Origin of the sequence: Aliivibrio sp. EL58 (assembly GCF_900312675.1) — a bacterium.
GTDB lineage: Bacteria > Pseudomonadota > Gammaproteobacteria > Enterobacterales > Vibrionaceae > Aliivibrio.
Genome location: NZ_OMPC01000001.1, coordinates 115343 through 173013, shown reverse-complemented (window position 1 = coordinate 173013; position 57671 = coordinate 115343). Strand labels below are relative to the sequence as shown.

The 57671-nt window shown below is 37.0% G+C and carries 51 protein-coding genes, 2 tRNA genes and 1 riboswitch (2 of these 54 running past the window's edge); of the genes, 29 read left to right on the top strand and 24 right to left on the bottom strand.

Annotation, left to right across the window (positions count from 1 at the left end; translation table 11 throughout):
* On the top strand, window positions 1–738 hold the 3' portion of the coding sequence (locus ED622_RS00765; protein WP_122032813.1) for a DUF808 domain-containing protein. Its footprint begins 171 nt before the window's first position; only the last 738 of its 909 coding nucleotides appear in the window; the start codon falls outside the window, past its left edge; it ends in the stop codon at window positions 736–738.
* Window positions 739–740: 2 nt separating this feature from the next.
* Here ED622_RS00765 and ED622_RS00760 read toward each other — a convergent pair whose 3' ends face one another.
* Both ED622_RS00760 and ED622_RS00755 read right to left on the bottom strand, forming a co-directional pair.
* Window positions 741–1115: a hypothetical protein gene (locus tag ED622_RS00760; RefSeq protein WP_122032076.1), complete on the bottom strand. Its 375-nt coding sequence runs from the start codon at window positions 1113–1115 to the stop codon at window positions 741–743.
* A gap of 144 nt (window positions 1116–1259) precedes the next feature.
* On the bottom strand, window positions 1260–3311 hold the full coding sequence (locus ED622_RS00755) for an alkyl/aryl-sulfatase (RefSeq protein WP_122032075.1): 2052 nt from the start codon (window positions 3309–3311) through the stop codon (window positions 1260–1262).
* 192 nt (window positions 3312–3503) lie between these two features.
* Here ED622_RS00755 and ED622_RS00750 point away from each other — a divergent pair, with 192 nt between their 5' ends.
* Window positions 3504–4409 carry a LysR family transcriptional regulator gene (locus ED622_RS00750; protein WP_122032074.1) on the top strand — a complete coding sequence of 302 codons (906 nt, stop codon included), beginning with the start codon at window positions 3504–3506 and terminating at the stop codon, window positions 4407–4409.
* A gap of 4 nt (window positions 4410–4413) precedes the next feature.
* Here the strand turns inward: ED622_RS00750 and ED622_RS00745 are convergent, their stop codons facing one another.
* Window positions 4414–5430: an acyltransferase gene (locus tag ED622_RS00745; protein WP_174213423.1), complete on the bottom strand. Its 1017-nt coding sequence runs from the start codon at window positions 5428–5430 to the stop codon at window positions 4414–4416.
* A gap of 195 nt (window positions 5431–5625) precedes the next feature.
* On the opposite strand from ED622_RS00745, the gene ED622_RS00740 reads away from it, so the two are divergent.
* Window positions 5626–6585 (top strand): trypsin-like serine protease, encoded by a 960-nt coding sequence (locus ED622_RS00740; RefSeq protein ID WP_122032072.1) that lies wholly within the window; start codon window positions 5626–5628, stop codon window positions 6583–6585.
* 73 nt (window positions 6586–6658) lie between these two features.
* Here the strand turns inward: ED622_RS00740 and ED622_RS00735 are convergent, their stop codons facing one another.
* On the bottom strand, window positions 6659–7786 hold the full coding sequence (locus ED622_RS00735; protein WP_122032071.1) for a fatty acid desaturase: 1128 nt from the start codon (window positions 7784–7786) through the stop codon (window positions 6659–6661).
* Between the two features lie 199 nt (window positions 7787–7985).
* On the opposite strand from ED622_RS00735, the gene ED622_RS00730 reads away from it, so the two are divergent.
* Window positions 7986–8222, top strand: coding sequence for a DUF3389 domain-containing protein (locus ED622_RS00730; RefSeq protein ID WP_122032070.1), 237 nt, complete (start codon window positions 7986–7988; stop codon window positions 8220–8222).
* Here ED622_RS00730 and ED622_RS00725 read toward each other — a convergent pair.
* From ED622_RS00725 to ED622_RS00705, 5 genes are all read right to left on the bottom strand, one after another.
* Window positions 8219–9475, bottom strand: coding sequence for a sensor domain-containing diguanylate cyclase (locus ED622_RS00725; RefSeq protein WP_122032069.1), 1257 nt, complete (start codon window positions 9473–9475; stop codon window positions 8219–8221). The genes ED622_RS00730 and ED622_RS00725 overlap by 4 nt on opposite strands.
* Before the next feature lie 247 nt (window positions 9476–9722).
* A tRNA-Asp gene (locus tag ED622_RS00720) sits at window positions 9723–9799 on the bottom strand.
* 38 nt (window positions 9800–9837) lie between these two features.
* Window positions 9838–9928, bottom strand: a tRNA-Ser gene (locus ED622_RS00715).
* A gap of 82 nt (window positions 9929–10010) precedes the next feature.
* Complete coding sequence (locus tag ED622_RS00710) at window positions 10011–10508, bottom strand: RimK/LysX family protein (RefSeq protein ID WP_122032068.1); 498 nt, start codon at window positions 10506–10508, stop codon at window positions 10011–10013.
* Window positions 10509–10669: 161 nt separating this feature from the next.
* Entirely contained in the window at window positions 10670–11614 is a 945-nt protein-coding gene (locus tag ED622_RS00705; protein WP_122032067.1) for a TerC/Alx family metal homeostasis membrane protein, read from the bottom strand.
* 391 nt (window positions 11615–12005) lie between these two features.
* Between ED622_RS00705 and ED622_RS00700 the strand changes: the two genes are divergently transcribed.
* Window positions 12006–13193: a tetratricopeptide repeat protein gene (locus tag ED622_RS00700; protein ID WP_122032066.1), complete on the top strand. Its 1188-nt coding sequence runs from the start codon at window positions 12006–12008 to the stop codon at window positions 13191–13193.
* Between the two features lie 87 nt (window positions 13194–13280).
* On the opposite strand, the gene ED622_RS00695 is transcribed toward ED622_RS00700, so the two are convergent.
* Complete coding sequence (locus ED622_RS00695) at window positions 13281–14207, bottom strand: endonuclease/exonuclease/phosphatase family protein (protein WP_254052564.1); 927 nt, start codon at window positions 14205–14207, stop codon at window positions 13281–13283.
* Window positions 14208–14405: 198 nt separating this feature from the next.
* Between ED622_RS00695 and nrdD the strand changes: the two genes are divergently transcribed.
* The 4 genes from nrdD (at window position 14406) to ED622_RS00675 (ending at window position 18995) form a co-directional block, all read left to right on the top strand.
* Window positions 14406–16526 carry an anaerobic ribonucleoside-triphosphate reductase gene (gene nrdD, locus ED622_RS00690; protein ID WP_122032064.1) on the top strand — a complete coding sequence of 707 codons (2121 nt, stop codon included), beginning with the start codon at window positions 14406–14408 and terminating at the stop codon, window positions 16524–16526.
* Window positions 16526–16996: an anaerobic ribonucleoside-triphosphate reductase-activating protein gene (gene nrdG, locus ED622_RS00685; RefSeq protein WP_122032063.1), complete on the top strand. Its 471-nt coding sequence runs from the start codon at window positions 16526–16528 to the stop codon at window positions 16994–16996. Before nrdD ends, nrdG begins: the two co-directional genes overlap by 1 nt.
* Before the next feature lie 90 nt (window positions 16997–17086).
* Window positions 17087–18274 carry an amino acid aminotransferase gene (locus ED622_RS00680; protein WP_122032062.1) on the top strand — a complete coding sequence of 396 codons (1188 nt, stop codon included), beginning with the start codon at window positions 17087–17089 and terminating at the stop codon, window positions 18272–18274.
* 67 nt (window positions 18275–18341) lie between these two features.
* A complete protein-coding gene (locus tag ED622_RS00675; protein ID WP_122032061.1) occupies window positions 18342–18995 on the top strand; it encodes an ATP-dependent zinc protease in 654 nt (217 codons plus the stop codon).
* A 62-nt stretch (window positions 18996–19057) separates the two neighbouring features.
* Here the strand turns inward: ED622_RS00675 and ED622_RS00670 are convergent, their stop codons facing one another.
* The 4 genes from ED622_RS00670 to ED622_RS00655 all read right to left on the bottom strand — a co-directional run bounded on the left by ED622_RS00670 (window position 19058) and on the right by ED622_RS00655 (window position 23653).
* Entirely contained in the window at window positions 19058–20476 is a 1419-nt protein-coding gene (locus ED622_RS00670) for a lytic transglycosylase F (protein WP_122032060.1), read from the bottom strand.
* A gap of 159 nt (window positions 20477–20635) precedes the next feature.
* Window positions 20636–22522, bottom strand: coding sequence for a methyl-accepting chemotaxis protein (locus ED622_RS00665; RefSeq protein ID WP_162922411.1), 1887 nt, complete (start codon window positions 22520–22522; stop codon window positions 20636–20638).
* Between the two features lie 127 nt (window positions 22523–22649).
* The gene (locus ED622_RS00660) at window positions 22650–23189 is read right to left on the bottom strand and encodes a hypothetical protein (protein ID WP_122032059.1); all 540 of its coding nucleotides are present in this window, start codon (window positions 23187–23189) and stop codon (window positions 22650–22652) included.
* Window positions 23190–23272: 83 nt separating this feature from the next.
* Window positions 23273–23653, bottom strand: a complete 381-nt coding sequence (locus ED622_RS00655) for a YgiW/YdeI family stress tolerance OB fold protein (protein ID WP_122032058.1) — start codon at window positions 23651–23653, stop codon at window positions 23273–23275.
* 215 nt (window positions 23654–23868) lie between these two features.
* Between ED622_RS00655 and ED622_RS00650 the strand changes: the two genes are divergently transcribed.
* From ED622_RS00650 to yjjG, 5 genes are read left to right on the top strand one after another with little or no spacing between them, the layout of a single operon-like run.
* Window positions 23869–25374, top strand: a complete 1506-nt coding sequence (locus ED622_RS00650; RefSeq protein ID WP_122032057.1) for a cobyric acid synthase — start codon at window positions 23869–23871, stop codon at window positions 25372–25374.
* Between the two features lie 13 nt (window positions 25375–25387).
* Complete coding sequence (modA, locus tag ED622_RS00645) at window positions 25388–26122, top strand: molybdate ABC transporter substrate-binding protein (protein ID WP_122032056.1); 735 nt, start codon at window positions 25388–25390, stop codon at window positions 26120–26122.
* Complete coding sequence (modB, locus tag ED622_RS00640) at window positions 26122–26811, top strand: molybdate ABC transporter permease subunit (protein ID WP_122032055.1); 690 nt, start codon at window positions 26122–26124, stop codon at window positions 26809–26811. The genes modA and modB overlap by 1 nt, the downstream gene beginning before the upstream one ends.
* A 3-nt stretch (window positions 26812–26814) precedes the next feature.
* Entirely contained in the window at window positions 26815–27909 is a 1095-nt protein-coding gene (gene modC / locus ED622_RS00635) for a molybdenum ABC transporter ATP-binding protein ModC (protein ID WP_122032054.1), read from the top strand.
* A gap of 38 nt (window positions 27910–27947) precedes the next feature.
* On the top strand, window positions 27948–28628 hold the full coding sequence (gene yjjG, locus ED622_RS00630; RefSeq protein ID WP_122032053.1) for a pyrimidine 5'-nucleotidase: 681 nt from the start codon (window positions 27948–27950) through the stop codon (window positions 28626–28628).
* 117 nt (window positions 28629–28745) lie between these two features.
* On the opposite strand, the gene ED622_RS00625 is transcribed toward yjjG, so the two are convergent.
* Both ED622_RS00625 and ED622_RS00620 read right to left on the bottom strand, forming a co-directional pair.
* A complete protein-coding gene (locus tag ED622_RS00625; protein ID WP_122032052.1) occupies window positions 28746–28940 on the bottom strand; it encodes a DUF2986 domain-containing protein in 195 nt (64 codons plus the stop codon).
* A 4-nt stretch (window positions 28941–28944) separates the two neighbouring features.
* Window positions 28945–29463 (bottom strand): DUF2058 domain-containing protein, encoded by a 519-nt coding sequence (locus ED622_RS00620; protein ID WP_122032051.1) that lies wholly within the window; start codon window positions 29461–29463, stop codon window positions 28945–28947.
* Window positions 29464–29549: 86 nt separating this feature from the next.
* Here ED622_RS00620 and ED622_RS00615 point away from each other — a divergent pair, with 86 nt between their 5' ends.
* The 7 genes from ED622_RS00615 (at window position 29550) to ED622_RS00585 (ending at window position 40593) form a co-directional block, all read left to right on the top strand.
* Window positions 29550–29858, top strand: coding sequence for a DUF1289 domain-containing protein (locus tag ED622_RS00615; RefSeq protein ID WP_122032050.1), 309 nt, complete (start codon window positions 29550–29552; stop codon window positions 29856–29858).
* A gap of 330 nt (window positions 29859–30188) precedes the next feature.
* Window positions 30189–30365 carry a trimethylamine N-oxide reductase system protein TorE gene (gene torE / locus ED622_RS00610; protein ID WP_060992256.1) on the top strand — a complete coding sequence of 59 codons (177 nt, stop codon included), beginning with the start codon at window positions 30189–30191 and terminating at the stop codon, window positions 30363–30365.
* A 60-nt stretch (window positions 30366–30425) separates the two neighbouring features.
* Complete coding sequence (gene torC / locus ED622_RS00605; protein WP_122032049.1) at window positions 30426–31604, top strand: pentaheme c-type cytochrome TorC; 1179 nt, start codon at window positions 30426–30428, stop codon at window positions 31602–31604.
* Window positions 31605–31627: 23 nt separating this feature from the next.
* A complete protein-coding gene (gene torA / locus ED622_RS00600; protein WP_122032048.1) occupies window positions 31628–34090 on the top strand; it encodes a trimethylamine-N-oxide reductase TorA in 2463 nt (820 codons plus the stop codon).
* Between the two features lie 238 nt (window positions 34091–34328).
* Window positions 34329–36314 (top strand): methyl-accepting chemotaxis protein, encoded by a 1986-nt coding sequence (locus ED622_RS00595; RefSeq protein ID WP_122032047.1) that lies wholly within the window; start codon window positions 34329–34331, stop codon window positions 36312–36314.
* A 327-nt stretch (window positions 36315–36641) separates the two neighbouring features.
* Entirely contained in the window at window positions 36642–38384 is a 1743-nt protein-coding gene (locus ED622_RS00590) for a glycoside hydrolase family 36 protein (RefSeq protein WP_122032046.1), read from the top strand.
* Between the two features lie 226 nt (window positions 38385–38610).
* The gene (locus ED622_RS00585) at window positions 38611–40593 is read left to right on the top strand and encodes a methyl-accepting chemotaxis protein (RefSeq protein WP_122032045.1); all 1983 of its coding nucleotides are present in this window, start codon (window positions 38611–38613) and stop codon (window positions 40591–40593) included.
* Window positions 40594–40795: 202 nt separating this feature from the next.
* Here the strand turns inward: ED622_RS00585 and ED622_RS00580 are convergent, their stop codons facing one another.
* Window positions 40796–41965, bottom strand: coding sequence for a winged helix-turn-helix domain-containing protein (locus ED622_RS00580; RefSeq protein WP_122032044.1), 1170 nt, complete (start codon window positions 41963–41965; stop codon window positions 40796–40798).
* A gap of 445 nt (window positions 41966–42410) precedes the next feature.
* On the opposite strand from ED622_RS00580, the gene ED622_RS00575 reads away from it, so the two are divergent.
* The 3 genes from ED622_RS00575 (at window position 42411) to ED622_RS19910 (ending at window position 45981) form a co-directional block, all read left to right on the top strand.
* Complete coding sequence (locus tag ED622_RS00575) at window positions 42411–43115, top strand: hypothetical protein (RefSeq protein WP_162922410.1); 705 nt, start codon at window positions 42411–42413, stop codon at window positions 43113–43115.
* 715 nt (window positions 43116–43830) lie between these two features.
* Window positions 43831–45801, top strand: a complete 1971-nt coding sequence (locus ED622_RS00565; RefSeq protein WP_122032042.1) for a methyl-accepting chemotaxis protein — start codon at window positions 43831–43833, stop codon at window positions 45799–45801.
* A gap of 21 nt (window positions 45802–45822) precedes the next feature.
* Window positions 45823–45981 (top strand): hypothetical protein, encoded by a 159-nt coding sequence (locus ED622_RS19910; RefSeq protein WP_162922409.1) that lies wholly within the window; start codon window positions 45823–45825, stop codon window positions 45979–45981.
* A gap of 12 nt (window positions 45982–45993) precedes the next feature.
* Here ED622_RS19910 and ED622_RS00560 read toward each other — a convergent pair whose 3' ends face one another.
* The 7 genes from ED622_RS00560 to pspF all read right to left on the bottom strand — a co-directional run bounded on the left by ED622_RS00560 (window position 45994) and on the right by pspF (window position 53509).
* A complete protein-coding gene (locus tag ED622_RS00560; RefSeq protein ID WP_122032041.1) occupies window positions 45994–47115 on the bottom strand; it encodes a winged helix-turn-helix domain-containing protein in 1122 nt (373 codons plus the stop codon).
* Window positions 47116–47124: 9 nt separating this feature from the next.
* Complete coding sequence (locus tag ED622_RS00555) at window positions 47125–47949, bottom strand: ATP-binding cassette domain-containing protein (protein ID WP_122032040.1); 825 nt, start codon at window positions 47947–47949, stop codon at window positions 47125–47127.
* Window positions 47933–48946, bottom strand: coding sequence for an oligopeptide/dipeptide ABC transporter ATP-binding protein (locus ED622_RS00550; RefSeq protein WP_122032039.1), 1014 nt, complete (start codon window positions 48944–48946; stop codon window positions 47933–47935). Before ED622_RS00550 ends, ED622_RS00555 begins: the two co-directional genes overlap by 17 nt.
* On the bottom strand, window positions 48946–49833 hold the full coding sequence (sapC, locus tag ED622_RS00545) for a putrescine export ABC transporter permease SapC (RefSeq protein WP_122032038.1): 888 nt from the start codon (window positions 49831–49833) through the stop codon (window positions 48946–48948). The genes ED622_RS00550 and sapC overlap by 1 nt, the downstream gene beginning before the upstream one ends.
* The gene (locus tag ED622_RS00540; RefSeq protein ID WP_122032037.1) at window positions 49820–50782 is read right to left on the bottom strand and encodes an ABC transporter permease subunit; all 963 of its coding nucleotides are present in this window, start codon (window positions 50780–50782) and stop codon (window positions 49820–49822) included. The genes sapC and ED622_RS00540 overlap by 14 nt, the downstream gene beginning before the upstream one ends.
* Window positions 50782–52407 (bottom strand): ABC transporter substrate-binding protein SapA, encoded by a 1626-nt coding sequence (gene sapA, locus ED622_RS00535; RefSeq protein WP_122032036.1) that lies wholly within the window; start codon window positions 52405–52407, stop codon window positions 50782–50784. Before sapA ends, ED622_RS00540 begins: the two co-directional genes overlap by 1 nt.
* 85 nt (window positions 52408–52492) lie before the next feature.
* On the bottom strand, window positions 52493–53509 hold the full coding sequence (gene pspF, locus ED622_RS00530) for a phage shock protein operon transcriptional activator (RefSeq protein ID WP_122032035.1): 1017 nt from the start codon (window positions 53507–53509) through the stop codon (window positions 52493–52495).
* Between the two features lie 196 nt (window positions 53510–53705).
* Here pspF and pspA point away from each other — a divergent pair, with 196 nt between their 5' ends.
* The 5 genes from pspA (at window position 53706) to ED622_RS00505 (ending at window position 57574) form a co-directional block, all read left to right on the top strand.
* Window positions 53706–54371, top strand: a complete 666-nt coding sequence (pspA, locus tag ED622_RS00525; protein WP_065593402.1) for a phage shock protein PspA — start codon at window positions 53706–53708, stop codon at window positions 54369–54371.
* Window positions 54372–54404: 33 nt separating this feature from the next.
* Window positions 54405–54629, top strand: a complete 225-nt coding sequence (gene pspB, locus ED622_RS00520) for an envelope stress response membrane protein PspB (protein WP_122032034.1) — start codon at window positions 54405–54407, stop codon at window positions 54627–54629.
* A complete protein-coding gene (gene pspC, locus ED622_RS00515; RefSeq protein ID WP_017021854.1) occupies window positions 54629–55015 on the top strand; it encodes an envelope stress response membrane protein PspC in 387 nt (128 codons plus the stop codon). Before pspB ends, pspC begins: the two co-directional genes overlap by 1 nt.
* Window positions 55016–55142: 127 nt before the next feature.
* The gene (locus tag ED622_RS00510; protein WP_122032033.1) at window positions 55143–56540 is read left to right on the top strand and encodes a YcjX family protein; all 1398 of its coding nucleotides are present in this window, start codon (window positions 55143–55145) and stop codon (window positions 56538–56540) included.
* Window positions 56537–57574, top strand: a complete 1038-nt coding sequence (locus ED622_RS00505) for a YcjF family protein (RefSeq protein ID WP_122032032.1) — start codon at window positions 56537–56539, stop codon at window positions 57572–57574. The genes ED622_RS00510 and ED622_RS00505 overlap by 4 nt, the downstream gene beginning before the upstream one ends.
* A 63-nt stretch (window positions 57575–57637) precedes the next feature.
* Window positions 57638–57671: riboswitch (TPP riboswitch) on the top strand (it continues 64 nt past the right edge of the window).

The following is a 57671-nucleotide window of genomic DNA, read 5'->3' as shown; positions in this document are numbered from 1 at the left end:
GTATGGGGCGTTGCAAAAGGCTCATTCAAAAATAAGCTAATTTTAGTTCCGGCTGCCTTGCTGATTAGTTCAATTGCACCTTGGTTGATCACTCCATTATTACTCATTGGTGGCTTGTTCCTCTGTTTTGAAGGTGCTGAGAAAATCCATGAGAAATTCTTTCACCAGCATGATGCAAACGAAGACCATGAAAAAGAGACGCAAACCAATCCAGAAGACATTGAAGATTATGAGCAGAAGAAGATAAAAGGGGCGATTCGTACCGATTTTATTTTGTCTGCTGAGATCATTGTCATTGCACTAGGAACGGTTCAAGGGCACCCATTTATTACTCAAGTATTGGTAATGAGCTTAATCGCAGTACTGATGACCATTGGTGTATATGGCCTTGTGGCTGGTATCGTAAAAATGGATGACTTAGGATTTTATCTACAGCGTAAAAGTAAAGGCGAGGGAATTTTAAGTTCTATTGGTAATGGTTTAGTGGCAATGGCACCAAAGTTAATGAAGTTCTTAACTGTTGTCGGTACCATCGCTATGTTTTTAGTCGGTGGTGGCATTGTCGTTCACAGCCTTCCATTTGTTCACCATGCACTAGAAAGTGTAGTGAGTTTACTTCCTAGTATTCCTTATGTTGCTGCGACCTATTTAACGATTGGTAATGGGATTATAGGGTTACTAAGTGGCTTTATTCTTCTTGCTGTTATTAGCACTTATCAGAAGATTAAATCTCAATAATTTTACTTGTTGTCAGTAAACTTAATTGCAATGGCTTCAGCGTTACCACGTTCGAAGCCTGTAGTTCCTCCACCTTTAACTCCCCATGTGCCTTCTTTTGATGCTCTAACAATAATGGCATCTGCGCCTAGTTTTTCGGCTTCATCTTGCAGTTTTTTCACCATGCCTTCATTACTTCTGTCATGAAAGATAGTTTGTCCTGTTTGAGTATTGATCATTCCTAATTCGGTATAGGTTCTTTCTGTTGGAGGGCTATAAAATACCTCAACAGAATGAGACGTGACTTCGTTTTGGTTTGTTACTGTTGTTGTTTTGGCACAGCCTAAAAAGAATAAGCTTGAAGTTAGAAATATGATTTTTATAAGAAATTTATTCATAAGAAGCCTCTAAAATAGATGTAATATCACTTATCCATATTTCTAGTATAGGTGATATTTTTGGTTCGTTTGAAAGAAGAAAAGAAACCGCCGATGCTATTTATCATCGGCGGTTAGTTACTTTATTTGAAAAGGTTGAATGAATTAATGCTTATGAGCGGTTTCATATAACTCAGCATCAACTTCTTCGCCTTTTGCTGGGCGAGGAACAATTTCAAATTTAGCATCAGCATTGGTTAGTGAGTCAGTCAGTTTTTGTAGGACTGACTTGTCACCCTTAATTCCAGCACTTCCGTTTTCTAGCAATGTGGCGAGTGTCATTTGTTGCAGCAAGATCTTAGAAACATCAGAACGGTTGATTAATAGTGTCGCGTCAGCTTTCACTTCTTTATCAACTAAAATGTTATTTAAATTGCCGTTAGACATTTCCACAAAATACGTTTCTTTCTCATCAGGAATGACAACATTTAATGTGAACGGTGTGTGTTGAGCTTTCATTGAATCAACACGTACTGCTAAATAATCCAATAGGTTTTCAATCGTCATGTTTGCAAGTACATCAGGTGATGCAGTTTTCGGTGCGCCTGGTAATGTACCTACACGTAATTCTTGAGCACCAGTAAGATAGATGTTTCTCCAACCTGCGCCCTCAGCTTGATAACCTAGTTGCTCATAAGTATCAGCCAGTAATTTTCGAGCTTCTACGTTTTTAGGTTCAACCTGAATTACCTTGTTTAGAGCCGTTGCAATGAAGCGGTATTCGCCTTTTTCAAAATCAGCCTCTGCTTTCTCTAAAATTAACTCACTGCCACCCATGTATTCTACAAATTTTGCAGATTCAGGTTTTACTGGTAGTGGGTTTAAGTTCGCAGGGTTCATGTCAAAATAGCCTAAGTACATATTGTAAACGGCACGAGCATTGTGAGAATAAGTACCGTGGTAACCATTGGTGTGCCACGTTTTTTGAATACTCTCTGGCATTACCGTGTAAATCTCATCTCCCATGTCTTGCAGAACGACACCGTCATTTGCCAAGCGAAGCGTTTGGTTGTGTGTAAAGCCATAAGCATCTCGTTGCATTTTTAGGTAATCAGAGATTTCTTCGGTTCCCCATACTGGTGCTGAGTGAGAAGCAAATAGCACGTCAGTTGTTGAGCCCCACGTCATTAGCATTTCATTGATTTTTTTAGACCACTTTAAACCATCACGAACTTTGGCACCGCGCAGTGTATAAAGATTGTGCATTCCTTGATAAGTTAATTCCCCCGTCCATAGTGCCTTCATGCTTGGGATGTAAGTCACCATTTCTGACGCCGCTTCTGTGCCAGAGGCATCCATGAATTGCATTTCTAAACCATCAATGTTTAGTGTTTCAATTTCTTCGTTATGGTTTAGCTCGTAATCAGGTAGTACATAAGTAATTGCGCCTTTTGATAAGCCTTTCGCTAACGCCGCATCAACAATGCCGTGTTCGTGACGATTAAGCGTTGCACCGTATTGGTAAGCAGTACGGCGAGACATGGCATTGCCAGCTAATACGTTTTCATCAACAATCTCTTTTGTGATGTATTTTGAGCCGTATACTTTTACATCAGGGAAGGCTTCTTTAATCGCTGCTGAACCACCAAAGTGATCGGCATGTGAGTGAGAATAGATCATAGCGACAACAGGTAAGTCACCACCTTCAGGAACATTTTCTTGGAAGAATTTTAATGATTGGCTTGCTGATTCACGTGTTAGTAATACGTCGTAGGCAATCCACCCATTATCACTACGAATGAAAGAGATTGAAGCTAAGTCTGTACCACGAACTTGATAGATTTTCCCTGGAACGACTTCGTATAAACCTTCAGCTGCTTGGTTTAATACTGCTTGACGCCATAGCGATGGGTTTACTGAATCAGGTGCATTATCAGCGTTAGCTACAGATGGGTCGATAAAGTCAAAGCTATTACGGATAATGTCACCGGTCTTTTTATCGAATGAAGCAATCAGACCTTTGTTATTATTTTCAAAAGCACGAGTATCAGAAAAGTTTAATGTTTTTGCGAAAGCGTCATTTTTCTCAATAGTTGTTTTGGTTGCTGGTTTGCCGCCTTGTTTACCAATTTCACTAAAGTGTTCATGGTCGTGATCCGCAGCGATAGAGCTTAAAGATATTGATGAGATAACAATAGCTAAAATAGTCTTTTTCATAAATCCACCGGTTTAAGTAAATTAGAACTGAATAATAAAGTTGTGTGAGGCTTTAACTTCGCGATTTGCCTCAGTGCTGAAACCAATATTAGTGATCTATATACATTTTAAAAATAGAGAAAATTGTATACTTAACATTTACAATATAAATGTAATGGGTTTTTAATGAGTAAAAACAGAGAGGAATGAATAGTGCCAAAACAAAAAGATTTCGATATGAATTTATTACGAGTTTTTGTTTCTGTGTGTCAAACCGGTTCATTCACTAAAGCGGCAGAAGAGCTTGATTTAACTCAGTCGTCAGTCAGTAATGCTATTCGTCGTTTAAAAGCCTCTTTAGGCAGTGAGTTGTTCGCTCGCTCGGGCCGTGGCATTGAGATGACGAATTATGGGGAGAACCTGTTTAAGCAAGTAGAGCCATCAGTTATGGTTTTAGCAAACGTAGGAGAAGAAGGTGAGGAATTTGATCCTAAAACATCGAAACTAACCTTTTCTATTTATGCACTAGAGTCTGTAATCCCTCAATTGCAAATAAGATTAAAAGCGCTGCTTAAAGAGAGTGACATTACTGTTACTTTAAGAGAGCTACCGAGTAATGAAAACGATATTATTGATGCTTTGATGTTAGAGAAAGTGGATTTGGTATTAGATGTGATGAAACCAAGACAATCATCATTGAGAAGCCTAGTGGTGTCAGAAGATAAAATCTGTTGCATTGCACGATGCGGGCATCCAAGAATAGTTGGAAGTATTACTCGAGATAGTTTTTTTGAAGAAGATCATGCCTTTCTAAATATCCGCCGCTTTAAGCAGACGATAACAGATTACTTAGCTGAGGAAGCACTGCCAAATCGCAAAATGGGCAGTGAGCATACTTCTATGATGGGAATGATGGCATGTGTTGCTCAATCGGACTTTATTGGTATTAATTCGGTTCGTTTGATTTCCCAGTATAAAGAGAGTTTTGGGTTACAACTATTGGATGTTCCTTTTCCTGTTCGGGCAACAAAAATCCATATGCTTTGGGCTACTAAGGTTGAAAACAATAAAGCGAATCAATGGCTGCGACAATTAATTATCGCAGCCGAACAGGTTTAGAGAATTAAGGCACAAGCCATGCTGTTTTCTTCGATTTAGAAAGTAACCAGCTTAAGCCAAGTGCGCCAGCACCACTAAGGACAACCCAAACCGGAATGACCCACATCGGGTTATGCCCTTCGTACCACGCGTAATTTTTCATTGGCCATAAGAATAATGGATGGAGTAAGTAAATACCTAGGCTGTAGGTACTAATAAAACCGACAATGGTGCGGGATTTATCAGACAGTGATTCACCATAATAACGGCAAACAAAAAACAGCATTCCAGCCGCAGCGACGGTGTTTATGGTCTTATAAGATAACCATCTACCTACCGTATATTCTCCTAATAGTAGACTTTGGCTTATCACCATATAAACCGTCGTTGCTAATGCAGTAATTCCAATCAACAGTGCGATTATGGTGTTCGTTTTAGTTAACGAAACTCGTTGGTATAATGCATAGCCTAGTAATAAGTAACCACTATACAGCCAGATCTCTGTGCTCCAGAAACCTTTAAATTTGACAAGAAAGAAACAGGTAGTAAGTAACCACACACCAATAAGTGAAAAGAGAGCGGTGTTATCCATTTTTTGAACCATCACTCGAAAAAACGGGATAACAATATAAAGTGGAATAAAGTAATAAAAGAACCCTAAGTGGTAATAGGTGTATTCAAAAGGCAGATCGATCAATACCGTTTTTGCTGCTTCAAAATCATAACCCTGCGCGGTTAACCCTGACAATAAAGCATAAAAGACAGACCAGAAAAGAAAAGGAACAAGTACCTTTCCGAGTCGTTTTTTTACATAATAAGGTGCATCAAACTCTCTCTTATCACTGAGCATTAATGCTCCGGTTATCATAATAAACACCGGAACTGCCCAACGACTCAAACTGTTTACTGATACTGCCGTTGCCCACTGATCAAAAGGAATTGAATTCAACTCATGTCGATAGGGAGCCAATACGTGAATCGCAACGACTGCAATCGCAGCAATGCATCTTAGTAAATCAAAAAAGAAAACTCTTCCCATTATCTTCCTACTTCTTGTCATTAGCGTTCGTTGATAGGTTATATCGCAAAAGAAATTAATAAATGTCTTAATATTGTAAGTGTTTTTTTATTTGTGGCTTGTAGTCAAAAGTATGATTAAAGACTAAACATGAACTAACATTACAACATGGATTCAATGTATTATTAACATGTTTTACTGTTGTATCAAGGGGTAAACATGAAAATACTTATAGGATTATTGTTATCAGTATCATTTTTCTCGCCTGTTTTACAAGCGGAAGAAGCTATAGTGACACCATATATTGTGGGTGGAATTGATGCTGATGTAGCAAATTACCCATTTATGGCTTCATTAATGTTTGAGTATGAAAGTCAACCGAATACGATTTATCCTTTTTGTGGTGGGTCTGTGTTAGATGCAACTCATATATTAACAGCGGCACATTGTGTTTATGATATTTCTGATTTTAATATTGCAAATACTAAAGTTGCGATAGATGCTAATAATGCGCCAGAGATGTTTGCTGTTCAGCGGGTCGCAGTTAAAAATATTTATTATCCTAGTAATTATGATAATTCAACACTAATTAATGATGTAGCGGTACTAGAGCTATCTCAGCCTCTGCCAACTTATGCTTTAATTAAGAAGGTGAGTTTGAGTACTTCTGATGATCAAGAGCTATATCAAGATGAGAATCAGGTTTTGACTATTGTTGGTTATGGACGTTTAAGTACTAGTCAGAAGAACCCTGATTTACAATTTATGGAAGCATCGGTTAATTATGTTAGTTCTGAAAATTGTGGTTCATGGCAGGGAATTACGATTACAGATAAATTAATTTGTACCAAAGGTAAAGAGCCAGATCCACCCATTAGTGATTCAGACTTAGTGACCGCGACTTGCCAAGGAGACTCTGGTGGGCCATTGATTTGGAATAATAAACAAATAGGAATTGTGAGTTTTGGCCCAGGAACTTGTGGGGATAAAAATGTTGCTGCTCAATCGGTTTTTACGGATGTTAGTCAATATAAGGATTGGATCCTTCAGGCGCAGAGGGGAGAGATCGCGCCAACGACTTCGGCGACAGCAAGTAGTGGGAGTTCTGGTGGGGCGCTCACCTTTGGAAGTTTACTTGCATTATACATCTTTGGTTTTTCCCGTCGTAAATTAAGTTAACAATAGCGTTCAGGTGATAAAAAAGGACAACTCGTGATGAGGTGTCCTTTTTAGTATTTAAAGAGAAACAAAATTAAACATATTGTAGAACAAGACTGTTCCATGATTTTTTCTGTTGTTCAAACTGCAATTTAATTTGCTTATGTTGAACACTAAGAACCGCTAGCTCATATTTTTTCGATAAGTCATTTTTCTTATTATCAAGAAGCTGTTTTTTCGAATCGTAATATTCTGACATACGTTCAATCAACGCATCATACTCTGCTTCTAAATGTTCTTTAACGGCATGATAATTATGGAGTGATGCAATTTTATCTTCTGCTTTCTTACGTAACATAAGGGCTTTAGCTTTTTCTATTTTAGCTTGAGGGCTAACTCGTAACTTCGTGGTTAAGCCAAACCATGAACAGCTTTTAATAAACCATTTTGTAGGATCATATTGCCACCAGTAAATACCGTTACGATAATCATTTTCAAAAATGTGGTGGTAATTATGGTACCCCTCACCAAAAGTAAATACTGCTAAAATGCCATTATCACGCGCAGTGTTTTTTTCAGTATAAGGCTGAGAGCCCCAAATATGAGCAAGTGAGTTGATAAAGAAAGTTGTGTGATGACTTAATACTAAACGTACTGCACCAACCATAAGCAGCATTCCTATAATGTCTCCGTAGATAATGCCAAGAAGCACTGGAATACCAATGTTCATAAGAAGAGCTAACGGTACATAATGATTATGTTGCCACATTACTACGGTATCTTTTTGTAGATCACGGCAATTAGCGTAATCGTTATAAGTTGCAGGTTGGTAGTGACGTAGCATCCACCCTATATGTGAGTACCAAAACCCACGTTTGGCTGAATAAGGGTCTTTGTCATTATTATCTACATGACGGTGATGAACACGATGATCCGAAGACCAATGCAGAGCACTATTTTGTAGTGCGAATGCGCCACCTAAAGCAAAAATAAAGCGTAAGGCAGGGTGAGCATTATAAGCTTTATGAGACCATAAACGATGATAACCTGCCGTAATAGATAGGTTACAAAAACTGAAAGCGACTAATAGCCAGATCCAATGTTCACTACCTAAGCCATTGTAATAGGCGTAAAGAGGGGTAGCGACTAAAGCGAGTAATAAACTTGATGTAAATATAAATACATTTAACCAAATAATAGGTGGTTTTGATCCTTGATGCATAATAAATATTCCATTTAAGCGTACAGTTGTGCGCTAGAATAGTTTGTGTGGATATTTTAGTCAAGAAAAGGTAGTGATGAATATGTAACAAATGTGATTCATCGCAATCATGCTTATGTTTCATGTGTTCATAAATTAAATAAAGAAGAGAAAACTTGATATAATTCGAACTCAATTGGTTAGATAGAAGTAAAGAAGAATGAAAATCACTTTTTCAGAAGGCGATATAATTGCAAATCAGCATGAATTGGTTATTCGATTAAATAATACATCTAGAACTACAGTGCAGGCAGAGATAGATGCACTGACTTTAATTGGTGGTGCTAATGTAATAAGTGCAGTGGGAAGTGGTATGAAGTGGTCGATTAAGCTTGATAATAGTGAGCAACTAGAGCTTCTTGCTCAAGAGATTGGAGTTGCTATCGAGTTTTATTAACAACAGTTTTCAGTATGTATTTGACTAGGCAGGACAATTTGGTTTTTACCTTGTTGTTTTGCTTTATACATGTTGTTATCTGCGTCTTGAATTAATGCCTCAATATTACAATGTTTAGGTGAACAGATACTGATACCAATGCTTACGGTAACGGTATGCTGATTTCCTGAAAATTCATAGCGTTCTTTTTCACATTCGAGAAGAATACGTTTTGCAAGAGCGTAGGCTTGTTTTTTATCTTGGTGTGGTAGAAATATAATAAACTCCTCGCCGCCCCAGCGTCCGACTAAACCTGAATTGCTAATGATCGTTTTACATAATTGAGAAAAGCGTTTAATCACTTCATCGCCGGCATAATGACCAAATTGATCATTAATAAGCTTAAAGTTATCAATATCAATCAATAGGCATGTTTCTGAAGGGCAAAATGAAGTCGGTGTTTTTTTAGCTATTTTTTCTGAAATAGCTCGGCGATTTAAAAGCCCGGTTAAATCATCATGTGATGCTTGGTATTTAATTTGTCTTTCTAAATTATGTTTTTCTGTTACATCAATCATGGAACTTTGAACGGCGGGCTCACCATCCCAATTGATCACACTCTCAAATAAGTGAAAGTAGCGTAGCTCACCATCAAATGCGATATTTTCAACAATTGAATTCGTAGATTTTACTTTTCCAGTAATCAGATCTTGATAACGATTTTTAGCATTATTGTGGTTATGCTCTGGGATAATATGCATGAAGTTATCTAGAGCCATTACTTCAGCAACAGATTTTGCTCTGATGATTTCAACAAAAGAAGGATTGATCATCAATGGTTTAAAGTCTCTATGAACAAGGATACCTTGTAATGAATTCCAAATGAGGTCTTTATACTTTTGTTCTTGCTCTAAAATTTGTTGATTGGCATGGTCGATCATTGACATATCAATAACCGTAATTTGAAGCGCAGATTCACCTTCCCATTCAATAACATGGTCAACCGTTAATACTGAGAATATTTGGCCATGAACATTTTGATTCACATAGGAGCGAACTTTCGGCTGTTCTTTGCCTGACATAACGTCGTTATAGGCTTGTTGGGCTGCACAATGAAACTTTGGGTCAATGATATCGAACAAAGAATTAAGGTTCATTACAGCATCAGTAGAATCGAAACCAAACATTTGAGCGTATTTTTCATCTGCATAAAGCGGAAAAAAATCACGGTGAACAACTACGCCATAGGTCGAATCAATATGTATTGGTTTCATTGCGCACTCTGTTTATGTACCTAAACATCCATGCTATACCTTTGTTAAGTTTAAAGAAACCCAAAAAGATAAATTAAAGTGTGATGGCTGTAGTATTAATAACGCAGAAAAAAGAATAAGACTTATTAATTGAATTTCCGCTTCAATTTTTAAAACCCAGACGCTATCTGGATTTTAAAAAGTAGTTATTTCCATATTCGACAGATACAAAAAAGGCATCGTCTTTCGACAATGCCTTCGTTGATGTTGGCGGAGCGGACGGGACTCGAACCCGCGACCCCCGGCGTGACAGGCCGGTATTCTAACCAACTGAACTACCGCTCCAATTTTTAAAACCCAGACTCTATCTGAATTTTGAAAAGTGGTGGAGGGATAGGGATTTGAACCCTAGAACCGCTATTAACGGTTGCCGGTTTTCAAGACCGGTGCTTTCGACCACTCAGCCATCCCTCCAATGCCGAGAATAATAGTCAGCTTTGATTTTTATGTAAAGCATTTTTTGAAAAAAAGAAGTTAACCGTTTAAAAAATAAACGTTATTCTGCATTTTTCTCTACATCGACTAAATAATCACCTTCTAACCAGTTACGACCGATTAAAAGTTTGTAATCTAACTTACTTCTATCACGCAGATTTACTGCTATTTTTTTATCTTTTCCATCAAATGCTAAATGCATTCTAACGGCATAACGGCGTTCAACGCCTTGAGCATTACGAATTTTACTTACCTTAATAATACGACCTGTATGTTCAGAAGCTTCGTTATTTTCATTGTAAGTTGTGAACTTTACGGTATCACCTAAATGATCACGCATATCTTCACTTTCATCTTTTTTTCCAAGAATCTCAATATTAGTTGCATGGATTGAAGTGGTCGCTGCCCCTGTATCAATACGAGCTTGGTAATTAGAGTCTAATTCTTTGATATGGATGGTTTCAATTTGGCCTACGATGGTTTTATTAGAGCATGATTCTGCAGCAAAACTGGAAGTAGAAAGTAACAATAAGCATGTAGAGAGGATTAGTTTTTTCATGGATGCCTTTTATTGTAAGTTTGATGAAATGAAAAGTATCGGTAAATAATAGACGTTTAAATCTGAATTGAGTTCAATGGTATGTAAAGAATAGGACAGATTTATGCAAAAAATGAAATAAACAGCGGTATCCGTAATTGGTTACCGCTGTACTATGGGGGTTAAGCGTTTTGAGATCTATTTTTCATAATAGAACCAATAATCGCCAATGTAATAATACCAACGATGGTTAATAGTGAAATTACAGTAGGTACTTCATATGCAGTACCAACCAAGAACATCTTAATACCGATGAAACTTAGAATAAATGCTAAAGCAGGTTGTAAGTAGCAGAACTTATCTAACATGCCTTGAAGAACAAAATACAAAGAGCGCAAACCTAATAATGCAAACACATTTGCAGCAAACACTAAGAAAGGTTCTTGAGTGATAGCAAATATTGCAGGGATAGAATCTAGCGCAAACATAATGTCTGTAAACATAATAACAATTACAACTAACAGTAAAGGCGTTGCTATCGTTTTTCCGTTTATTTTTGTAAGTAATTTATGACCGTCGTACTTGTCATCAAATGGAATGTATTTTTTCGCAAACATGACTAATTTTGATGATGAGAAATCACTGTTCTCTTCGGTATTCGCAAACCACAGTTTAACACCCGTGATGATTAAGAATACGGCGAAAATGTATAATATCCAATGGTATTGAGCTAATAACCCTGCACCAACAAAGATCATTACTGCACGTAACGCTAGTGCACCAATAATACCCCACAGTAAGATTCGAGGTCGGCTTGATTCAGGTACGGCAAATTGACTAAAGATTAATGCAAAGACGAATAGATTGTCCACGCTAAGCATTTTTTCAAGTAAGTAGCCTGTAATGAAGGCGATACTAGCGTCTTTCGCTGAATAGCTGCTTTCTGGTGCCATTAATGGCCAGTAAACATAAAGAGCTGCACAGAAAATGAAAGCAAGTACGAACCAGAAAAGTGACCACACTAAAGCTTTTTTTAAGCTAGGTGCTTCTTTTCTTGTTTGAAACATATCTAGAGCGAATAGAGCGAGAACAACGAAACCAAAAAGTTCCCAAGTTAACGGTGACATAATAATTCCTTACAAATAGGTGAAAGGAGTCCCGCTAAAATGAGTGAGTAAACCTTCCACCATAAACAATAAAATTAACGTTATGGTATTTGGTCTTGTCAAAGCGATTGGCATTCATTTGCCCACTTACAGATACCGGAAGCCAAGGCTTCGGGATGACGATATCTGAACAAGATTAAGTATTAAACCTTGTGACTACTCCCCAAGATCTGGATAGTAATCCTCATTTTTAAAATATACAAATAAAAATTACGCTATATGAAGTTAATTTATAAAATTGTAGTTTGTTTAAGTGTTTTTTTTGAAGATGCATCACAAATTTTTTTTCATGTTTTGGTCATAAATGTCGATAATAATAGGTGATATCAAAAATTTAGAATAATGGGGTAGCATGGATTGGATTCAAATCGCTGTCGTTGGGCTAGTTATTTTGCTCGTGTTAGTGTGTATTAATTTATTTTTCGCGAATAATAAACAGAAACAGAAACAGAAGCAGAAAGAACGCGATGAAAGTTCGTATCGTAGAGCATTGGCTGAGGCTCGGGCTACAGAACGCCAAGAGCGAGTGTATAAAGCACAGACAGGACATATATCAACTCAATTGTTTTTAGCGAAAGAAGCTGAAATGAACAATTTTGAAGAGTCGTTACATTGGTATGAAATGGCAGCAAAACTGGATAATAGTATAGCCATGCGTTCAGTGATCCGCCTGTGCGATAGTCGCCGTGAAAATGTAGAATTGCGAGAAAAATCGGTTTTTTGGAGTAAGGTCGTAGCTGCTCAAGAAGGAGGGGCTGAAGAGAAGCTCGCTTTAGGTATTGCATTTTTGCAAGGTAATGGTACTGAAACTAATGTTGAAAAAGGAATAAATCTAATTACAGAAGCTGCTGAATTAGATCATATCCCAGCTCAACTTTTTATTGCTGATTGGTATGTTGCAGAATCAAACCCACAGCCTAATGCTAAATTAGCTGCTGAGTGGAACTTACGAGCAGCGATGCTTGATAATATTGAAGCTCAAATTCGCATTGGTAAGCAGTATGCTGAAGGTCGAGGTGTAGCCGTTGATCCTAAAAAAGCAACGTATTGGTTAGAAGTCGCAGCAGAAGCCGGTGATGCTAAAGCGCAATATTTTGCGGGAGAAATGGGTGCAGATACTAATGAGAAAGGCAATTCTATTGCTTATATTTGGTTATGGTTAGCCGCAAAGAATGGTATTGAAGCTGCGGTTTCTCGACGTGATCATGTTGGGCATCTTGTCGGTGTTGATGCCGTGATTGGCTTGCAGAGCATGGCAAAACCTCTATTTGAAAAAATGGCCAGAGGTAAAGTAAAGAAACACATCATTATAAAGTCATTGGATAAGTTATATCAGCGTGAGAGCTATTTTCCTGATAGCAATGAGTTTGTGATTGGCTCTGGCTCAAAAGGTGAGCGACAAGAAGATCAGGATAAGGAACAAGAAGAGACTTCAAAACAACAAGACCAGACGTCGCCTCAATCAACAGTAAAAGAAGAGGCTAAAAAAGAGAGCTTGGACTTTAGCCAAACCAAAATGGATAGCAAAGCAAAATTTTAATCCATTTATCTTAATAACCTGTAATGAAAGGGACGCTTATATTAGTGTCCCTTTTTTGTTTCTTGGTAGGTTTTTTAATTGCCAGTTTTACTGATATGAAAAAAGAATAGGGCAGTGATCCGTCAGTTGGTATTTTTTCACATCCGATTGCTCGAAAACTTGTTGGGTTACAGTGATCGCTTCTGGTGATAGATTAGAAATACCATGGTCAATTAAACGAGTAAACGTGGTGTATTTAGGCCAACCTCGCTTCCACTGTTTTGCAGTGCAGCTTCCTTTGGTATTTTCGGTTAACAGCATTGGCGTTTTTATCGTTTGTTTATCGATATTTTTCCATAACCAACTTCTTGGGTGAGCAAGGGTATTATTGAAGTCCCCTAAAATTAAATACTTGTCGTTGTTCTCTTCTCGTTCATTCATCCAGTCTGTTAATTCTTCGGTTTGTTGCTCTAAAGTAGAACACGCATAGTTATTTTTCTTTTGCCCCATACATCCCGCTTTTAGGTGTACAGATAGAAGGTGAAGAGGTTGGTTATCTATGCTCGCGATAACATAAGTAGCATAGCGTAATTTACTGCTTTTCTTATTAGGCAAAAGAGAAAAATCATTAGGGTCATTGACTGAAATTGACCGATGAATTGCAAATCCGGTGTACTGGTTAATACCATCAAATTGCTTTTTAGAGTTAGAAGAGCGATCGGAAATGAAAATTTGATAATCATTACCAACGACTTTTTGGATTGCTTTTATAGAATCGACTTCTTGAAAAGCCAAAATTTGACTATTTGACTGGGAAAAATAGTAACTTAATTGTTCAAAGTCTTGTTGGTATCTCTCCGAAGATTTAAATTTTTCATTAGGGTTAAGTGTTAGCCATTCCATGTTCCAGGTCGAAAATGTGATCGCGTTACTAGTAAATGAGCTAAAAATAAGGATACAAAAACTAAAAAAGTGAGTAATTCGTTGATTCATAAGTCCTCCAGAAATCGCAAGCAGTTTAATTAAAAAATCCATAGATAGCACACAAAAAAATGTATCATTTTCATACATTGCAGCAAAGTTGAGAACAATTTAAAAGCAGTGGCGAAACTAGAATCACCCATAAAACTAGCTTGATCTAGATCAAAGTATTTTATTCGTAGATCGAGCTTAATACACCACATCTTGTGTTAGTTGATCTAATGCACCCACTATTTAGTATTTGGAGCTATTGTGAATATCACTGTAATCAAACGAGACGGAAGCCGCGCAGCCTATAAGAACTCTCGTATTATTGACGCAATTAAAGGCGCGTCAGAGCAGGTAACACCTGAGATTGAAAGTTATGCACAGTTAGTGGCCCATGCTGTAGAAGTGGCTCTACAGGATAAGAAAGAAGTCGGTATTCGCCAGATCCAAGATTTGGTTGAAAATGAATTAATGCAAGGACCACATAAAGTATTAGCGCGTGCTTATATTGAATATCGTCATGACCGTGATATCGCTCGTGAGAAAATCAGTGTACTAAATAAAGAAATCAGTGGTCTGATTGAACAAAGCAATGCTGAACTTCTTAATGAAAACGCGAATAAAGACGGTAAAGTTATTCCAACACAACGTGATTTACTTGCTGGTATTGTGGCAAAACACTATGCAACACGTCATATTTTACCTCGTGATATTGTACAAGCACATGAGCGTGGAGAGATCCATTATCATGACTTAGATTACGCACCTTTTTTCCCAATGTTTAACTGTATGCTGATTGACTTAAAAGGCATGTTAACGGGTGGCTTTAAGATGGGTAATGCTGAAATTGATACGCCAAAATCAATTGCCACAGCAACAGCAGTAACCGCACAAATTATTGCTCAAGTAGCAAGTCATATTTACGGTGGCACAACTATCAACCGCATTGATGAAATTCTTGCGCCATACGTAACTGTTAGTTATGAAAAAGCGAAAAAATTGGCTGAAAAATGGAACATTGCAGATGCTGAAGCATTTGCTCAAGCACAAACAGAAAAAGAGTGTTACGACGCATTCCAATCTTTAGAGTATGAAGTCAATACACTGCATACAGCGAACGGACAAACCCCTTTTGTTACTTTTGGTTTTGGCTTAGGTACAACGTGGGAATCTAAATTGATCCAACGCTCTATTTTAGCGAACCGTATTGCTGGTTTAGGTAAAAACCGTAAAACAGCGGTATTCCCTAAATTAGTCTTTGCTATTCGTGATGGTTTGAATCATAAAAAATCAGATCCACATTACGATATTAAAGAGCTTGCGCTTGAGTGTGCATCAAAGCGTATGTACCCAGACATTCTTAACTACGACAAAGTAGTTGAAGTGACAGGTTCATTTAAAACCCCAATGGGTTGTCGCAGCTTCCTAGACGTTTATGAAGAAAATGGTGAGCAAATCCATGATGGTCGTAACAACATTGGCGTGATCAGCTTAAATCTTCCTCGTGTAGCGATTGAAGCAAAGGGTGATGTTACCGAATTCTATAAATTGCTTGATGATCGTCTACTTCTTTGTCGTCGTGCATTAGAAACACGTATTTCTCGCTTAGAAGGTGTGAAAGCTCGCGTTGCTCCTATCCTTTATATGGAAGGTGCGTGTGGTGTTCGTTTGAAACCAGATGATGACATTATCAACATCTTCAAAAATGGTCGCGCGTCTGTATCTCTGGGCTACATTGGTGTACATGAAACGATTGAAGCACTATTTGGCAGTGATGATCACTTATATGACAATGCTGAGCTTCAAGCAAAAGCATTAGAAATCATTCAATACCTAAAAGATGCAGTAGAAATTTGGACAAAAGAAACGGGTTTTGGTTTTAGTCTTTATGGAACGCCAAGTGAAAACTTATGTTCTCGCTTCTGTAAGCTTGATAACACCCAATTCGGTGTGATTGATAAAGTGACAGATAAAGGCTACTACACCAATAGCTTCCATTTAGATGTACAAAAAACAGTAAACCCATACGACAAAATTGATTTTGAAATGCCTTACCCTGAGATTTCAAGTGGTGGCTTTATTTGTTATGGGGAATTCCCTAACATGCAACGCAATATTGAAGCGTTAGAAAACGTATGGGATTACAGCTACAGCCGTGTGCCTTATTATGGAACAAATACACCAATTGATGAGTGTTATGAGTGTGGTTACACCGGTGAGTTTGAGTGTACAAGCAAAGGCTTTACGTGCCCTAAATGTGGTAATCATGACTCAACCAAAGTATCAGTAACACGTCGTGTTTGTGGTTACTTAGGCAGTCCAGATGCACGTCCATTTAACTTTGGTAAGCAAGAAGAAGTTCAACGCCGAGTGAAGCATTTATAATGAATTATCACGTCTATCATTCGATTGATGTGATTAACGGACCGGGTACGCGTTGTACCCTGTTTGTTTCTGGTTGTGAGCACAACTGTAAAGGGTGCTACAACAAGGCCACATTAAATCCAAATTCGGGGCATCTTTTTTGTCAGCAGTTAGAAGATAAGATCATTGCTGACTTGAACGATACACGTATTTATCGTCGAGGATTGTCGTTATCTGGTGGTGACCCGCTGCATCCAATGAACTGCGAATCGGTCCTTAAGTTAGTCAAACGCGTTAAATCTGAATGTGAAAATAAAGACATTTGGATGTGGACGGGTTACGAATTAAACGAGCTTAATGAGACACAAAAAGAGATAGTGGCTCTGATTGATACACTCATTGATGGTCGCTTTGAACAAGATAAAGCCGATCCGTCATTGGAATGGCGTGGTTCGAGCAATCAAATTATTCATACAATTAATGTTTTGTAAGAAAAATGTGAAAAACTAAACAATAAACCGTGATATTTTCCTATCTGAATGGTAATTTAAATACATTACAGATCATAAGGATATGAAAATATGCTGCAAAATATAGCGACTCCAGCTAAAGATCCCATTCTTTTTCTTTCTATTGAATACCGTGCTGACGATCGTGACAACAAAGTCGATCTCGGCATTGGTGTTTATCGTAATGACCAAGGTCAAACTCCAATCATGAAAGCGGTGAGCGATTCAGCAAAAGCTATCGCTGCAGAGCAAACCACAAAAGCCTATGTTGGCCTTGCTGGTTGTGAAGTGTTTAACCAAAGTATGGTTGATTTACTGCTACGTGACACCTCTGCTTATGAACGTGTTTCTGCCATTCAAACCCCAGGGGCGAGTGGTGCCTTACGTATGCTGGCTGATCTGATTAAATCAACAGAGCCTGATGCAACGGTTTGGATAAGTAACCCAAGTTATATCAATCATCAACCAATCATGGAAGCTGCTGGCTTAAAGGTTAAGCACTACAATTACTTTAATCCTGCAACAAAACAAGTCGATAGTGCAGCGATGCTGGCTGATCTTGCGAAAGCGGGTCCTAAAGATATTATTTTGCTTCACGGTTGCTGTCATAATCCAACGGGGGCGGATATTCGTCTTTCAGATTGGATTACCATTACAGAATTAGCGCTAAAGAATGGTTTTATTCCGTTTGTAGATATTGCCTACCAAGGTTTTGGTGATGGCTTAGAAGCTGATGCCGCAGGTCTGCGTTTTATGGCTGACCGCGTTCCTCAAATGTTTATTGCTACCTCATGTTCGAAAAACTTTGGTTTATACCGTGAGCGTACTGGCGCTGCGATGGTTATTGCTGCCAATATCGAAATAGCTATGAATACCAAAGCAAAACTTCTACAAATGGCACGTGCTACTTATACCATGCCACCCGATCATGGTGCTGCGATTGTTGGTCGGATCTTAAATGATGAAGCATTAACGTTATCATGGCGTACAGAGTTAGATGAGATGCAAAAACGACTATTAAGTTTGCGTACTGATCTTTGTGCGGCATTACGTGATGAAACACAATCAACAGACTTTGACGTTATTGAACAGCATAAAGGCATGTTCTCAGTTATTGGTTTCAACCCTAATCAGATGGCAAGTTTAAAATCTGAACATGGTATTTATGCCGTAGGTGATGGACGCATTAATATTGCGGGTATGCAAAAGCAGCATATTGATTATATTGCAAAATCTGTAGCCTCTGTTGCAAATAAGTAACAGATATTTTTGAGATATTCACTATACTAAAATAGATGATTATAAATAAGACAGTAAAGGAAAACGCATGAAGATAACAAAAAAGTGGTCAACGTTACTTTTACCTATTTTGCTTGCTGGTTGTATGTCTACAACAGCAACAACGACACCTGATGAGACGGCAGATAAACCAGCGGTAGAGCAACCAGCTACTCCTGAAAAAAATCCAGAAGTAAAACCAGAACAGAAGCCGCAAGTAGATCCAAAGCCACCAGTTAAGAAGCCAGATGCTACAAGTTTAAAAACCGCAGATGGTAAATTGATTTTAGGTGAAGAAGAGTGGATGTACATCAAAGCCATTAATCATAATGCTAAGGCTCGTGTAGATACAGGAGCAACAACATCGTCAATCTCTGCAATTGATATTGAAATGTTTGAGCGTGATGGAAAAGATTGGGTTAAGTTTAAACTGGCTCATAGTGGTAATGAGACTAAGGAATTTGAATCGCCTGTTTCTCGTATTGTAACGATTCGACAATCGAGTACTGAAGAGAGAACAGATCGTCCAGTGATTGAAGCTTGGGTTCAAATTGGTGATTTAAAAACTCAGACAGAGTTCACGTTGAATGATCGTACACATATGACTTTCCCTGTATTACTGGGTAGAACTTTCTTCCGTGATGTTGCGGTTGTCGATGTTAGTAAAAAGTTTGTTCAACCAAAAGTGAAATTAGCTAAATAGCTTGAATAAACTATTTGAACTAAAAACGCCCAAAGATAATCTTTGGGCGTTTTTTTGGCTAGTTAAAACAGTTTGTAGTTGGAGGCGTTTTGATGTTCTCTAAGTGATTGCAGTAATGCAATCTGTTTATAGATAACATAGTAACGGCTGATATTAGCCACATAGTGAACAGGCTCCTTACTTACATACTTTCTAGCCATGATCTCCACATTATTAAACCAGACATTAGGATTATAGCCGTGCTTTACCGCCATTCTACGCATTTTTCTGACATTAGCAGGGCCCGCATTGTAAGCTGCTAATGAAAAATACATTTGATTTTCTTTGGTTATTTCTGGTTTTAAGAAGTAGCGTTTATGAACAAAGTCCATATATTTTACACCAGCATGAATGTTATTTTCTAACTGTCTGAAATTCTTTATGTTTATATAAGGTTCCTTGGCTGTTTTAGGTAGTACCTGCATAATCCCTACCGCACCCATATGAGAAACAAGTCGATTGTTAAATCGTGATTCTTGATAAGCTTGAGCCGAAATCATTAACCAATCGAATTGATATTGATCCGCATATTGCTCGAATAAAAGAGCTAGGCTGTTAAATTGTTTAACTGTTTTGGGATTAAGTGCATTTTTAAGCCACTTGGTATTATCAAGGTATTTATTATAAATAACATTTCCTAGAAAAGAGCCTTGTTTAATTTTCTTTACGTATTTATTAACCGCTACTTTTAATTGAGGGCTATCTTTTCTTATTGCCCAACCAATATTTGCATCAGTGCGGATTGGGAGTGATTTATTGATCGTGATATTCTCCATTATTTTTGTCCACAATTGTGATTTGTGGCTATCAATAACAGTAATAGGAAGGATATCTTGATTTATCATCTCCATTAATTCGTAATCTTGAAGATTCTCTTCGATAAATTGAACATGTACAGGAGGAAGCCCTTTTTCTGATAAGGTTTTATTAATAACCTGTAAACTTTCAAAATAACTCGAACTTGCTCGAACCCAGACTTCTTTTCCTGATAGGTCATCGAAAGAAGTAATCGTCGGGACTGATTTTGAGGTCACAAGCCACTCTTGGCTGTTACTGATGATAGGGTCACTAAAATCCACATATTTTAAACGCTGTGGTGTAATGGTTAAATTAGCGACGGCAATATCCCCAAAACCAGCTTCGAGCGCATCAAAAAGATCATCCCGTGGAATTGGGATAACTTGAACATTGACATGAATTTTATTTTTACGTAAATGCAATTCAAAATGGTGAAGAAACTCAGCAATAATTCCTTTAGGCTGGCCTTTTTCAATGTAGTAGAAACCAAGATCGGCTGAAACAAGAACTCTGACAGTTCCTTTCTTTTTTAAACTATCAAGATCACCAGTATATGGAACCTGAGCCAGAGGTGATAATTCAAGGGAGAAAGCTAAGCTTGGAATTAATAGCAATAATACAATAAAACTACGTAACAGATTCATGTCGAAATATCCTTTTTAACAACATACTAACAAATTAGTGTTAAAAAGAAGTGAAATCAAGTGTTTTTATATTAATGGAGTAAGGTTTCTATTTATGAAACAAAAAACCAGCGCATATTAGGAATCATGCACTGGCTTTGTTGGTTATTTACTTAGATATCAGTATTTAAATAAATGAACTTGATTATTTAGTTGCTTAGCAATGCTACGCAGCTCTTCTGATAATTTTTGTGAATTATCAGCTTGATGTGACATTTGATCGGACACATCGTTAGCTGATTGGATATTCTTACTAACCTCATCAGTAACCGTTCTTTGCTCTGCGGCAGCACTTGAGATTTGAATCGCCATATCTGAAATTTGGGTAATAGAAATCGCAATTTCTTCTAATGCGTGAGTTGCATTATTAGCATCATCTACACTAGATTGAGCGAAGCTTTTGCTTTCATCCATACTTTGAACAGCATTTTCAGTATTGCGCTGCAGTGTTTCGATCATATTACGGATCTCATCCGTTGAACTGTGAGTTCGTTGGGATAAAACACGAACCTCATCAGCAACGACAGCAAAACCACGACCTTGTTCACCTGCTCGTGCTGCTTCAATTGCGGCATTAAGTGCAAGTAGGTTGGTTTGCTCAGCAATATCGCGAATCGTCGAAAGAATGGTATTAATATCTTGTGCGTTTTTATCTAGCTCTTGGATAATACCTGATGCGTTGTCCACTTGGTTAGCAAGGTTAGTAATTGATTCCTGATTACGCATGATAACTAATTTACCTTGCTCGCAATTCTCAGTTGAACTGACCGCAGAATCTGCCGTCATTTGCGCGTTGTTAGCAACTTCTTGAGCTGTCGCTGACATTTCATGAACAGCAGTAGCGATTTGTGAAATTTCATTTAATTGAATAGTTAAACCATCATTAGTTTGACGGGCTACTTTTGTACTCACTTTTGACTGTGAATCCAACTCTGACGAAGAGGTTGCGATATCTTTCACTATGGATTGAAGTTTTTCAACAAAACCATTGACGTGAGTGGCTAATATTCCTATTTCATCTTTAGAATTAACTTCAATGCGTTGTGTTAAGTCGCCATTACCATTTGCCAGATCTTCCATTGCTTTGCTTAATGTATTTAACGGGGCTAATGCGTGCTTAATTAAGAACATAGCAAGAATGGCAATGATAGCGATTTGAAGTAATGTCATTATTGTAGAATCGCGTAATACGCTTCTAACTGAGGCAAAGGCTTGCTGCTTATCAACAACAACAATGAAATACCAATCAGTTTGAGGTACTTTTGCAGCAGTTAAAAAAGCATCGCTACCATAAACATTAACTTCGGTTTGAGAGTGGTTCGTTGCAAGTTGTTGGATTCGACTTAATGAGAAATCATTACCAAGTGCAGAAATAGATTTCATGGTCATGTTTCTATCAGGATGGGCAACAAAGTTGCCGTTGCCATCAATTAGGAATGCAGAAACACCATCTTGGTTAATAGCTAAAATATCATCAACAATAGATTGAATGCTAACGTCGGCACCAATAACACCACGATAACCATTAGTACTAAATGCTTTCGCAATAGTTACAACAAGATCGCCATTACCGGCATCAACATAAGGACTGGTAACTATGGTATTTGTTGTCGAAGAAGCTTCTTTATACCAACCGCGTTGACGCGGGTCGTATCCTGCAGGGACAGGATTATCATCATTGCTCTGAAAAAACTCGCCAGTGTCTAAACCTGCGTAGTTAATTATAAAGTGTCCAGCTCTTTGAGCTTGGTTAAAATAACTGATAGGGATAGCTGAATGAGAAAAAGCATTAGTGGATGCTTCAACAATATTAGTACGACCGCTTATCCATTTATCAAGTCCTGAAACACTTACTTTAGTAATTGCTGCTGAAAACTGATTCACTGAGCGATAGGTTTCATCAAGTAGTTGACGTCCAGTCATTACTGTTTGAATTGATGCCATCACTAGGATGACAATCACAAACATTAATGTGAGTTTGTTTTTGATTGAAATATTTTTCAGCATATTAAGACCACAGATATTAGTTACGCATAAGAATTTGGCGCAATATATAACACGTATCTATTGATATACTGTTATAACCAGTTCTATCAATAGTCAATAATGTGATCTAAGTTGTGTAATAATGTAGTTAGAATGTAAATCTGGCAGTCATCATCATTTGACCACCATAAACACCGCTAAATTTAGCCTCAGCACCAACAGATAACTGCTCCGTTGAATGAAAACGAAAATGCACGCTACCGATATCTTTACTTACGTCACTATTAAATAGCTGTCCATATTTAGCGCCAACTTCAATTTGTTGCATTAACCAAACTCGAAGACCAATATTTACTTCAGTGAGCATTTCATCACCAAATTTGTCACTTGATTTGTCTTTTACGTTATGAAGCAATAGTTGACCATAAATATCAGCAAATTCATTAATAGGTCCATTAAAACCAATACCACCATTGATATCCCAGTCACCTTCAAATTTACTTTCAATTTGCCCTACGAGGTGAGAATTTTCAGTAAATTGTTGGTTAATTTGAGCACCAAATGTACCAGGGCTCGTACCTACTCGGGCTTCAAAAAAACTGTAAGGGAAGTTATTGGCCATTGCTGTTGACGAAGATAGCATGGTTGCCAATATGAGAGCCTTTTTGATGTACTTAGTTGATTCCATAACTTATTAACCTAACATTCATGAATTTTATCTATGAAAAAGCCTGCAAAATGCAGGCCAAGTTATAAGTATTTTAGGTGATTTTACAGGATTTGAACTCTATCAACTTCAATTTCTGGTGTGCTTCCGCCTTCATATTCACCAAATAAACGAACTTTCGTGGTTTCATTAATTGCTGTTGGTAATGAGATATCATCATCTAGTTCAATTTGAATCTCTGTCGTGCCATCAGAGAATAGGTATTTATCTTTACGTACATGGCGAATGATTTGGCCATCTACAATGGCATTTTGCTCAGTGAACATACTTGTATCTTTCAGTAATTCAGCAACGGTAATTGTGCTGACAGGACCAGTGTAATTAAATTGTGCTTGTTTATGATTGTCGTGGTCACCATTTCCAGCAAGAGCAATAGTAGGAGATAAGATTAGGGCTGCAGTAATAGCAATAATTGTCTTTTTCATAATAGATCCTTAAGTGATGCATAGAGAGTTAATTTAAGCGGTATCGCTTCGATAGAGCTATTAAAACAAAACAAGGTTGAATCTATCGTGAGTAAATTATTCATATTCGATTCATCTTGAATTAAGAACATAAGAAGACAAACAGAACCTCGCCTCTCAACTGAGAATAATGTTAATATTATCGACTGAATTTCTAACGTAAAATAGATGGAATTATGAACAACTTTACTCCGTTAATGGTTCAAGGTACTACCTCTGATGCAGGAAAAACCGTACTTGTGGCAGGCTTATGCCGAGTTCTTGCCAATAAAGGGATCCAAGTTGCCCCTTTTAAGCCACAGAACATGGCACTTAATAGCGCGGTGACAGAAGAAGGGGGGGAGATTGGTCGGGCTCAAGCACTTCAAGCTGATGCGGCAAGAGTAAAACCTAATGTTCATATGAATCCTATTTTATTAAAGCCAAATACTGATATTGGTGCTCAAGTTATTGTTCAGGGTAAAGCGATTGAAACTATGGATGCTTGGGGCTTTCAAGATTACAAAAAATTAGCCATGCCTTATGTTTTAGAATCTTTTTCTTATCTAACTGATCACTATCAGTGCGTTGTCGTTGAAGGAGCGGGAAGTCCTGCTGAGATTAACTTACGTGAAAATGACATCGCTAATATGGGCTTTGCAGAAGCGGCTGATGTTCCTGTTATTATTGTTGCTGATATTGACCGCGGTGGGGTGTTTGCTCATCTCTATGGCACGCTGGCATTATTGTCTGAATCAGAACAAGCACGAGTAAAAGGCTTTGTGATTAACCGTTTTCGAGGTGATATTTCATTATTGGTTCCTGGACTTGAGTGGTTAGAAGAGAAAACGGGTAAACCAGTATTGGGTGTTATTCCGTATTTACATGGGTTAAATTTAGAAGCGGAAGATGCGATTAAGAGTGAACAGCAAGAGAAAGGGAAGTTTGTTGTTAAAGTGCCTGTCGTTACACGCATAAGTAATCATACCGATTTTGATCCATTACGCTTACATCCTGAAATAGATCTTCAATTTGTAGGAAAAGGACATTCTTTGTCAGGTGCCGATTTTATTATCTTACCGGGCAGTAAATCAGTCCAAGCCGACTTAACTTATCTTAAATCACAAGGTTGGGATAAAGACATTGAGAGGCATTTACGCTATGGCGGTAAAGTCATGGGTATTTGTGGAGGGTATCAAATGTTAGGTGAGAATCTTTCTGACCCACTTGGCTTGGAGGGAAAAGCCTCCTCGATTTCTGGTTTAGGTTATTTACCGATCGTCACTGAGTTAAAAAAACAAAAACAATTAACGTTGGTTGAGGGGACGTTGAACCTTCCTGAACAAGCTTTAGCAAGTATTAAAGGTTATGAAATTCATGCCGGAGTAAGTACTCGTATAAAAGAAGGCACTAAGGCTATAGATAATAATTACCCAATCTCAATTACAAATGAAAGTACCGTAAGGCATGATGGTACACTTAATGATGAAGACACCATTTTTGGCACTTATTTGCATGGTATTTTCGATGAGCCCGCCGCATTTGAAGCCATTTTATCTTGGGCGGGTCTACAAAAGGCTAAAGCGGTAGATATGAGCGAAATTCAAGAAGAAGCAATTGAGCGTATTGCTGAGTCTATTGAAGAGAGTTTAGATCTGTCACAGATCTGGCCAAATTTATTTGAAAAGAAAGCAGCATATTAAGGAAAGTATAAGTATGTCCCGATTGACATTATTTTTAGCACTCTTGTTTAGCTCTTTATCAGTATCAGCAAATGTAACGGTTTATGCTGCATCGTCATTAACCAATGTGATGAATGATATTGTTGATGAATACCAAAATGAAACGGGTGAAAAAGTACGAGTCAGCTTTGCTGGGTCATCTTCATTGGCTCGACAAATTGCTAATGGCGCACCGGCGGATATTTACCTTTCAGCAAATAGTAAATGGATGGACTATTTGGTTGAACAAGATCAAATAGACACAGAAAGCAAAGTGGATTTATTACGAAATAGCTTGGTGTTAATTGCCTCGAAAAGCACGCCCAAAAAAAATACATGGCAGTGGTTTATTGGGCAAAAAGGCTTCCGAATTGCAATGGCAGATCCTAGGCATGTACCTGCGGGGATCTATGGAAAACAAAGTTTAGAAAAACAGTTTCGCTGGCCTGAAGTGAAAGATCATATTGCGTCAGGCAACAATGTTCGTTCTGCTTTATTGTTTGTTGAACGTGATGAAGCGCCACTGGGTATCGTGTATAAAACAGATGCATTATTGTCAAAAGAAGTCGCAATTGTGGAGGAGTTTCCTGCTGATTCTCATGATCCTATTGTGTATCCAATGGCAATAATAAAAAATAAAAACTCAAATAAAGTCACTCATTTTTATCAATATTTATTATCTGAAAAAGCCAAAAATATATTCACCTCTTATGGATTTACAACAATTTAATGATATTGACGGATTATGAAGTAGAAGCATTACTACTGAGCTTAAAAATTGCAGGCATAGCTGTTGGCTTTTCTTTACCTATTGGTATCCTTTTGGCTTGGATATTGGCTCGTTGTGAGTTTAAAGGAAAAGCCATACTTGATGGTTTAATTCATTTACCCTTAGTGCTGCCACCAGTCGTGATTGGTTATTTACTGCTTATTTCAATGGGACGACAAGGCGTTATTGGTAAATGGTTGTATGAGCTATTTGGCCTAACATTCAGTTTTAATTGGAAAGGGGCTGCACTCGCTTCAGCTATTGTTGCATTACCCTTGATGGTTCGTGCAATTCGTTTGGCTCTAGAATCAGTCGATCAAAAATTAGAACAAGCGGCTCGAACGCTGGGAGCATCTCGCACCAAAGTCTTTAGCACGATCACCCTACCATTGATGTTACCTGGTATTTTGACGGGTGCGGTATTGGCTTTTGCACGTAGCTTAGGTGAGTTTGGTGCAACGATCAGCTTCGTTTCAAATATAGAGGGTGAGACTCGAACGCTTCCTCTTGCTATGTTTAGTTATATTGAGATCCCAGGGGCTGAAATAGAAGCTGCACGTTTGTGTGTTATTTCAATTATTGTCGCTTTAATATCTTTACTACTTTCAGAATGGTTAGCGCGTGCCAGTAAAAAAAGGTTAATGGGTTAATTTATGCTAGTCATTGATATAAAAAAACAATTAGGTGATTTGAACCTCGATGTTCAATTATCATTACCATCCTCTGGTATTAGCGCAGTGTTTGGTCGCTCAGGGGCAGGTAAGTCTTCACTCGCAAATATTATTAGTGGTCTTAGCTCACCAGATTCAGGACGAATTAGCCTTAATAATTCGGTGTTATTTGATTCGGATACAAGAGTATCAGTGCCACCAGAACAGCGTCATATCGGCTATGTATTTCAAGATGCCCGTCTATTTCCTCATTATAAAGTAGAGGGAAATTTACTTTATGGCTGCAATGGTAAAAGAACTAATTTATTCAATGATGTAGTAAAGCTATTAGACATTGAATCTTTACTGCAGCGCTATCCTCACTCTTTATCTGGTGGTGAGAAGCAGCGAGTGGCAATTGGTCGAGCTATTTTATCTGAACCGGCATTACTTATAATGGATGAACCACTGGCTTCTTTGGATTTACCAAGAAAGCATGAAGTTATGCCATATCTAGAGAGATTAGCAAAAGAGATCCAAACGCCGATTATTTATGTATCACACAGTTTAGATGAAATATTACGTTTAGCAGATCATATGGTTTTACTTAACCAAGGTAAAGTCAGTCTAGCGGGTGATATTACACAGGTCTGGAGTTCTCCATTAATGCGACCTTGGTTAAGTGCATCAGAGCATTCGGTGTTATTGGAAGGAACGATAACAGAGCTGCATCCAGAGCATCCAATGACACTGGTAACATTAAATAATAGCCAGCAAGGTATTTGGGTAAAATCGCCTTGTGATTGTACAGAAGAAGGGCAGAACATTCGTTTACGTATTAGAGCGAATGATGTCTCTTTGATTAAGCAACAACCTGATCAAAGTTCGATCCGTAATATCTTACCTGTGATTATTGAAAGCCTAACAGAAGATAAAGAAAACGATGTGGTGGCAGTTAAATTGAATTTATCTGGCCATGTACTGTGGGCTAATATTACGCGTTGGGCAAAAGAAGATTTAGGGTTAGAGCCCGAACAACAGTGGTTTGCACAAATTAAAGGTGTAAGTGTGACTCAATCAGACTTATGCTCAAAATAATGATATTAAAAATTTAAGCCCTCATAAAGGAAGTAAATATGAAGTACCAATGGATATTATTTGATGCCGATGAAACACTTTTTCATTTTGATGCATTTGCCGGTTTACAGCGTATGTTTGAAGGCTATGGCATTGATTTTAGTAAAGAACAATTCATTGAATATCAATTGGTGAACAAACCATTGTGGGTGCAATACCAAGACAATGAAATTACAGCTCAGCAGCTACAAGAAACACGCTTTGAAGAGTGGGCAAAGAAAGTCGGAGTTACGCCAAAAGCAATGAATAGTGCTTTTATGATGGCAATGGCAGAGATTTGTACCCCACTAGATGGCGCAAAAGAATTACTTGATTCATTGTTAGCGAATAATGTAAAGATGGGGATCATAACCAATGGATTCACTGAACTACAAAAAATCCGTTTAGAAAAAACCGAATTCAGCCATTATTTTGAATTAATTACGATTTCAGAACAAGTGGGTGTAGCAAAACCAGATAAACGTATCTTTGAACATACTTTTTCTCAGATGGGCTCTGTCGATTTATCTAAAGTATTAATGGTAGGTGATAACCCTGATTCTGACGTATTAGGGGGAATGAATGCCGGCGTGGATACCTGCTGGTTAAATGAGAAAGAACAAGCGTGCCCTGAAGGTGTCGAGCCAACATATACGGTTGGGTCTCTTTATGCTTTACAAGCAGTATTAGCAGATATATAGAGTTATTTTTAATATTAATCAATAGATTATTTAATTAACACTCTTAGTATAGTCGTAAAAAAAACCTCATTGTTAATTATTACAATGAGGTTTTTTATTTCTTACTCTCAGAAAATATTACTCTTCTGATGGCGTTACTTGTTCTACTTTTGTGTTCTTCGATTCTGCGGCAGCTTGTTCAGCTTCAAGCTCCATCTTTTCGCGATCAGCTTTACAAATGTACTTCGGCTTATTATGCGAACGGCTATTTTTCGTTTGAGTTCTACGGTGCTTTTTTAAAAGAGTCTCTTTGACTTTATTTTTACGGCTCATCTTATTACCACATCAAATCATCAGGAATAACGAATTCCGCATACGGGTCGTCTTCATCCTGTGCATCTTCCGCGATAACGTTGTTAAGTACAACAACTGATTCATCACGTAGTGTAATTTTATCAGCAACACCAGCAGGAACAATTTCGTAATCTTCATTAAAGTGAACAATAGCAAGACGGCCAGCAATCAATTGTGTTTGCATTGTTTTGTCTACGTACATCTTTTTAACTAACGTACCATCAGTAAAGTTATAGCCGATATCGCCATGAGTGCGATCTAGCTTATTTGCAGTAATCAATTGTTTGATTTGTGCAGCTAATTCTTTTTGTTCTTTTTCAGCTTTGTGTTTTAAGCTTAGTTCTTTGTCTTTTTCTACTTGTGCGGCTTTGTTTAGTTCAACCGCTGCTTTTGCTTCACGATTTTGAACTCGTGATTTTTTTGAAGCTTTCTTTGCTTTTGCTACTTTCTTTTGGTTCACTAACCCAGCTTTTAGCATTTGCTCTTGTAAGCTTAGTGCCATAAATAATTCCTAATAATAACGATGTCGAATTCCGACGATTATCCCATGACTTGTATGGGATTTAAAGGACATAGAGAGAAGTAAAGATGAAAACACCTTGTATTGCAGCTTGTAAAAATGAAGATGGTATCTGTATTGGTTGCAAACGAACCATCACTGAGATTATAGAGTGGAAATCAATGACAGATGACGAGAGAGAGATGGTGATGGATAGGTTATCAGGAAAAGCCTCCACGCATCGTTGCCCAGAATGCAGTAAGCCTGCTCAGTGTGACATTAAAATGGGAAAGGAAACTTGCTGGTGTTTTGGTGTTGAAACTCGGGATGTTGGTATTGTTTCTGAGAACTCAGAGTGTTTATGTCAACATTGCTTATCAAAGAAACCTATAGCGTAATATTTACGTGCTACTCTATAAAATAGATTGATTAAATTGATGTAGATCAATTAGTAAAGTTGCTAAAATAACCTATCCTTTAGAGGTAATTAACATTATTAACATTTATCACATAAAATTAAATTGTCACAAGTATTAATATTTTTACATATTATATTTCAATTAAATACATCTCTGGATGAACGCAAAAAACTAGTAGATAAAAGGGTTTATCTTGAAAATTTAATTGAAGCACTATTTGTGAGGGATTAAAATCTATGTCAGATAGGTTCGACAACTTGTTAACATTTTCTATATTTATAAAGTAGAAAGATAACTAGGAATAAAATTATGAGCAATGCAATAAAGCAAAACGATGGAGCAGAGCGTTCATCTGAATGGAAAGCCTTTTTCTTCATCACAGTTGTTCTTTTCCCAATTCTAAGTGTGGGTGTGGTTGGTGCGTATGGTTTCTCTGTATGGTTAATGCAGGCACTGTTTTTTGGTATGCCAGGTCACGGTGGTTGATTCTCTCTTTTTAGACAGAATCGAAACAACAATTAGAATTAGATAAAAAGAGAAGCAATTATGATGTCATTACTTAAAAGAGCTTGGGCGGTTTTTGCTCGTCCGAGTGTACATATCAGCTTGGGTGTTTTAACCCTTGGTGGTTTCATTGCAGGTGTTATTTTCTGGGGTGGCTTTAACGTTGCGTTAGAAGCAACAAATACAGAAGAGTTCTGTGTTAGCTGTCACGCGGATAACATTCAACCTGAATACGCAGGCACTATTCACGATAAAAACCGTTCAGGTGTTCGTGCTACTTGTCCTGATTGTCATGTTCCACACGAATGGACTTCTAAAATTGCTCGTAAGATGCAAGCAAGTAAAGAAGTATTTGCTCATGTATTCGGTTTCATCGATACGCCTGAGAAATTTGAAGAGCGTCGTATCGTTTTAGCCCAGCATGAATGGGATCGTTTTAGCGCTAACAAATCTCTTGAGTGTCGTAACTGTCATGATTATGACGGTATGGATTTCTCTAAAATGCAACCAACGGCTCGTATTCAAATGCAAGGCGCGAAAGAGCGTGATCAAAGTTGTGTAGATTGTCATAAAGGTATCGCACACAGCCTTCCTGCAAATATGGACAGTTCTGGTGGTATGGTTAGTGAGTTAACTCAACTAGCAAGCAACACTAAATATGAAGATGGTCAAACGTACGTTTCTGTTCGTCACCTTCCAATGTATGAAGATGCGAAACTGACTGTTGAAGCGGGTCTATTAAATCCTGCCTCTCAAGTGACTGTACTTGAAGAGAAAGGCGATGCAATGAAAGTTGCCATTGAAGGCTGGCGTAAAGTTAAAGGCTTCGGTCGTGTTATCCAAGAAGATTTTGGTATGAACATTGCGGTAGGTGCTTTGCTTAAAGATGCAGCTCAGAACGATAAGTTTGTTCAGAAATTCGAAACAAAAGAAGATGATCTAACCGGTCTACCTTGGCAGCGTGTAACAGTAAGTCTATGGATGAAGAAAGAAGATTTCTTACCTGACTACACTACTGTTTGGCAGAAAGCTGAAGAGTCATACAAAACTAACTGTTCTGTATGTCACACTCAACCAGCAGAAGCGCATTTTGATTCAAACACATGGCCTGGTATGTTTGACGGTATGATGGCGTTCGTTAACTTCGATACAGACAGCAAATCACTTGTATTGAAATACCTACAAAAACACTCTTCAGATTTTTCTGACGAAAAACACTAAGAATTAATGGAGTAGATAGAATTATGTCTATTAGCAGAAGAAGTTTTCTAAAAGGTGTTGCAACAACAAGTGCAGTATCTCTAGTTGGTCCAAGCCTACTAATGTCTTCAAAAGCCAATGCTGCAGAAACAACTGGAACATGGCGTACATCTGGCTCACATTGGGGTGCATTCCGTGCGCACATCTATGCGGGTAAAGTACAAGAAATTAAAGCGCTAGATTTGGATAAACACCCAACAGATATGTTGGATGGTATCAAAGGTATTATTTACAGCCCAAGCCGTGTACGTTACCCAATGGTGCGTCTAGATTGGTTGAAAAAACATAAGTACTCAGCTGAGACTCGTGGTAATAACCGTTTTGTACGTGTAACTTGGGATGAAGCGTTAGATTTATTCTACCGTGAGCTTGAGCGTGTTCAAAAAGATTACGGTCCATGGGCTCTACACGCAGGACAAACTGGTTGGAACCAAACGGGTTCTTTCCATAACTGTACTGCTCAAATGCAACGTGCTGTTGGTATGCATGGTAACTTCATCAAGAAAGTAGGTGACTACTCGACGGGTGCTGGTCAAACGATCATGCCTTACGTACTTGGTTCTACAGAGGTATACGCACAAGGTACTTCTTGGTCTGAGATAATCGAGCATTCAGATAACATTATTTTATGGGCAACGGATCCAGTTAAAAACCTACAAGTAGGTTGGAACTGTGAAACTCATGAATCTTACGCATACCTTGAGCAACTAAAAGAAAAAGTGGCTGCTGGTAAAGTAAATGTGCTTTCTGTTGACCCAGTTAAAAACAAAACGCAACGTTTCTTACAAAATGACCACATGTACTTGAATCCACAAACTGATGTGGCGTTCATGTTGGCTGTTGCTTACACGTTATACACTGAGAACTTGTACGACAAAGCATTCATCGATACTTACTGCCTAGGCTTTGACGAGTTTATGCAATACGTACTTGGTGAAACTAAAGATAAAGTAGTTAAAACTCCTGAGTGGGCTGCTGAGATCTGTGGCGTATCACCTGAACAAATTCGTGATTTTGCGAAAATGATGTCTACTGGCCGTACACAAATCCTATTTGGATGGTGTATTCAGCGTCAGCAGCACGGTGAGCAACCATACTGGATGGGTACGGTTCTATCTGCAATGACTGGTCAAATCGGTCTTGCTGGTGGTGGTGTATCTTACAGTCACCACTATTCAAGTGTTGGTGTTCCTTCTACTGGTTTTGCAGGTCCTGGTGGTTTCCCACGTAACGTGGATCAAGGTAACGAACCTAAATGGAATAACAACGATTTTAACGGTTACAGCAGTACTATCCCTGTAGCACGTTGGATCGACTGTCTATTAGAACCAGGTAAAGAGATCCGTTACAACGGCTCTAAAGTTGTACTGCCTGATTTCAAAATGATGGTTATTTCGGGTAATAACCCTTGGCATCACCACCAAGATCGTAACCGTATGAAGAAAGCGTTCCAAAAACTTCAAACGGTTGTAACGATTGATTTTGCTTGGACTGCAACGTGTCGTTTCTCTGACATCGTACTTCCAGCATGTACGCAATGGGAACGTAACGATATTGACCAATACGGTTCATACTCTGCGCGTGGCCTAGTAGCAATGCACAAACTGGTTGATCCTTTATACCAATCAAGATCTGATTTTGAGATCATGACTGAACTGACTCGTCGTTTTGGCCGTCATAAAGAATATACCCGTGGCATGGATGAGATGGAGTGGGTTCGTTCACTTTATGCTGATTGTCGTACAGCAAACGAAGGCAAATTTGATATGCCTGAATTTGATGAGTTCTGGGAAAAAGGTGTTCTAGACTTTGGTGAAGGTAAACCATGGGTTCGTCACGCCGATTTCCGTAAAGACCCTGAAGTTAATGCTCTAGGTACGCCTTCTGGTTTCATTGAAATTACAAGCCGTAAGATTGCGCGCTTTGGCTACGAAGAATGTCAAGGTCACCCAATGTGGTTCGAGAAATCAGAACGTTCACACGGTGGCCCTGGCTCTAAGAAACACCCATTCTGGATGCAATCTTGTCACCCTGACAAGCGTCTGCATTCACAAATGTGTGAATCTGAAGCATTCCGTGCTACTTATGCTGTTCAAGGCCGTGAACCTGTATACATTAACCCTCTAGATGCAAAAGAGAAGGGCATTAAAGATGGCGATTTAGTTCGCGTATTTAATGACCGTGGTCAGCTTCTTGCTGGTGCAGTTCTTACTGATAGTTACCCAAGTGGTGTTATCCGTATCGAAGAAGGTGCATGGTACGGTCCATTGAACGAAAAAGTGGGGGCAATCTGTACTTATGGCGATCCAAATACACTAACACAAGATATTCCATCATCTGAGCTTGCTCAGGCGACTTCTGCGAATACATGTTTAGTAAATTTTGAGAAGTTTAAAGGTAAGGTTCCACCAGTAACATCATTCGGTGGTCCGATTATTGTTGAATAAGACAATAAAAGTTAATTAATGAAAAAGCACCTAAATATAGGTGCTTTTTTTATATATATCATTAATATTTTAAGGGGGAGTATAATAACAAAAGCTTTTTTTATAACTTATCGAATGTATTTTTTATTGTTTTAAAATTAATTAGAAATGAACATTATTTTTCTATGAGAAAAGCAAAATATGTATTATTCTTTCGCCGAAAATTTCACATAAGTGAAACCATTAGGATAATGCAAGAATGCTGCAAAAGTTACTTTCAAATTTAAAAACAAAATATCAGATATTAGTTCCAGTTCTAGCTACTATTATAGTAATGATGTTAGCTATCTATTTAGTGAACTCAAAATTAGAATCTACAAATCGTAATGTTCAAATATCAGACCATAGAAGTTACCAGTTGAGTAATGTCTCTATTTCTGAGTCTCGTTTATTATTTCTTAGGTTAAGTGTATCAGCAGGTTTTACAAATATTGAATCGTTAAAATTGATCGATTTTGATGGTATTAGTTCTGAGCTGAGTTCTAATTTTAATAATATGGTAAACCAACAACGAACATTGCAAAAAATGGGGGCAGCCGTTAAATCTCCTGAGCAACTTCAATCTGAACTTAATGTATTGATTTCTCAATTGAATGATTATAAAAAATATGTAAATGAGATTGTAAATCATAATGATGAAAAGATAAAAGAATGGGGTAATTCTCTGTATTTGACTACTCCTATCCAACAGGCAAGTGAGGTGATATTTACATCGTCAGAAAATGAAGAATCCAAGTTGTATTGGGAGAAAATATTACCTGAAGTATACAATAAAGCAGGCAACATCGAAATTCAGATGACTTCTTTGTTCAATGAAGACTTATATACATCGGTAAGTAAAACGCCAAGAATAGATATTGTTAATCGAGATTTTGAAGCTTTATCTAAATTAATTGAACCATTAGAAAATGAAGAAGCTAGAAATATTCTTGCCTCAGCATTTAAGGCTCAATCGGAAATTAATATTGTATTGTGGAATGCTACTGATGAAATAAATAAAGACAAGAAAGCATTAGTTGAACTTGGAGAGACTCTATATAAAGAGTTAAATGATGAGAGAGTTCGACTAACAGCAATGAATAGTGATATTTCAGACAAAAATATGTCACTAATTTCTGAAAGCCAGAATTTATTGTTAATTGCTTTAATGGTTACTGTAATTATTTCTTTGTTGATTGGTTTTATTATCGCCCAGATCGTAACAAAACCAATTTTAGTACTTCAAGAGCAAATGTCTGATATTTCTAATGGTCGTCTAGATTCATTGAATCATCAATCAAGTGACAATGAAATTGGTGAGTTATGTAAAAATACAGACAGCACTGTAGTCCGCTTACAAGATATGATTAGTAGCTTACGTAATGTTGGTGAAGAAGTTTCTTCATCGTCAACGGAACTAGCAGCAATTATGGTACAAAGTGAAGCAAATGCGTCAGATCAAAAATCTCAAGTTGATTTGATTGCAACGGCAATTACTGAATTAGCGGCTTCAGCAAATCAAGTAGATGCTTCGGCAAACCAGGCAGATATAAAAGCGAAAGAAGTTCTCAGTATTAGCCGTGATGGGGCTCAATCAGCTGCTGAAGGGGTTAAGCTAAGTCAAGATCTTGCTATTCAGATGGATGAAACCTCAACTGAAGTAATGATACTGAAAGATCAAACGGATCGCATTAGTGAAGTGATTACGGTTATCGATTCTATTTCTGAGCAAACGAACCTACTAGCATTAAACGCAGCGATTGAAGCGGCACGTGCTGGTGAGAGTGGTCGAGGTTTCGCGGTTGTTGCTGATGAAGTTCGCGTGCTTGCTGCTAAGACTCAGCAGTCAACGCAGAATATTCAAAATATTATTAATAACTTACAACAGAAGTCATTAACAGTGGTTGATTCAGTAAATCAGTCTATCGAGATGATCCATAAAACCGCTCAAATGAGCCTGGACACGAATAATCAATTATTAAGTATTTCTGATTCAATAGAGATAATCTCTCAAACTAACGCTGAAATGGCAACAGCTGCTAACGAGCAAAGTCGAGCGATTGAATCGATCAGTGAAAATGTAAATGTAATTACTGAGAGTATTAATCAGAATGTAGAAGGGATTAGAGAGTCCACTCAAGCCAGTCAACATTTATCTGAGCTTTCTGAGAATCAAAGAGAACAACTACAGTTTTTTAAAGTATAAGCAGAGTGATTAAGCGTACCAAGTCAGTATCAATGATAACTGACTTGGTATTTTACAATGGCCGATTTTGAACCGAGAATAAATATGAATCATAAGAATGCACACGATGTAAGCAGAATCAATAAAAACTCGTTGCTCAATTTAGGATTAACACATGAAGAGATTGAGTTTATTTATTATACATTTAAGTTTTGCTAAGTTTTTTTTATTCCTTCAGACCTCCTGTCCTTTACTAGTCGCTATTGCTTGTATTCTTAATCGTAGTATTCTATGGAAATTACATAGTTAGCTGTTTAATTTCGTACAGAAATCAGCGATAGGAAGTTCATGATGAATCCATTATTTTTCTTATGCGGACAAGAAACAATTCCTGTTCAAACCGATTTAGTTTATGAAATGCAAGATGATCAAATCACTATGCGTTTTGCTGGTATTCATAACTCCCCTATTGATAGTCATTATCCAGTTCTACAATTACCAACTCAGTTAGAGCATGATGCAAGAATTTTAGGCGATGGCTTTCAAATGCTTGCTCAAACAGCAGGACAGGTTGACTCGCCACAAGATGTCGGCCGTTGTCCTGATAATAGCGCCAGTTATCGTCTGTACTCAGAAAAAGCAAAAAAACGTTTTTATAATTATTTGGTTGTTGAGCAATCAGATGGTTTCACTCTATTTGGATTTACATCATGTTATCGTTTTGCTGGATATTTTGAAATTCACCAATATCAAGGCGTAATGAATGTAATGGCTTTTCTAGATGGTGAAGATACCAAACCACAAGATTGGGCTAGTAACCAAATGGAAGTTATGACTGTCGTGAAAGCGGATTCATTGGCTGAGCTTTATGAACTTTATGCTGTTAAAGTACAGCAGCAACACCCTATTCGAGCTGGTGTAAAACAGAATGCGCCAGTGGGTTGGTGTTCTTGGTATGCTTATTATTCCGATGTTACAGAACAAAATGTACTCGATAATGTTGATGTAATGTGCGATGAACAACAAGCGCTTGAGTGGGTATTATTAGATGATGGCTATCAAGCCTTTATGGGGGATTGGTTAACGGCATCAGAAAAATTCCCAAATGGTATTGAAAGTCTACTTAACGCGATTAAAGAAAAAGGTAAGAAACCGGCAATTTGGATTGCCCCGTTTATTGCTCAACCTGAATCAGCAATATTTAAGAATCATCCAGATTGGTTTGTGCGCCATCATAATGGTGACTTACTCAAAGCGGAAGATATTACTTACGGAGGCTGGCGTTGCACTCCTTGGTATATTCTTGATACCTCTAAGCAAGAAGTTCAGGTACACCTTACTGAAGTTATCCGTACTATGAGAGAGGAATGGGGCGTTGAGCTTTTTAAACTGGATGCTAATTTCTGGGGTTGTTTAAAAGGTCACCGAGTTCAATCTGGTATCACAGGCATAGAGGCGTATCGTTTAGGTATGCAGGCAATTATCAATGGAGCAGGCGAGGCGTTGATTCTAGGTTGTAATGCACCAATGTGGCCCTCTTTAGGGTTAGTTGATGCAATGCGAGTATCGGATGATGTAGAGCGAAATCCAGAGCGATTTGAACAGATTGCAAAAGAGACATTTTACCGTAGTTGGCAACATCGTAAGTTATGGCAAATAGATCCTGATTGCGTAACCTTGACATCATTATCGAATCAAGGAACCGAGCGAAAATATTATGATTTTCATCGTAATGTCATTCTTGCATCTGGTGGACTGACACTATCTGGTGATCCATTACCTGAGTTAAATAGTTTTGCGAAAAAGACATGGAAAAATTTACTTTCACGTCATCGCTTAACACAAGATTCGGCTCAGTTTAAATCGTTATCAAATAGCCACTGTATACTAAGCCTTAATCATCAACATGAGCTTCACTGTCTCTTTAATTATGAAGATGCTCCAATAGAACACGTATTGGTTTCTGATCAGCCTTCAATTTGGCGTGACTTTTGGACGGGAGAAGCATTAAATGAAGAGCCATCGCAAATGTTACTGCTGACCTTGGAGAATGGATTAAGTAGCCGGGCAATTTTAGTTACAGTGGCATAAATTATTTTTCTTCAACCGAGCATTATGCTCGGTTTTTTTATATCTAAATTTCAGTTTAGTATAATATAAACTGAAATATATTAGTTATGGTGTTGATATTTAAGCTTTTATATTTTTTTACTTAATGCGGTTACTTTTTTTTAAAATATCTCTCAAATACAATTACGGACTAACGTAGATAGTAAAATTATATTTACTATCAATAGATATTGAATAGGGAAAGGTAATGTCGAAAGTCAGCTTATTATTAGCGAATATTAAAACAAAATACCAAGTTTTGTTGCCAGTCATCATAAGTGCATTTGTGTTACTTATAGCGGCATTTTTTATTACTAAACAGCTTAGCTCAGCAGTTGAGAATGCAAAGATATCAGATGTTAGAGCACTACAGGCTAGTAGCCTGTCAGATGCAGAATCAAATTTTTTACAACTTAGATTATCATTGACTCGAGCTCTAGGAACTCCTGATCTATTAGTAAATTCAGAACAAGAATTTAACGAAACATATATAAAAATAAAGAATGATTTTGATAGGGTATTAGAACATCATGAGCTTATTATAGCATTAGGAAATCCATCGGGAAGTTTAGAAAAAGATTTGAATGAAATACTTTCTTTAATACCGAAGCAAGAAGATTTAATCAAATATGTTAATAAATTACATCTATTAAGAACAAAAGAATGGACTGAAATTGATTATTTTAATGATTATATTTCTCGTGCAAATGATACAATATCAAATTTGAATGATAGTGTAGTAATGAATGAGTGGCGACCTATCCGTTTAGAGTTATTTTCTATTGCAGCTCGTCTTGAAAGTAGCCTCGGTTATATTTATGGCGGTGAGGTGTTAAATTCAAAAGGAATCCCTCGAGATGAATTAATTAAATCTAATTTTGATGAATTATTTAAATTAGCTAAATTAATCCCCAATGAAACTGCAAAAACATCGTTTGAAATATCGTTAAATAACCATCAACGAGTTGCTAATATCCTTTGGGATACGGCAAGAGAGATGGATGATAAAACTGAAAGTGCAGTATCTCTTGGTTATGACATAGATAATGGAATTAAAGAACAATTAAAGCGTATTGATGAAATTAATCAGAATTTGTCAACGTTGAATATAGACCTTATAGATGAAAGTCAAAATCTATTAATCATGTCAATCTTAATTGTCCTAGCGATAACGTTTGTGATTGGTTGGATTATTGCTGACATAATTACAAAGCCAATTTTAACTTTACAGAAACAAATGTCTGATGTTTCAAATGGTAATCTTGATTCAATTAACCAGATAGCAAGTAGTAATGAGATTGGCGAGTTATGCCAAAACACAGATACAACAGTCTTACGTTTACAAGATATGATTAGTAATTTAAGAAATGTTGGTGACGAAGTTTCTTCAGCATCAACGGAACTTGCAGCAGTAATGACACAAAGTGAAGCGAATGCTTCAGAGCAAAAATCCCAAGTAGATTTAATCGCTGCTGCTATTACTGAATTATCGGCTTCTGCTACTCAAGTGGATGCATCCGCAACTCAAGCAGATGTGAAAGCAAAAGATGTATTAAATATGAGTCGTAATGGTGCGAAGTTAGCTTCAGATGGTGCTAAATTAAGTCAAGATCTTGCTACTCAAATGGATGAAACATCAGGTGAAGTTATGATACTTAATGATCAAACTAACCGAATTAGTGAAGTAATTACTGTTATAGATTCTATATCTGAACAAACAAATTTATTAGCTCTTAATGCAGCTATTGAGGCTGCTAGGGCAGGTGAAACTGGTAGAGGTTTTGCAGTCGTAGCCGATGAAGTCCGAGTTTTAGCTGCTAAGACACAACAATCAACTCAAAATATTCAAGATATCATAAATAACTTACAGCAAAAATCATCAGATGTAGTTAACTCTGTTAACCAGTCGATAGAAATGATTCATTCAACAACAAAAATGAGTGTTGATACAAACGAACAATTACTAAGTATTTCCGATTCGATTGAGTTGATATCTCACACAAACTCAGAAATGGCTGCTGCTGCCAATGAGCAGAATAGAGCCATAGCATCGATCAGCGAAAATGTGAACGTGATAACTGAAAGTATTAATCAAAACGTTGAAGGGATAAGAGAGTCTAGCCAAGCGAGTAATCATTTATCAGAGCTTTCAGAAAACCAAAAAGAACAATTGGCTTTCTTTAAATTATAACAATATGTTTAATATATAAGTTTTAATTTGTATGACTAATGAATCAGAGAGTAAGCAGCCGGATCATTTACCTTTTCATAATAAAGGGTTGAGTGAAGAGGAAATAGAGTTCATCGTTAAGGTTTTTAATATGTATGCAAAAAAGGAATGAAATTAGAATAAACTAAATTAAAAAAGGTCATAATTTAATTATTGTGACCTTTTAGTCATAGGTAAATATTAAAACTCCAGAATCATAGTTCTCTTGATATAAATAACCAATATTATCGAATATAGGATAATAATGCTTATATGTAGACTGCCTTCCTTTATCAAAAATAAAATTATATAGTAAAGTATTATTTTGCTCTTGGATCATACCAAAATGGGAACGGGACTTTGCAAGAGAATCATATTCATCTTTTAATTTTGTTTTGTAAATATATTTATATTTAATGTTGTTTTTTATCTTTGATACTAATGACATATTTAAGCTAGTATTAATATTATAATGCCCGCTATAACCACTCTCCGCGGTAGAGTTTGAAAATTCAGTTATGAAAAAATCTTTGTTCTTCGTTTTAACATCCACATTAATATAAGTAAGTCCATGGTAATCAGAGTTATCACTAGATGAAAGTTTTATTTTACTAACAGCGCTAAACTTACCATCATTATTATGGAATACGTCAGGGATATCATCTTCAAAAATAATATTTGAAATTTTATTGTTAATGTCAAATTCGTCTGTATAAAATATGAGTTCGTTATAAATAGAACTACATGTGTTACTTTCTTTTTTACATGCTGATAAGCTTATTATTTTTTCTGAACGGTTTATAAAGTAATTAATGTCATTTTTTAAAAGGCTATGATCGACTACTATCGGCAATGATGTTGACAATATATTTAGGTTTTTACTTCTAGCTTCTAATGTTTGTTTTATTGGCGGGGGTATTTTGTTTTTATTATATGCTTTAAAAGCAAGAAATATGGTAAGAATAAGTAAGGACAATACAAGTAAAGAAAGAATGGTGCGATTTACTTTTGGTATTTTTATAGTCGATTTTCCATCTTTCAAAATATTATTATTTGCTTTATAGCCTTGACCTTTTACTGTTTCTATTGCATCTATATTATATTTATGTAATTTTTTACGTAACAATGAGATTGTTTGAGGTACAACCGAATCATAGTTGTTACTATTATCATGCCAAGCATGATTTAATATATCATCACGTGAATAAACAACGTCTGGATTCGTGAATAAGAGATTTAACACATTAGCTTCAATATGAGTTATTTTAATTCTATCCCCATCATTTATCTCAATAAAATTGCTTTCAAAGTTAATTGTAAATAGAGAAGTTTTTAAATTTTTTCTATTTTCCATTTAAAACTCTTTTGTAAAAATACAACTTATTGATTAATCTATCATATTCGTAATGAAATGGCTAATTGTTCTCTGTTATAAGTCGCGCTCTGACTTAAGGTGTTGATTTTAATGTAAATAATTATTCATTCTATTGATGGTGCCTAGTCATGTATTAGTGGTGACTCTTCAAGTCTATCAGTGTTAGTTTATTTTAAATGCATTTATTATGTGTAATGTTTTATTAATGTGAGTGCTTGATTTTTTAATGGATTACTATGTAACATATAAAATAAATATTTAAAACTAAATAGGGTAATATATTAAACTTACATCTTAGTATATTATATTAACTAATTATTAGTGTGTATGTGTTAACGTTTTTAATTAATAGTGCCACACATTTTTATCTGTGTTTTTTTAAATTATAATAGTTGGCTTAATTATTTTTTTTAATAAGGGTACAATGAAAAATTACAGGTTTTTAACTTTATCTCTCATTATTATGTCATCTTCTTCTTTAGCAAAAAATGATATGCATCATGTAAAAGATATAAGGAATGTGTCGTCAAATATTTCTTTACATACTAAAAAGAATGATGGCATTGACTCACGCTTAGGGTTTACTGGTCAAGTTAATTTAGGGGTTGGCTTAATTGGTTTAACTTATAATACACCGGCAGAGCCATTTGACAATGACGGGACTATTTTTGGTAAAATTGTCATTAATAATTTTGTTATTGGTTCAAGTTTAAATATAGTAAATCAAGATTATGATTATATGAATAAGCTTGATTATTCAAAATTTAGTTTTACTGGTAATTATGTTCATACTGGCTCAACAGGAACCGGAAATATTGGTATAAAGAGCACAATATATGAATTTGATCTTACAGAATCTAGTATTTCTGATTCTTATGAATTCCAGCATACATTTTTAACATTAGGTTATATGACTTATATTAATGAATTTTATTATCGAGTTGACTTTAACTATGATGTATCTGAACAGGATATCCTAGAATTAGAGAATAAGATTGGTTGGACTAACCAATTAATAGATATCAATTTAGCTTATAATTATTATGACTATGGGATAGGTGCGACCTCGCAAAACGCCCCTGATTTATCTACTAAGAATGTAGAGTTATCTTTAGGTATGAACTTCTAAGAAAATATAGGCTTGTATTTTTATCAACAACCGGTTTAGATAACCGGTTGTTTTTCATATTTAATCTATGCTCTAACACTCAATTTTAGGCGTTGCAGCACTAATGCGTTGTTTTCTATCATGCGTTGGAGCATCAAAGTGACTGGCTAGCAAACACTTATCTGAGCTTTCTGAAAATCAAAGAGAACAGCTACAATTCTTCAAAGTATAAGTAGAGTAGTTGAGTATACCAAGTCAGTATCAATGATAACTGGCTTGGTATTTTTAATGTATTAACCCCTTCCAGACTCTCGTCCTGCGCCTGTTATTGTTGTTTGTATCTTGAATCGTAGTATTCTATGGAAATTACATAGTTAGCTGTTTAATTTCGTACATGGTTGCTGATCAGCCTTCATGTGGCGTGGCTTTTGGACGGGTGAAGCATTAAATGAAGAGCCATCACAAATGTTATTGCTGACCTTGGAGAATGGGTTAAGGTCAGCAATTTTAGTTTCTAATTAAAGCGTTTATATCGCTTGAAATTAGATAGAGAGCATTCCAATATAAGGAGTGCTCTTTTTTTATAAAAAGATCTAAAATATCCAAGGATATAGTGATTTAACATACTGAAAAATATGTAGTAATTTTTATTATTGTATTTTTTGCCATTTGAAATTAATAATATGGGTTCATATACTTCAACGCCATTTCTAATGAGCAGGTTACAAAGTAGTTTATGAGTAGTATTAATCGTTTTTTATTAAATATCCCTTTAAGATTTCAAATCGTTTTCCCCCCTTTATTTGCCATTATTGTAATGATTGCATCTATGATGATTATTGCTTCTGCAATGAATCAGTCAGTAAATAACTCTGAAGTATTGAATGTACGTCTAAAGGAAATGACTTACTTATCTAGTGGTGAAATGAAAATCCTCGAGATATTTAGTGAAGTAAATCGTTCATTATCTAATCCAGAAACATTAAAAGAAATTGACCAATCTGTTTTTAATAAAATAAAAAGTATTCATCGAGACTTTAAAGATATAGCAGCTGAACATGAACAGATTAAGAATGAAAAACATACAACACAGCAACTAATTACTGACCTAAATCACATTTCTGAGTTATTAGAGCGTATTGCTTTTATTATTAAAGATAATCAAAAAATTTCAGAAGAAATGCAAATATCATGGGGTAAATTACCTTATTTAAGTGATTCAATTGAATTGTTGAGTAAAGAAAAGCAAGACTCTAGTTCTATTAACTATCAACATGAATGGTTAGAAATAGAGGAGGCTTTATATTCTTCTTCGGAGGTTCTTCAAATGAAGCTGAGTGCTCTCTACAATTTTAATAGTTCTGAAGGGGATGATGATATAATCCAGAAAGAGTTTGAGAGGTTTAATACTAATTTATTAAAGCTGAATGTAAGTGAGTCTAAAAATATAATTAAAGAAAGGATTGATAATTTATATACAATATATAACCTTTTCTCAAAATTAAGAGCAAACTTAGATAAAAATACAAATGAACTCTATAAGCTTGAGAGTGATATTAATTTAGTCATAAAATCACAAGTGTCTCGCATTAATACAATCAGTAGTAATTTATCGAAAGACAGCATTGAATTAATGTTTTCGAGTAAAAAATTGATAATAATGTCGATGATTTGTTTTACTTTACTGACAATCTTAATTACTTGGATAACGATTAAGACGATTGTAAATCCAATTAAAATCTTGAGAAACCAAATTGAGTCGCTTTCTCAAGGTGAATTAAATAATCTTAATTCTTTAACCGGTAGTAATGAAATCGCTGAGCTATGCCAAAATACGGATAAAACGGTTACTCATTTACATAAAGTCGTCGATGTATTGAGAGGTGTGGCATCAGAAGTATCTTCATCATCATCAAGTTTAAATGTGTTAATGAGCGTGAACGAAAAAAACGTATTAGAAGAAAAGTGTCAGATTGATCTTATTGCTGCGGCAATTACTGAATTATCAGCGGCAGCGACTCAAGTTGATCATGTTGCGATGAATGCGGATGAAAGAGCAAAAGAAGTACTTAATTTAAGCCGTTCTGGTGCAGAAACAGCTTCTATCAGTAGCCAATTAAGCCAAGAGCTAGTATCTCAAATGGGATTGACAGCGAAAGAAGTTGAATCATTGAAAATACAATCAGAACAGATAAGTGAAGTGATCACCGTTATTGATTCTATTTCAGATCAAACTAATCTACTGGCACTTAATGCTGCGATTGAAGCTGCAAGAGCAGGAGAGAGTGGTAGAGGCTTTGCGGTTGTTGCCGATGAAGTAAGGATGTTGGCTGCAAAAACACAGCAATCTACATTAACGATTCAAGAAGTTATTGACCGCTTACAAAATACGTCTAATGATGTGGTTGAATCTGTTTCTAAATCAATCGATATTATTAATGAGACACAAGAAATGACAAATAAAACAAACAGTCAACTAGTTGATATATCAGTTGAAATAGAAGAAATTACTCGTTCAAATACCGAAGTAGCAACAGCAGCAAATGAACAAAATCAAGCTATTATGTCTATTAGCGAAAGTATTAATTTAATGACAGAAAGTATCAACGATAATATTAATGAAATGAATAATATCAGTTCTAACGCAGATGCTTTATCTGAGCTTTCTGTATCTCAAGAGAAGCAATTAAAATTCTTTTCATTATAATCTGAAATATTAGAGGTATTTATGAGTCGTAAAGAAACAGTCGAGAGTAAAGGGAAAGACTCATTATGTAGCAAGGGGTTAACAACTAAAGAGAAAGAGTTTATCAATGAAGTTTTTAGCATGAAAAATATAAAAATAACAGATGAGCTTAATCAATCGATAAGAAGTTCTATTTTATAATAGTGTGAATTATTAATAGTTCTCGTTTACGATAAATGAAAACCCTTCATTTTCATTGTAAGCGAGGCTATAAGTATCATCTATAATATGGAAGTGCATATAATTATATTTTTTTAACTTTTTAAAGCGTAAAGGAAATATTTTTAACTTTTCAGTTTCTTGAATGTATCCATTTTGTATAAGGTTGTTCTGACCATCTGAGTTAACGAACTCGGCGATTAAAGATGATTTATCAAAATTTACTGTTACATCGCTGTAGTTCGTATAGTTCCCATGGTAACCAGATTCACTAATATAAATTGATCTATTCACATTGTACTTCTCATGAGCAATTTCTTGAAAGTAAAAGCTATAAGAGACTTGGGCTTGGTAGGCTTCTTCTTTTATTGACGATACACTTATATTACTTTGTAGATTAAAGAATCCGTAAGTGTCTGAATTATTTATTAATCTTTTCCTTTTTTCTATTTTTACGTTAATAACATCATTAAGAATATTGGTGTATTTTTTGTTTTTACTATCTAGCAGTATGAATTTATTAAAAGAGTTATTACATATATCGTCAACAACGAAGCAAATTGATATTGAAAGATGTTTTTTTTCTTTGTTGAAGAAATAAAGATAATCAGGATTAAATTCAATGCTGTTTAAGTCAATGTGTTCAGAGGTTGAAAGCATATAAACATTCGGCTGAAGAGAGATGAGGCTTTGCTCTATCGGACCACGGCTTTCTTTTTTGTTATAGATAATAAAAAGGGCAGCGAAAGACAAAAAGAAGAGAGGAAGTAATAAGTAGTAGCGTGATTTTTGAGTTACCGTTTTTAAACGATCACCTGATTTATACCCTTTTTGTTTGATGGTATCTATGACGACAATATCGTATTTGAGAAACTTCTTCCTCAGTAGTGAAATCGTTTGAGTAACAACACTGTTTGAAACAGAAGTGTCTTGCCAACACTCCTGATAAACATCATCTTTGGTATAGATCTTATTTGGGTTGCTATAAAGCAGAAATAATAGATTAGCTTCGTTAAGACTAAGCTTAATTTCATCACCATTTGCTTTTATGAGCACAGTTAAACTCTCATAATCAATGGTCATATTTGTTGTTTCTATTATTTCTTTTTTATTCATAGGTGTTAATTAACACTCAATTTTAGGCGTTGCAGCACTAATACGTTGTTTTCTATCATGTGTTGGAGCATCAAAGTGACTGGCTAACAAACGTTGGGTGATAGAGTGCTGTGGATTAGCAAAGACTTCCTGAGTTGGGCCTTTTTCTACCACTTCACCTTCATGCATAACCATAACTTTATCGGTAATATGTTTTACTACTCCGATATGCTGTGACACATAAATAAACGAAATGGCCATCTCTTGCTGAAGTTCTAAGAACAAGTTAATGATCTGAGAACGCATCGCCATATCCAAACCATTCAATGCTTCATCTGCGACGATAATCGATGGTTGTAATATCAAAGCACGAGCCAAACAGACACGCTGCTTCTGACCTGTTGCCAGCATTTGCGGATAGAAGTAGGCGTGTTCAGGTAATAAGCCGACACGTTGTAAAGTATCTTTAACTCGACGCTCTCTCGCTTCTGGCGGCATGCTTGTATTACGTTTTAATGGACCTTCTAAGATACGGCCAATCTGAATTCGCGGATTCAAGGAGGAGTTTGGATCTTGAAAGATCATACGAATAAGCTTACAGCGCGTTTTAAAATCTTTGTAATCAAGAACCTCGCCATTCACTTTAATGATACCAGAGGTGGGTTCAACTACGCCTGCTAGCATTCTTGCTAAGGTTGATTTTCCCGAGCCATTAGCGCCGATAAAGCCTATCGTTTGGCCTGCTTCTAAAGAAAAACTAACGGGCTTTACAGCCTCTTTAACCTGTTTACGAAACAGCCCTGTACGAAAGACATAATCTTTTTTAAGATCCGTTACTTCAAGAAGCGCAGTCATTTTTCTTCTCCTCAAAATTTAATGGGAAGTGACAACTAAATTTATGATCTTTCACTTTTCTACCTTCAGGTACTTGAACACATTTACGTTGAGCATAAGGACAACGAGGCCCTAAACGACAGCCAATCGGTAAATGTTGTAATGGCGGAATCGTCCCTGGTAGAGATTCTAATTTCGCTTTATGGGGGATCCCGTCTTTACCAAAATCAGGCATGGCTCGCAGTAGTGCATTGGTATAAGGATGCTTAGGCGCTTCCAAAATATCTTTACGGCAAGCAGATTCAACCGATTGGCCACAATACATTACGGTTATTCTATCAACCCATTGGGTTAAGGTAATTAAGTCATGGCTGATCAACAGAATCGTGGTGTTATTAACCTGATTCATACGGCTTAATAAACGGAATATTTGTGACTGTGTCACGGCGTCCAACTCATCGGTTGGTTCATCAGCAATCAAAATACGGGGTTTATTGGCAATCGCCATCGCAATCATTACCTTTTGGCATTCACCATCAGTAAGCTCATACGGATAGCATTTCATAATCCGTTTATGATCTTTAATACCCACTTTATGAAGCAGTGCAATTGCGCCTTTAGTTCGCCAATTCCAACGTTGCCACCAGTTACCGGTAAAATATTTTGATGGGATGGCTTCTTTTAATTGATTACCTACTTGCTCAGAGGGATCAAGACAGGTAGATGGCTCTTGAAATATCATCGCCATTTCACGGCCAATAACTCGTCGTCGCTCTTTTGGAGAAAGGGCTAATAGATCGATATTACCCAGTCGCATTCTATCAGCGCTGATCTTCCAATTGTCTTTTGTTATCCCTAAGATAGCTTTAGCTACAAGAGATTTACCTGAACCAGATTCACCCACAAGGCCACGGATCTCTCCTTCATTCAGGGTTAAACTCATACGGTCTACGGCCTTTACCATTCCTTGCGGAGTTTCAAGCTCGATAGTTAAATGACGAATATCTAATAATGGCATTATTCTGTCCCCGCATTTAACGCGCGCTGGATCCCATCACCCACAAGGTTAATGATGATAACGGTAAAAGTAATAACGATACCCGGTAACGTTACTGTCCATGGGGCGATATAAATTAACTCAATAGAGTCACCCAAAATTGCACCCCACTCAGGGCTAGGGGCTTGTGCTCCTAATCCAAGAAAGCCTAATGCAGTAATGTCTAAAATCGCGACAGAAATGGCTAATGTCATCTCCGCAACAATAATACTTAAAATATTCGGTAGAACTGAGTTCCATAATAAATAGAAGTCATTTGCGCCATCTAAACGAGCGGCAAGGATATAATCTTTCTCCATCTCATTATGTACTGCGGTGTATACAGCACGGATGAAGCGTGGAATAAGCGCTAACCAGATAGCTAATAGAATATTAAATTCGCCAAAGCCTAAAAAAGCCACGAAAATAATAGCAAGAAGAAGAGATGGGATAGATAAGATGGTATCTAATAAGTGATTTAATATACTGGATATCAAGCCTTTAGTCATACCTGCAAAAATACCGATAATACACCCGACAAAGCCGGACAATAGGGCGACAAGCATGGCATAGCCAAAAGTTAATTGTGACCCCATTAGCAAGCGAGAAAGAATATCGCGGCCTAGATCATCTGTACCTAAGAAAAAAGCGACATCACCCTCAGAGCTCCATGATGGTGGCATCAGTAAATTATCAGATTGCCATTGTGGATCATATGGGCTCAGCCAAGGAGAGGTGACAGTGATAATAATGATCAGTAATAAACACCAGAATCCGAACATAGCTAAAGAGTTGGAGCGAAAACTCAACCAAAATCGTTCCATTTGAGTAGGAATATGTTCTTCTTGATAAACACTATTTGAGAGCATAGAACTCTTTCCTTACTAATGGGTTTACTGAAGCGCCCAATAAATCCGATAAAATATTAGCGAGTAAAATAAATGAAGCAACAGTAATTACCCCAGCTTGAACAGCAACAAAATCTTGATTGATGATGGCATCTAATAACCAACGACCAACTCCTGGCCAGTTAAAAATGGACTCAGTTAAAATTGCAGCAGTAAATAAACCAGATAGCTGAATACCTAATTTAGGAATAATTGGCGGTAATGCATTACGAATAATGTGTTTAACCATGATTTCAAACTTAGATAAGCCCTTAGTATGGGCGACTTTAATGTAGTTTTGAGTAATCACCGTTGAAACGGAAGAACGCATTAAACGGATCACTTCAGTCATAGGAGCAATAGAGAGTACCAAGGTTGGTAGAATCAGATGTTGGATAATATTTTCTAGCATTTCAGCACGATAAGGTGATTTAGAAGCCAATACATCAATGAATGCAAAGCCTGTTTTTGCATCAAACTCATACAGCAAGCTATGACGACCAGAAACAGGGGTAATCCCTAGTTTTAGACTAAAAAACATCAGTACGATTAAGGCAATCCAAAATAGAGGCATAGAGTAGCCAAGTAGAGCAATAGATGAAATAAACGTATCTGTAGGTTTCCCCTGACGCATACCTGCAATGGTACCCACAGGTGTCCCAATGATTAATGCGATAAAAAAAGCAAAGAAGCACAGCTCGATGGTAGCTGGAAAAACACGAAGAATTTCATCCAACATGTTCACTCCATACTGGTTAACCCCTAAATTACCGTTGGCTAATTGGCCTAAATAGGTCATCCATCCAGAAAAGAAAGAGGCTTGCGCCCAAGCCGATGTTTCGTCAAGACGTAAAATATTAAACCCAATTAATGTCAGAATTAATAGCGTAATAATGAATAAATTAAATCGTCGAATAGTATAAATCCACATTATTTCTCCTCCTTAACTCTAACAACACGATGAAATGGGTACGTATTAAATGGGCTTAACGTAAACCCGCTTAGTGATGATTGATTCGCTTGATATTTCACACCATGTGCGAGTGGTATGATAGGCATCTCTTCACTCAATAGATTTTGAATTTGACGATATAAATTAATACGATAGCGTGGTTGATTGGTCTCTTTGGCTAAATCAAGTAAGAAATCAAATTCCTCATTACACCAGTTTGCGAGGCCAAATCCCGCTTGTTTTGCGTTACACGAAAGTAATGGTCTTAACATGGTGTCTGGGTCTGAACTATTCGCGTTCCAGCCGGTTAATACTAAATCGATATTGTTTTCTGCTAGTTCATTGCGACTTAAAAGATCACTTGTAATGATCTTGAGTTTAATTCCGATTTTCGCAAAATCGCTTTGAATGATTTCTGCTGATTTTTTAGGACTTGGATTATAAGAATTATTATCAAGAGGTACCCACATAGTGAGTTCAATATTCTCTTTGATCCCAGCTTCGCGTAATAAGCCTTTTGCATAATTTAAGTTATAGCGAATAAAAGAGCTGTCATTACCATAAGCCCAAGAAGCAGGAGGTAAGATCGATTTCGCCTCAATACCTGAATTATAGTAGACCGAGTTAATTAAGCTTGAACGGTCAATAGCAAAATTGAGCGCCTTACGAACACGTTGATCTTGTAATAATGGGTTTTGCGTGTTGATAGCAATAAAGGCCACATTGGTCGCAGTTTGTGAATACAACGTCAGTTCATCATTTTTGATAATAATAGGCAGCTGACTCGATATCGGGTTTACCACCACATCACACTCTTGACGTAGCAGTTTTGCTAATGAACCTGTACCTCGGCTAGATATATCAAAGACAACTTGTGACATCTTAGCTTTACCTTGCCAATAATCATCATGTCGTTTTAAGCGAACCATCTCATTTTTTTGAAATTGAGATAACTTAAAAGGACCAGTACCGACAGGGAGGAAATCAATCAGGTTTTTCTCATCAGAGGCTGCGAGTTGTTGAGCATATTCTTCTGAGTGAATGACGGCATAAGAGGTTGCTAAAGAAGATAAAAAGGTATTATCCGCTGAAGAAAGGATAAACTGAACTTGATGTGGATTGATGGCTTTAACTTCAGTAACCATGTGAGAAAAATTGATACTATCAAACCATGAGTAGTGCCCTGAATTGACATTATGGAATGAGTTGTCAGGATTTAAAATACGGTTAAAACTAAAGACAACATCATTCGCGTTAAGAAAGCGTGTTGGCGTAAATAAGTCAGTAGTATGAAACGCCACATTGGGCTGTAAAGTGAAGGTATAAACCGTACCCGTTTCATCAATCTGCCAATCACTTGCCAAATTAGAAGATGGTTTCTGTGTTATTGGATCAATAATAAGCAAGCGATCATAAATCTGAGCGCTAATGGCTTCAAGAATACTGTTTTCATCAGAAATTTGTGGATTAAAAGTATCCAAATTTCCTGACTCACAGTAAACGAATCCTGTTTCATGAATTGTTTGTTTAATCCCCGCATCATAGCAACCAACCAGGCTAAATAGCCCTGTAGCCGCCATGAGTATGCGCGCAATAATTTTCATAATGACCGCAGCTTTTTATCAATGTTAATTAATGAACCTGTCATTTTATACCCAAGTGACTGGTTCTGCACTTAAATATCTAAGATTATCCCTTGATTGTGGTCAAGAGTTGATGCTTTTTCAATAATCCACGAAATTGATGGTAAGTAATGCCTAATTCTTCAGCGGCCTTACGTTGATGGTGATGTGTTTTTAATAGCGCCTGTTCGAGTAGATCTTTTTCTTGTTCAATTTGAAACTGTTTTAAATTCAATGGTAATGAGGTGGTTTGTTCTTGTTTCTCTTGATTATTGAGTATAGCTGAAGAAGATGAGGTTAACTGAGAGTCATTCCAAGGAGAGATAAAAGGATTCAGTTGTATAGAGTCGATTTGTGCTTCTTCATGGTTATGTTTAAATACAGCACGCTCGATGCAGTTTCTTAATTCACGCACGTTACCTGGCCAATCATGATCTAATATTTGTTGTTTTGCATAATATGAAAATCCAGCAAAATATCGCAAATTCATTTCTTGGCACATTTTTATCGCAAAATGCTCAGCAAGTAATAGCACGTCTTGCTCGCGATATCGTAATGGAGGCAGGTGAATGACATCAAAAGATAATCTATCGAGTAAATCCGATCTGAATCTTTTTTCTGCTACTAAATCTTGCGGATTTTGGTTGGTCGCACAAATTAAGCGAACATCTGCCTTTAAGGTTTGAGAACCACCAACGCGTTCATATTCACCATACTCAATCACACGAAGCAGTTTTTCTTGAACGGTTAAAGGCGCAGTACCAAGTTCATCTAAAAATAGAGAACCACCATCAGCGCGCTCAAATCGACCGTGATGACGCTGTTTTGCTCCTGTAAATGAACCGGCATCGTGACCAAAAAGCTCAGAATCTAACGTACCTGAACTTAATGCAGCGCAGTTTAAACTCACGAGTGGCTCATCCCATCGTTTTGACAGAAAGTGTAGGCGTTGAGCTATAAGTTCTTTACCAGTTCCGCGCTCACCTAGGATAAGAATAGGTCGATCAATCATCGCCAATTGTGAAGCATGATCTAACGTAGATAAAAACGCATCTGATTCGCCAATTAAACTGTCTTTTCTCATACATTACCCTCTAATTTTTTGGTCAATATAACTAAATAGTGGTCATTTTAATCATAACTTAAAATTATCAAGTCGTCGATTTTGTGTAAGTCATTGATTCTTAATAAGTGAAAACTTGGCATGCATTGTGTAATAGTCATTGTAGATTTTAAAATAAATAGTTATCTAGATTGATATTAATTGAGAGGAATAAATTATGGGTATTTTTTCACGCTTTGCAGACATCGTTAATGCCAATGTAACTTCTTTATTGGATAAAGCGGAAAATCCAGAAAAGATGATCCGTTTGATCATTCAAGAGATGGAAGACACACTAGTTGAAGTTCGTACTGCATCAGCAAAAGCAATCGCAGATAAAAAAGAACTGACACGCAAAATTGGTTCCATTGAAGCACAAGTCACCGATTGGCAAGAAAAAGCAAGTTTAGCTTTGATTAAACAACGTGAAGATTTAGCGCGTTCAGCTCTGATAGAAAAACAGAAAGTTCAAGATGTACTATCAAGTTTAAAAACAGAATTTATTCTTGTTGAAGAGTGCATTGAGAAGTTAACCACAGAATTAACTGAGTTAGAGACTAAACTGACAGAAACACGTGCACGTCAACAAGCGCTTGTTATTCGTCAACAAACGGCGCAGCATCGTAATGATATTAAAGCCCATACACATTCAGGAAAAACAGAACGTGCAATGGCAAAGTTTGAACAATATGAGCGTCGTATTGATGAGTTGGATGCAAAGGCAGACACTTACTCAATGGGTAAAGCAAACTCACTAGAACAAGAATTTGCAGAGCTGCAAGCGCAAGATGAAATTGAAAAAGAATTAGAGCGTCTAAAAGAACAAATGAAGAAAGACGCATAATCTGACTGAACATAAATTACTAAGGAGAAAACAATGAGCGGCTTTTTTGCTTTCCCATTGGTTATATTTTTTATTTTTGTTGCCCCGTTATGGCTATTTTTACATTACCGAAGCAAAAGTAAAACAGCACAAGGTCTGTCACATGAAGATACACAGTTATTGAAAACAATGACAGAACGTGCGGATAAAATGCAACGTCGTGTTGAAACATTAGAGAAAATTCTGGATGCAGAATCCCCGAGTTGGAGGGAGCGCTAATGTCAAAAGAACTGTATAGAGATACTCGAAATGGAAAGATTGGTGGTGTCTGCGCAGGTATCGCTCAGTACTTTGGTATTGAACCTTGGATAGTGCGTATTTTGGTGGTATCCGCGGCATTGTTTAGCGCAGGTTTTTTAGTTATGTTGGCGTACTTTGCAGCCATGCTGTTTTTAGATAAAGCACCGGTTGAAATGTACTATCGAACAGAAGAGAAGCGTGAGCACACGGTAAAAAGCAAGCCGTGGCAAGCAGGGCAATCGCCATCAGAAGTGATTAAGCGTGTTGATAAAGACATGGCGAGAATGGAAGAAAAAATTCGTAGAATGGAAGGATACGTAACCTCTTCTGAATATAAAGTTCGTCGTGAGTTTCGTAATCTTTAACTAGGTAACCATTAATTAATACTTTGTTCATGGGGTGTTCAGATTCAGTTCTGTACACTCCATTTGTTGTTTGTAGTCAGTAGTAATACTTATTTAGATTGGTATAAAACACAAAGCGAGAAGTAAAATGAGTAGATTAACCAAAGAAATGAATAAATTAGTTAGCCGTAGTATGGATCGCCACGTCAAGTTGGCGGTTACAGGGCTATCGCGTGCAGGTAAGACGGCATTTATTACCTCTTTGATTAATCAATGCTTACATGCCGCTTCAAGTGATAAGTTACCTTTATTATCTGTGACCCGTGAAGGGCGAATGATTGGTGCGAAACGCATACCGCAATCAAATCTTTCTATTCCTAGTTTTACTTATGACGAAGGAATGGATTCGCTACTTTCTGAGCCCCCGACATGGCCAGAGCCTACTCGCGATGTGAGTGAGTTACGTTTAGCCATAAAATTCAAACCAAAATCAGGTTTGTTAAAACACCTACAAGACAACGCGACTTTATACGTTGATATTGTTGATTATCCTGGCGAGTGGCTATTGGATTTACCGCTTTTGGATATGGATTATTTAGCGTGGTCTAAGCAGCAGCAATCGAACCTTACTGGTCATCGTAAAATGCTGTCTGAAGCTTGGTTAAAAGAAGCGAAGAAACTCGATCCCTTAGCGCCTGTTGATGAAAAGCAAATAGCTCATATTTCTGAGCTATTTACACAATATCTTCATGATTGTAAGGATTCTCAGGGATTACATTGGGTTCAGCCGGGTCGTTTTGTATTACCTGGAGAGCTAGCAGGTGCGCCGGTATTGCAATTTTTCCCATTTATGTTTCTGTATAAATACACAGAAGAAGAGTTAGCAAAAGCTAGTAAAGATTCAAATATTTCGGCATTAAAAAAACGGTATAAACATTATCAGCAACACGTAGTGAAGAAGTTTTATAACGAACACTTTAGACACTTTGATCGTCAAATCGTACTGGTCGATTGTTTACAGCCATTAAATGCAGGTGAACAATCATTTAATGATATGCGTCAAGCGGTTGATCAGTTGATGCACAGTTTTCAGTATGGCAAAAGCTCAATGCTTAAACGTCTGTTTTCACCAAAAATTGATAAGGTGTTGTTTGCGGCAACCAAGGCTGATCATGTGACACCAGAACAGCATCCAAATATGGTGTCCTTGTTACAACAAATGATCCACCAAACATGGCAAGAAACGGCGTATGAAGGTATCAAGATGGAGTGCATGAGTATTGCGTCTATTCAAGCGACTACGGCGGGAATGATTGATGAAAATGGTGAGCTATTTTCTGCTATTTCAGGAGTAAGCTCTGAGCAGCAGCCATTAATGATGTTTCCGGGCGAAGTGCCAAAACGTATACCAAGTAAAGCCTATTGGGAAACAGAACCGTTTAACTTTATGAGTTTTCAACCGTTGCACAATGAGAATGACAAGCCACTGCAACACATCCGAATGGATAAGGCGATGCAGTTCTTGCTAGGAGATAAATTAGTATGAGTGAGTTAAAAAAACAGCGTATCTTTCAAGCCTCGTCTCAAGAACTGGAGCAAGATACAGAAACCCTTGATAACCTGCAAACTCAAAAGCTATTTGAAGAGAGTGTTAAATTTGTTCCTCAAACTATCGAAGAAGAGGAACTTGATGGTGTGGATATTGAAACGCCATTAATCAAAAAGAAAACCCATTGGAGTATTAAAACTCTGATTGGTGGTTTCCTTGGTTTAACGGTGTGGCAAAGTGTTGATCATGTCATTACTGCAATCCAATCGGCTGATTTTCTGTCATTAGGCTGGGCTGGGTTAATTAGCCTTGCAGCAATCATGGGGATTACTGCTATTGGTCGTGAATTATGGACATTGCGTAAACTTAAAAACCGAGCTGAAATTCAACATCAAGTAACTGAATTGGTTGAAGGCAATGGTATTGGTCAGGCAAAACCGTTCTGTGAAGCATTAGCTAAGAAAGGAGCGACGGCGAATACGGCAGAATATACGCGCTGGAAGAATAGTATCGAATCGCATCATAATAACGCTGAAGTATTTGAAATGTATGACAGCATGGTGGTTTCAGAGCAAGATAAACGAGCAAAAGCATTAATTAGTAAACACGCAGGTGAATCAGCATTGATGGTGGCATTAAGTCCATTGGCTGTGGTGGATATGTTATTAGTAGCGTGGCGTAATATTCGATTAATCGAACAAGTCTCTCAAGTTTATGGGGTAGAGCTTGGCTATTGGGGCCGCTTACGTTTGTTCAAAATGGTTTTGCAAAACATGGCGTTTGCAGGAGCAACTGAAATGGTGACGGATGTTGGTGTTGATATGCTATCTACTGGCCTTGCTGGTAAATTATCAACCAGAGCAGCACAGGGTTTAGGTATTGGTTTATTAACGGCACGTTTTGGATTAAGAACCATGAATTTAATGCGTCCATTACCATGGCAAGTGGGTGAAGCACCAAAGCTTTCTGATATGCGTAAAACGATAGTTGCTCAATTAGCATCCAAATTGAGTTCTCAAGATAAGAATTAACTAATACAGTTATCATTCTCATAAAAAAGCATACTATTTACAAATCGATTAGTGATAGTATGACGCCATTAGTCGGGGAGCCAATAGGCTGAGATCG

What these genes read in the sequence shown, in the direction of transcription:
- ED622_RS00650 (WP_122032057.1), top strand. Translation starts at nt 23,869, where the DNA reads ATGAACAACTTTACTCCGTTAATGGTTCAAGGTACTACCTCTGATGCA.
- pspA (WP_065593402.1), top strand. Translation starts at nt 53,706, where the DNA reads ATGGGTATTTTTTCACGCTTTGCAGACATCGTTAATGCCAATGTAACT.
- ED622_RS00655 (WP_122032058.1), bottom strand. Translation starts at nt 23,653, where the DNA reads ATGAAAAAGACAATTATTGCTATTACTGCAGCCCTAATCTTATCTCCT.
- ED622_RS00590 (WP_122032046.1), top strand. Translation starts at nt 36,642, where the DNA reads ATGATGAATCCATTATTTTTCTTATGCGGACAAGAAACAATTCCTGTT.
- ED622_RS00665 (WP_162922411.1), bottom strand. Translation starts at nt 22,522, where the DNA reads ATGCTGAAAAATATTTCAATCAAAAACAAACTCACATTAATGTTTGTG.
- ED622_RS00510 (WP_122032033.1), top strand. Translation starts at nt 55,143, where the DNA reads ATGAGTAGATTAACCAAAGAAATGAATAAATTAGTTAGCCGTAGTATG.
- pspC (WP_017021854.1), top strand. Translation starts at nt 54,629, where the DNA reads ATGTCAAAAGAACTGTATAGAGATACTCGAAATGGAAAGATTGGTGGT.
- pspB (WP_122032034.1), top strand. Translation starts at nt 54,405, where the DNA reads ATGAGCGGCTTTTTTGCTTTCCCATTGGTTATATTTTTTATTTTTGTT.
- ED622_RS00700 (WP_122032066.1), top strand. Translation starts at nt 12,006, where the DNA reads ATGGATTGGATTCAAATCGCTGTCGTTGGGCTAGTTATTTTGCTCGTG.
- ED622_RS00615 (WP_122032050.1), top strand. Translation starts at nt 29,550, where the DNA reads ATGAAAACACCTTGTATTGCAGCTTGTAAAAATGAAGATGGTATCTGT.
- ED622_RS00680 (WP_122032062.1), top strand. Translation starts at nt 17,087, where the DNA reads ATGCTGCAAAATATAGCGACTCCAGCTAAAGATCCCATTCTTTTTCTT.
- ED622_RS00555 (WP_122032040.1), bottom strand. Translation starts at nt 47,949, where the DNA reads ATGACTGCGCTTCTTGAAGTAACGGATCTTAAAAAAGATTATGTCTTT.
- ED622_RS00595 (WP_122032047.1), top strand. Translation starts at nt 34,329, where the DNA reads ATGCTGCAAAAGTTACTTTCAAATTTAAAAACAAAATATCAGATATTA.
- ED622_RS00725 (WP_122032069.1), bottom strand. Translation starts at nt 9,475, where the DNA reads ATGAAACCAATACATATTGATTCGACCTATGGCGTAGTTGTTCACCGT.
- torC (WP_122032049.1), top strand. Translation starts at nt 30,426, where the DNA reads ATGATGTCATTACTTAAAAGAGCTTGGGCGGTTTTTGCTCGTCCGAGT.
- ED622_RS00740 (WP_122032072.1), top strand. Translation starts at nt 5,626, where the DNA reads ATGAAAATACTTATAGGATTATTGTTATCAGTATCATTTTTCTCGCCT.
- ED622_RS00625 (WP_122032052.1), bottom strand. Translation starts at nt 28,940, where the DNA reads ATGAGCCGTAAAAATAAAGTCAAAGAGACTCTTTTAAAAAAGCACCGT.
- nrdG (WP_122032063.1), top strand. Translation starts at nt 16,526, where the DNA reads ATGAATTATCACGTCTATCATTCGATTGATGTGATTAACGGACCGGGT.
- ED622_RS00730 (WP_122032070.1), top strand. Translation starts at nt 7,986, where the DNA reads ATGAAAATCACTTTTTCAGAAGGCGATATAATTGCAAATCAGCATGAA.
- ED622_RS00735 (WP_122032071.1), bottom strand. Translation starts at nt 7,786, where the DNA reads ATGCATCAAGGATCAAAACCACCTATTATTTGGTTAAATGTATTTATA.
- pspF (WP_122032035.1), bottom strand. Translation starts at nt 53,509, where the DNA reads ATGAGAAAAGACAGTTTAATTGGCGAATCAGATGCGTTTTTATCTACG.
- sapC (WP_122032038.1), bottom strand. Translation starts at nt 49,833, where the DNA reads ATGCTCTCAAATAGTGTTTATCAAGAAGAACATATTCCTACTCAAATG.
- modB (WP_122032055.1), top strand. Translation starts at nt 26,122, where the DNA reads ATGATATTGACGGATTATGAAGTAGAAGCATTACTACTGAGCTTAAAA.
- ED622_RS00705 (WP_122032067.1), bottom strand. Translation starts at nt 11,614, where the DNA reads ATGTCACCGTTAACTTGGGAACTTTTTGGTTTCGTTGTTCTCGCTCTA.
- torA (WP_122032048.1), top strand. Translation starts at nt 31,628, where the DNA reads ATGTCTATTAGCAGAAGAAGTTTTCTAAAAGGTGTTGCAACAACAAGT.
- ED622_RS00585 (WP_122032045.1), top strand. Translation starts at nt 38,611, where the DNA reads ATGTCGAAAGTCAGCTTATTATTAGCGAATATTAAAACAAAATACCAA.
- sapA (WP_122032036.1), bottom strand. Translation starts at nt 52,407, where the DNA reads ATGAAAATTATTGCGCGCATACTCATGGCGGCTACAGGGCTATTTAGC.
- ED622_RS00505 (WP_122032032.1), top strand. Translation starts at nt 56,537, where the DNA reads ATGAGTGAGTTAAAAAAACAGCGTATCTTTCAAGCCTCGTCTCAAGAA.
- ED622_RS00550 (WP_122032039.1), bottom strand. Translation starts at nt 48,946, where the DNA reads ATGCCATTATTAGATATTCGTCATTTAACTATCGAGCTTGAAACTCCG.
- ED622_RS00710 (WP_122032068.1), bottom strand. Translation starts at nt 10,508, where the DNA reads ATGAAAAAACTAATCCTCTCTACATGCTTATTGTTACTTTCTACTTCC.
- ED622_RS00760 (WP_122032076.1), bottom strand. Translation starts at nt 1,115, where the DNA reads ATGAATAAATTTCTTATAAAAATCATATTTCTAACTTCAAGCTTATTC.
- ED622_RS00660 (WP_122032059.1), bottom strand. Translation starts at nt 23,189, where the DNA reads ATGGAATCAACTAAGTACATCAAAAAGGCTCTCATATTGGCAACCATG.
- ED622_RS00670 (WP_122032060.1), bottom strand. Translation starts at nt 20,476, where the DNA reads ATGAATCTGTTACGTAGTTTTATTGTATTATTGCTATTAATTCCAAGC.
- ED622_RS19910 (WP_162922409.1), top strand. Translation starts at nt 45,823, where the DNA reads ATGAGTCGTAAAGAAACAGTCGAGAGTAAAGGGAAAGACTCATTATGT.
- yjjG (WP_122032053.1), top strand. Translation starts at nt 27,948, where the DNA reads ATGAAGTACCAATGGATATTATTTGATGCCGATGAAACACTTTTTCAT.
- ED622_RS00755 (WP_122032075.1), bottom strand. Translation starts at nt 3,311, where the DNA reads ATGAAAAAGACTATTTTAGCTATTGTTATCTCATCAATATCTTTAAGC.
- ED622_RS00675 (WP_122032061.1), top strand. Translation starts at nt 18,342, where the DNA reads ATGAAGATAACAAAAAAGTGGTCAACGTTACTTTTACCTATTTTGCTT.
- modC (WP_122032054.1), top strand. Translation starts at nt 26,815, where the DNA reads ATGCTAGTCATTGATATAAAAAAACAATTAGGTGATTTGAACCTCGAT.
- ED622_RS00695 (WP_254052564.1), bottom strand. Translation starts at nt 14,207, where the DNA reads ATGGATTTTTTAATTAAACTGCTTGCGATTTCTGGAGGACTTATGAAT.
- ED622_RS00565 (WP_122032042.1), top strand. Translation starts at nt 43,831, where the DNA reads ATGAGTAGTATTAATCGTTTTTTATTAAATATCCCTTTAAGATTTCAA.
- ED622_RS00575 (WP_162922410.1), top strand. Translation starts at nt 42,411, where the DNA reads ATGAAAAATTACAGGTTTTTAACTTTATCTCTCATTATTATGTCATCT.
- ED622_RS00540 (WP_122032037.1), bottom strand. Translation starts at nt 50,782, where the DNA reads ATGTGGATTTATACTATTCGACGATTTAATTTATTCATTATTACGCTA.
- ED622_RS00560 (WP_122032041.1), bottom strand. Translation starts at nt 47,115, where the DNA reads ATGAATAAAAAAGAAATAATAGAAACAACAAATATGACCATTGATTAT.
- ED622_RS00580 (WP_122032044.1), bottom strand. Translation starts at nt 41,965, where the DNA reads ATGGAAAATAGAAAAAATTTAAAAACTTCTCTATTTACAATTAACTTT.
- ED622_RS00620 (WP_122032051.1), bottom strand. Translation starts at nt 29,463, where the DNA reads ATGGCACTAAGCTTACAAGAGCAAATGCTAAAAGCTGGGTTAGTGAAC.
- modA (WP_122032056.1), top strand. Translation starts at nt 25,388, where the DNA reads ATGTCCCGATTGACATTATTTTTAGCACTCTTGTTTAGCTCTTTATCA.
- torE (WP_060992256.1), top strand. Translation starts at nt 30,189, where the DNA reads ATGAGCAATGCAATAAAGCAAAACGATGGAGCAGAGCGTTCATCTGAA.